At 71.0% G+C, this 57671-nt stretch carries 51 protein-coding genes, 2 tRNA genes and 1 pseudogene (1 of these 54 cut by a window edge); 9 read left to right on the plus strand and 45 right to left on the minus strand.

Features of this window, described 5'->3' with window-relative positions:
• The 12 genes and pseudogenes from AB0K17_RS10065 to AB0K17_RS10120 form a co-directional block, all read right to left on the minus strand.
• A pseudogene (locus AB0K17_RS10065) lies at positions 1-1135 on the minus strand (ribonuclease E/G); the annotation flags it as partial.
• A 245-nt stretch (positions 1136-1380) separates the two neighbouring features.
• Complete coding sequence (locus tag AB0K17_RS10070) at positions 1381-2136, minus strand: TIGR03936 family radical SAM-associated protein (protein ID WP_365969629.1); 756 nt, start codon at positions 2134-2136, stop codon at positions 1381-1383.
• Positions 2137-2275: 139 nt separating this feature from the next.
• Positions 2276-4198 carry a TIGR03960 family B12-binding radical SAM protein gene (locus tag AB0K17_RS10075; RefSeq protein WP_365969630.1) on the minus strand — a complete coding sequence of 641 codons (1923 nt, stop codon included), beginning with the start codon at positions 4196-4198 and terminating at the stop codon, positions 2276-2278.
• A gap of 101 nt (positions 4199-4299) precedes the next feature.
• Entirely contained in the window at positions 4300-5802 is a 1503-nt protein-coding gene (locus AB0K17_RS10080; protein ID WP_365982719.1) for a CYTH and CHAD domain-containing protein, read from the minus strand.
• A 39-nt stretch (positions 5803-5841) separates the two neighbouring features.
• Positions 5842-7041: a rod shape-determining protein RodA gene (gene rodA, locus AB0K17_RS10085; RefSeq protein ID WP_365982720.1), complete on the minus strand. Its 1200-nt coding sequence runs from the start codon at positions 7039-7041 to the stop codon at positions 5842-5844.
• The gene (gene mrdA / locus AB0K17_RS10090) at positions 7038-9248 is read right to left on the minus strand and encodes a penicillin-binding protein 2 (protein WP_365969633.1); all 2211 of its coding nucleotides are present in this window, start codon (positions 9246-9248) and stop codon (positions 7038-7040) included. Before mrdA ends, rodA begins: the two co-directional genes overlap by 4 nt.
• A complete protein-coding gene (mreD, locus tag AB0K17_RS10095) occupies positions 9245-9946 on the minus strand; it encodes a rod shape-determining protein MreD (protein ID WP_365969634.1) in 702 nt (233 codons plus the stop codon). The genes mrdA and mreD overlap by 4 nt, the downstream gene beginning before the upstream one ends.
• Positions 9947-9950: 4 nt before the next feature.
• Positions 9951-10883, minus strand: a complete 933-nt coding sequence (gene mreC / locus AB0K17_RS10100; RefSeq protein ID WP_365982721.1) for a rod shape-determining protein MreC — start codon at positions 10881-10883, stop codon at positions 9951-9953.
• A 129-nt stretch (positions 10884-11012) separates the two neighbouring features.
• A complete protein-coding gene (locus tag AB0K17_RS10105) occupies positions 11013-12032 on the minus strand; it encodes a rod shape-determining protein (protein WP_004950903.1) in 1020 nt (339 codons plus the stop codon).
• 284 nt (positions 12033-12316) lie between these two features.
• Positions 12317-12730: a nucleoside-diphosphate kinase gene (ndk, locus tag AB0K17_RS10110; RefSeq protein ID WP_365982722.1), complete on the minus strand. Its 414-nt coding sequence runs from the start codon at positions 12728-12730 to the stop codon at positions 12317-12319.
• 89 nt (positions 12731-12819) lie between these two features.
• Positions 12820-13164, minus strand: a complete 345-nt coding sequence (locus AB0K17_RS10115) for a DUF4233 domain-containing protein (RefSeq protein ID WP_344434319.1) — start codon at positions 13162-13164, stop codon at positions 12820-12822.
• A 2-nt stretch (positions 13165-13166) separates the two neighbouring features.
• Entirely contained in the window at positions 13167-14711 is a 1545-nt protein-coding gene (locus AB0K17_RS10120) for a folylpolyglutamate synthase/dihydrofolate synthase family protein (protein WP_365969642.1), read from the minus strand.
• Positions 14712-14822: 111 nt separating this feature from the next.
• Here AB0K17_RS10120 and AB0K17_RS10125 point away from each other — a divergent pair, with 111 nt between their 5' ends.
• From AB0K17_RS10125 to AB0K17_RS10145, 5 genes are all read left to right on the plus strand, one after another.
• The gene (locus AB0K17_RS10125; protein WP_365982723.1) at positions 14823-15917 is read left to right on the plus strand and encodes a HAMP domain-containing sensor histidine kinase; all 1095 of its coding nucleotides are present in this window, start codon (positions 14823-14825) and stop codon (positions 15915-15917) included.
• The gene (locus AB0K17_RS10130) at positions 15914-16615 is read left to right on the plus strand and encodes a response regulator transcription factor (protein WP_365969639.1); all 702 of its coding nucleotides are present in this window, start codon (positions 15914-15916) and stop codon (positions 16613-16615) included. Before AB0K17_RS10125 ends, AB0K17_RS10130 begins: the two co-directional genes overlap by 4 nt.
• A 134-nt stretch (positions 16616-16749) precedes the next feature.
• Complete coding sequence (wecB, locus tag AB0K17_RS10135; RefSeq protein ID WP_365982771.1) at positions 16750-17877, plus strand: UDP-N-acetylglucosamine 2-epimerase (non-hydrolyzing); 1128 nt, start codon at positions 16750-16752, stop codon at positions 17875-17877.
• Between the two features lie 77 nt (positions 17878-17954).
• Positions 17955-19322: a glycosyltransferase gene (locus AB0K17_RS10140; protein ID WP_365982724.1), complete on the plus strand. Its 1368-nt coding sequence runs from the start codon at positions 17955-17957 to the stop codon at positions 19320-19322.
• A gap of 108 nt (positions 19323-19430) precedes the next feature.
• A complete protein-coding gene (locus tag AB0K17_RS10145; RefSeq protein WP_365969641.1) occupies positions 19431-20645 on the plus strand; it encodes a hypothetical protein in 1215 nt (404 codons plus the stop codon).
• A 132-nt stretch (positions 20646-20777) separates the two neighbouring features.
• Here AB0K17_RS10145 and AB0K17_RS10150 read toward each other — a convergent pair whose 3' ends face one another.
• The gene (locus AB0K17_RS10150) at positions 20778-23414 is read right to left on the minus strand and encodes a valine--tRNA ligase (protein WP_365982725.1); all 2637 of its coding nucleotides are present in this window, start codon (positions 23412-23414) and stop codon (positions 20778-20780) included.
• Positions 23415-23566: 152 nt separating this feature from the next.
• Here AB0K17_RS10150 and AB0K17_RS10155 point away from each other — a divergent pair, with 152 nt between their 5' ends.
• The 3 genes from AB0K17_RS10155 (at position 23567) to AB0K17_RS10165 (ending at position 26517) form a co-directional block, all read left to right on the plus strand.
• Positions 23567-24574 (plus strand): hypothetical protein, encoded by a 1008-nt coding sequence (locus AB0K17_RS10155; protein ID WP_365982726.1) that lies wholly within the window; start codon positions 23567-23569, stop codon positions 24572-24574.
• 22 nt (positions 24575-24596) lie between these two features.
• Positions 24597-25589 (plus strand): hypothetical protein, encoded by a 993-nt coding sequence (locus tag AB0K17_RS10160; protein WP_365982727.1) that lies wholly within the window; start codon positions 24597-24599, stop codon positions 25587-25589.
• A gap of 103 nt (positions 25590-25692) precedes the next feature.
• On the plus strand, positions 25693-26517 hold the full coding sequence (locus tag AB0K17_RS10165; RefSeq protein ID WP_365968868.1) for a hypothetical protein: 825 nt from the start codon (positions 25693-25695) through the stop codon (positions 26515-26517).
• A 71-nt stretch (positions 26518-26588) separates the two neighbouring features.
• Here AB0K17_RS10165 and clpX read toward each other — a convergent pair whose 3' ends face one another.
• From clpX to AB0K17_RS10190, 5 genes are all read right to left on the minus strand, one after another.
• Entirely contained in the window at positions 26589-27869 is a 1281-nt protein-coding gene (gene clpX, locus AB0K17_RS10170; protein WP_344434329.1) for an ATP-dependent Clp protease ATP-binding subunit ClpX, read from the minus strand.
• A 172-nt stretch (positions 27870-28041) separates the two neighbouring features.
• Positions 28042-28710, minus strand: a complete 669-nt coding sequence (locus tag AB0K17_RS10175; RefSeq protein ID WP_365968869.1) for an ATP-dependent Clp protease proteolytic subunit — start codon at positions 28708-28710, stop codon at positions 28042-28044.
• 52 nt (positions 28711-28762) lie between these two features.
• Positions 28763-29368, minus strand: coding sequence for an ATP-dependent Clp protease proteolytic subunit (locus AB0K17_RS10180; protein WP_365968908.1), 606 nt, complete (start codon positions 29366-29368; stop codon positions 28763-28765).
• A gap of 314 nt (positions 29369-29682) precedes the next feature.
• Positions 29683-31050: a trigger factor gene (gene tig / locus AB0K17_RS10185; protein WP_365982728.1), complete on the minus strand. Its 1368-nt coding sequence runs from the start codon at positions 31048-31050 to the stop codon at positions 29683-29685.
• Between the two features lie 130 nt (positions 31051-31180).
• Positions 31181-31257, minus strand: a tRNA-Pro gene (locus AB0K17_RS10190).
• 153 nt (positions 31258-31410) lie between these two features.
• Between AB0K17_RS10190 and AB0K17_RS10195 the strand changes: the two genes are divergently transcribed.
• Positions 31411-31484, plus strand: a tRNA-Gly gene (locus tag AB0K17_RS10195).
• A gap of 67 nt (positions 31485-31551) precedes the next feature.
• On the opposite strand, the gene AB0K17_RS10200 is transcribed toward AB0K17_RS10195, so the two are convergent.
• The 27 genes from AB0K17_RS10200 to AB0K17_RS10330 all read right to left on the minus strand — a co-directional run.
• On the minus strand, positions 31552-31746 hold the full coding sequence (locus AB0K17_RS10200; protein WP_365968871.1) for a hypothetical protein: 195 nt from the start codon (positions 31744-31746) through the stop codon (positions 31552-31554).
• Between the two features lie 149 nt (positions 31747-31895).
• Positions 31896-33314, minus strand: coding sequence for a DUF6177 family protein (locus AB0K17_RS10205; protein ID WP_365982729.1), 1419 nt, complete (start codon positions 33312-33314; stop codon positions 31896-31898).
• Complete coding sequence (eccCa, locus tag AB0K17_RS10210) at positions 33311-37303, minus strand: type VII secretion protein EccCa (protein WP_365982730.1); 3993 nt, start codon at positions 37301-37303, stop codon at positions 33311-33313. The genes AB0K17_RS10205 and eccCa overlap by 4 nt, the downstream gene beginning before the upstream one ends.
• A 12-nt stretch (positions 37304-37315) precedes the next feature.
• Positions 37316-38446: a MinD/ParA family protein gene (locus AB0K17_RS10215; protein ID WP_365968875.1), complete on the minus strand. Its 1131-nt coding sequence runs from the start codon at positions 38444-38446 to the stop codon at positions 37316-37318.
• Between the two features lie 28 nt (positions 38447-38474).
• Positions 38475-39809 carry a type VII secretion integral membrane protein EccD gene (gene eccD, locus AB0K17_RS10220; RefSeq protein ID WP_365982731.1) on the minus strand — a complete coding sequence of 445 codons (1335 nt, stop codon included), beginning with the start codon at positions 39807-39809 and terminating at the stop codon, positions 38475-38477.
• Between the two features lie 55 nt (positions 39810-39864).
• On the minus strand, positions 39865-40248 hold the full coding sequence (locus AB0K17_RS10225) for a hypothetical protein (RefSeq protein WP_344434597.1): 384 nt from the start codon (positions 40246-40248) through the stop codon (positions 39865-39867).
• 61 nt (positions 40249-40309) lie between these two features.
• The gene (locus AB0K17_RS10230; protein WP_365982732.1) at positions 40310-41461 is read right to left on the minus strand and encodes an ADP-ribosylglycohydrolase family protein; all 1152 of its coding nucleotides are present in this window, start codon (positions 41459-41461) and stop codon (positions 40310-40312) included.
• The gene (locus AB0K17_RS10235; protein ID WP_365968879.1) at positions 41458-41778 is read right to left on the minus strand and encodes a hypothetical protein; all 321 of its coding nucleotides are present in this window, start codon (positions 41776-41778) and stop codon (positions 41458-41460) included. The genes AB0K17_RS10230 and AB0K17_RS10235 overlap by 4 nt, the downstream gene beginning before the upstream one ends.
• 22 nt (positions 41779-41800) lie before the next feature.
• On the minus strand, positions 41801-44827 hold the full coding sequence (locus tag AB0K17_RS10240; RefSeq protein ID WP_365982733.1) for a toxin glutamine deamidase domain-containing protein: 3027 nt from the start codon (positions 44825-44827) through the stop codon (positions 41801-41803).
• Between the two features lie 6 nt (positions 44828-44833).
• Entirely contained in the window at positions 44834-45256 is a 423-nt protein-coding gene (locus AB0K17_RS10245) for a DUF6507 family protein (protein ID WP_365968881.1), read from the minus strand.
• 21 nt (positions 45257-45277) lie between these two features.
• Complete coding sequence (locus AB0K17_RS10250) at positions 45278-45592, minus strand: pore-forming ESAT-6 family protein (protein ID WP_365968882.1); 315 nt, start codon at positions 45590-45592, stop codon at positions 45278-45280.
• Between the two features lie 20 nt (positions 45593-45612).
• Entirely contained in the window at positions 45613-45945 is a 333-nt protein-coding gene (locus AB0K17_RS10255; RefSeq protein WP_344434345.1) for a hypothetical protein, read from the minus strand.
• A gap of 136 nt (positions 45946-46081) precedes the next feature.
• Positions 46082-46600 (minus strand): hypothetical protein, encoded by a 519-nt coding sequence (locus AB0K17_RS10260; protein ID WP_365968883.1) that lies wholly within the window; start codon positions 46598-46600, stop codon positions 46082-46084.
• Positions 46601-46820: 220 nt separating this feature from the next.
• Entirely contained in the window at positions 46821-47174 is a 354-nt protein-coding gene (locus tag AB0K17_RS10265; protein ID WP_365982734.1) for a hypothetical protein, read from the minus strand.
• On the minus strand, positions 47171-47710 hold the full coding sequence (locus AB0K17_RS10270; protein ID WP_365982735.1) for a hypothetical protein: 540 nt from the start codon (positions 47708-47710) through the stop codon (positions 47171-47173). Before AB0K17_RS10270 ends, AB0K17_RS10265 begins: the two co-directional genes overlap by 4 nt.
• A gap of 60 nt (positions 47711-47770) precedes the next feature.
• Positions 47771-48208 (minus strand): hypothetical protein, encoded by a 438-nt coding sequence (locus tag AB0K17_RS10275; RefSeq protein WP_365982736.1) that lies wholly within the window; start codon positions 48206-48208, stop codon positions 47771-47773.
• Between the two features lie 84 nt (positions 48209-48292).
• The gene (locus AB0K17_RS10280) at positions 48293-49327 is read right to left on the minus strand and encodes a hypothetical protein (RefSeq protein WP_365982737.1); all 1035 of its coding nucleotides are present in this window, start codon (positions 49325-49327) and stop codon (positions 48293-48295) included.
• Complete coding sequence (locus AB0K17_RS10285) at positions 49324-52104, minus strand: hypothetical protein (RefSeq protein ID WP_365982738.1); 2781 nt, start codon at positions 52102-52104, stop codon at positions 49324-49326. The genes AB0K17_RS10280 and AB0K17_RS10285 overlap by 4 nt, the downstream gene beginning before the upstream one ends.
• Positions 52105-52235: 131 nt before the next feature.
• The gene (locus AB0K17_RS10290; RefSeq protein WP_365968889.1) at positions 52236-53666 is read right to left on the minus strand and encodes a DUF6177 family protein; all 1431 of its coding nucleotides are present in this window, start codon (positions 53664-53666) and stop codon (positions 52236-52238) included.
• The gene (locus AB0K17_RS10295) at positions 53663-54472 is read right to left on the minus strand and encodes a hypothetical protein (protein ID WP_365982739.1); all 810 of its coding nucleotides are present in this window, start codon (positions 54470-54472) and stop codon (positions 53663-53665) included. Before AB0K17_RS10295 ends, AB0K17_RS10290 begins: the two co-directional genes overlap by 4 nt.
• 16 nt (positions 54473-54488) lie before the next feature.
• Positions 54489-55136 (minus strand): pentapeptide repeat-containing protein, encoded by a 648-nt coding sequence (locus AB0K17_RS10300; protein WP_365982740.1) that lies wholly within the window; start codon positions 55134-55136, stop codon positions 54489-54491.
• Positions 55117-55650, minus strand: coding sequence for a hypothetical protein (locus AB0K17_RS10305; RefSeq protein ID WP_365982741.1), 534 nt, complete (start codon positions 55648-55650; stop codon positions 55117-55119). Before AB0K17_RS10305 ends, AB0K17_RS10300 begins: the two co-directional genes overlap by 20 nt.
• Positions 55647-56006 carry a hypothetical protein gene (locus AB0K17_RS10310; RefSeq protein WP_365982742.1) on the minus strand — a complete coding sequence of 120 codons (360 nt, stop codon included), beginning with the start codon at positions 56004-56006 and terminating at the stop codon, positions 55647-55649. Before AB0K17_RS10310 ends, AB0K17_RS10305 begins: the two co-directional genes overlap by 4 nt.
• A 117-nt stretch (positions 56007-56123) precedes the next feature.
• Positions 56124-56354, minus strand: a complete 231-nt coding sequence (locus tag AB0K17_RS10315) for a hypothetical protein (protein ID WP_365982743.1) — start codon at positions 56352-56354, stop codon at positions 56124-56126.
• 79 nt (positions 56355-56433) lie between these two features.
• Positions 56434-56823 carry a YwqJ-related putative deaminase gene (locus tag AB0K17_RS10320; protein WP_365982744.1) on the minus strand — a complete coding sequence of 130 codons (390 nt, stop codon included), beginning with the start codon at positions 56821-56823 and terminating at the stop codon, positions 56434-56436.
• Entirely contained in the window at positions 56816-57286 is a 471-nt protein-coding gene (locus AB0K17_RS10325; RefSeq protein WP_365982745.1) for an SUKH-3 domain-containing protein, read from the minus strand. The genes AB0K17_RS10320 and AB0K17_RS10325 overlap by 8 nt, the downstream gene beginning before the upstream one ends.
• Before the next feature lie 4 nt (positions 57287-57290).
• Positions 57291-57671, minus strand: the 3' portion of a protein-coding gene (locus tag AB0K17_RS10330) for a hypothetical protein (protein ID WP_365982746.1). The gene runs 264 nt beyond the window's last position; the window shows 381 of its 645 coding nt (coding positions 265-645); its start codon lies off the right edge, out of view; it ends in the stop codon at positions 57291-57293.

The following is a 57671-nucleotide window of genomic DNA, read 5'->3' on the forward strand; positions in this document are numbered from 1 at the left end:
ACTCCGGAGCCGCAACCTCACGCGTCGCACGACGGCGGCGACGCGCGGGAGCAGCGGCAGGGGCCTCGACGACGGTCTCCTCCGCCGGCGCGGCGGCGGGCTCGGCCGCAGCCACGACGGTCCCGGTCTCCTCGACGGCACCCACCGGCGCGGACACCTCCCGCGTCGCACGGCGACGACGACGGGCAGGAGCAGCAGCAGCCGGGGCCTCGACGACAGCCTCCTCCGCCGGCGCGGGGGCGGCCTCGGCCGCAGCCACGACGGTCCCGGTCTCCTCGACGGCACCCACCGGCGCGGACACCTCCCGCGTCGCACGGCGACGACGACGGGCAGGAGCAGCAGCAGCCGGGGCCTCGACGGCCTCGACAACCGCTTCCTCAGCGGCCTCCTCGGCCTCTTCGGTCTCCTCCGGCTCCTCGGTGACGGCGGCCTCGGCGGTCACGGTCTCCTCGGGGGTGACCGGGGCGGTCACCTCGCGGGTGGCCCGGCGACGACGGCGCGCCGGAGCGGCGGCCTCCGCGGCCTCCTCGGGGGCGCCCTCCAGGGCGGCCTCGGCGAGCTGCGGGGTGGTCTCGGGGGCCTCGGCGGCGCGCGTGGCGCGGCGGCGCGTCCGGGCGGCGGGCTGCTCGGGGGCGGCCTCGGCGGTCACGGCCGGCTCGGCGGCCTTGCGGGTGGCCCGGCGGCGCGGCGTACGGGCGGCGGGCGCCTCCTCGGCGACGGCCTCGGGGGCCTCGGCGGCGGCGGCCTCGGCGGCCTGCGGCTCGGCGGCGGGTGCGGCCGTCTTGCGGGTGGCGCGGCGGCGCGGCGTACGGGCGGCAGGCGCCGCCTCCTCGGCCGCGGCCTCGGCCGGCTCGGCCTGTACCGGCGCCTCGGCGGCGGCGGTGGTCTTGCGGGTCGCGCGGCGGCGGGGCCGTGCGGGGGTCTCCGCGGCGGCGGCCGGCTCGGCGGCGGCCTCTGCGGTCTCGGGGGCCGAACCGGTGACCGGCTCGGCGGCGGCCCCGGCGGGCGGGCCGGCCGGGCGGGACGCCGCACGGCGGCGGCGCCTCGGCGGCAGCGTGTCGCTGGGGCTGTTGTCGTTGTTGCCGGCGACGCTGTGTGCGCCCTCCGGCCCCATGGGCTCAGTGGAATCGAGCATGCGGGCGGTTCTCCCGTCACGCTCCCGGGCGCCGCGCCGTTCTCCGGCCGCCGCGCCGCGTGATGAGCGCGGTACCGCAGTCCGGGGCGCGGTCGCCGCACGGGAGCTGTCGTCTCACTCGCCGGGTCCGTATCTCGACGGCACCGGCGAAAGTCTCCTGGTCAGTGCGCCTGCCGGACCGGGTGGCTCCCTGGTGGCGCGGCGGCGCGTCGGCGGCCGTCCCAAAGGGAACCTTCCGGCACCTGCTACGCGGCTCCCGGCCCGGCGGCCGTGGGTGCAGCGGCCGGGGCGGCGTCGCGGTCGGGCGCGAGCGGATCGGTCACCGTGCCGGACTCCTCATCGAGCAGCCCCTGCGCCAGCCTGGTCACCGCAGCGGGGACCGGCGGCGCCAGGTCGGCCACAGCGCGGAGACCGGACAGGACGTCGTCGGGTCGTACGGCAGGTGTCGCATGCCGAACTACCAGCCGCAGTATCGCACAGGCACCGTTGCCCGGCCTATCGGCCGGAGCGTCGAGCGCCTCGAGTCGGCACACGGCGCCCCGTGCGTCGAAGGTGCGCATGCCGTTCTTGGTGCGGCGCTGCACCTCCACCGCGTCCGCGGCGAGGAACGCGGCCACGGCGCGCTCGGCGTCCGCGACGGCCACGCCGTCGAGCCGCATCTCCCACACGGAGGCCTGCAGCCGGTCGGCGAAGGAGGAGGTGTGCGCCTCCACGGCGTCGATCACGTCGAGCCCGTCGGGCAGCGAGTCGTCGAGCAGCGTGCGCAGCAGCGCCGGGTCGCGGGTCGCGGCGAGCTGGATCTCCAGGTACTCGGCCTCGCTGGCCGTACCGGTCGGCGCGGCGTTCGCGTACGACACCTTGGGGTGCGGGGTGAAGCCGGCCGAGTAGGCCATGGGCACCTCGGCACGGCGCAACGCCCGCTCGAAGGCGCGCTGGAAATCGCGGTGGCTGGTGAACCTCAGGCGGCCGCGCTTGGTGTAGCGCAGGCGGATGCGCTGCACCACAGGTGCCGGCGGCGGGCCTTCGGGCTGTCGCTTGCCCAGTGTTCTTCGTCCTTCGTGAGTGCGGTCGTACTGCTACCTAGAGTACGTGCAGCGAGGGCCCCGCCAACCGGGCAGGACCCTCGCTCCCCCGTGTTCGCTACTTGACCGAGAGCGGCAGCAGCTTCTTGCCGGTCGGGCCGATCTGGATCTCGGTCTGCATCGCCGGGCACACGCCGCAGTCGAAGCAGGGCGTCCAGCGGCAGTCCTCGACCTCGGTCTCGTCGAGGGCGTCCTGCCAGTCCTCCCAGAGCCAGTCCTTGTCCAGGCCGGAGTCCAGGTGGTCCCAGGGCAGGACCTCCTCGTAGGTGCGCTCGCGCGTGGTGTACCAGTCGACGTCGACGCCCATGGTGGGCAGCGTCGCCTCGGCGCACTTCATCCAGCGGTCGTAGCTGAAGTGCTCGCGCCAGCCGTCGAAGCGGCCGCCGTCCTCGTAGACGGCGCGGATCACGGCGCCCACGCGGCGGTCGCCGCGCGAGAGCAGGCCCTCGATGATGCCGGGCTTGCCGTCGTGGTAGCGGAAGCCGATCGAGCGGCCGTACTTCTTGTCGCCGCGGATCTTGTCGCGCAGCTTCTCCAGGCGCGCGTCGGTCTCCTCGGCGGACAGCTGCGGGGCCCACTGGAACGGCGTGTGCGGCTTGGGCACGAAGCCGCCGATGGAGACGGTGCAGCGGATGTCGTTGGACTTCGACACCTCGCGGCCCTTGGCGATCACGTTCATCGCCATGTCCGCGATCTGCAGCACGTCCTCGTCGGTCTCGGTGGGCAGGCCGCACATGAAGTACAGCTTCACCTGACGCCAGCCGTTGCCGTACGCGGTGGCGACGGTGCGGATCAGGTCCTCCTCCGAGACCATCTTGTTGATGACCTTGCGCATGCGCTCGGAGCCGCCCTCGGGGGCGAAGGTCAGGCCGGAACGGCGGCCGTTGCGCGTCAGCTCGTTGGCGAGGTCGACGTTGAAGGCGTCCACGCGGGTCGACGGCAGGGAGAGACCGATCTTGTCCTCCTCGTACCGGTCGGCCAGGCCCTTGGCGACCTCACCGATCTCGGTGTGGTCGGCCGAGGACAGCGACAGCAGGCCGACCTCCTCGAAGCCGGTCGCCTTCAGGCCCTTCTCCACCATCTCGCCGATGCCGGTGATGCTGCGCTCGCGCACCGGGCGGGTGATCATGCCGGCCTGGCAGAAGCGGCAGCCGCGGGTGCAGCCGCGGAAGATCTCCACGGACATCCGCTCGTGCACGGTCTCGGCCAGCGGCACCAGCGGCTGCTTCGGGTACGGCCACTCGTCGAGGTCCATCACGGTGTGCTTGGACACGCGCCACGGCACGCCGGAGCGGTTGGGCACGACGCGCGCGATACGGCCGTCGGCCAGGTACTCCACGTCGTAGAAGCGCGGCACGTACACGCCGCCGGTCTTCGCCAGGCGCAGCAGCAGCTCGTCGCGGCCGCCGGGACGGCCCTCGGCCTTCCACTCCCGGATGATCTTCGTGATCTCCAGGACGGCCTGCTCGCCGTCACCGATGACGGCGCAGTCGATGAAGTCCGCGATGGGCTCGGGGTTGAACGCGGCGTGCCCGCCCGCCACGACGACCGGGTGGTCGATCGTGCGGTCCTTGGCCTCCAGCGGAATGCCGCCGAGCTCCAGCGCGGTGAGCATGTTCGTGTAGCCCAGCTCGGTGGAGAAGCTCAGGCCGAACACGTCGAACGCGCCGACGGGACGGTGCGAGTCCACCGTGAACTGCGGCACGTCGTGCTCGCGCATCAGCGCTTCCAGGTCCGGCCACACGCTGTAGGTGCGCTCGGCGAGCACGCCCTCCTGCTCGTTGAGGACCTCGTAGAGGATCATGACGCCCTGGTTGGGCAGACCGACCTCGTACGCGTCCGGGTACATCAGGGCCCAGCGGACGTCGCACTCGTGCCACGGCTTGACGGTGGAGTTGAGCTCGCCGCCTACGTACTGGATCGGCTTCTGCACATGCGGGAGCAGGGCTTCGAGCTGCGGGAAAACCGACTCGACAGACATCGCTGGACCTTCGTGAGCTGACAGGGGTGACCCTCAAGAGTAACGTGCCGTGCCGCGGTGCCTGTCCGGTGATCTTTCCCGGGGCTCCGCCCCGGCCCCCCTCACGCCGGGGGCCGTACCTGGGTCCACGTCCCCGCCAGCTGCCGTTCGTCGTCCGCCGCCCGGCGTTCCTCCCTGCCGTACAGCAGGCCGTACGTGAACGTCGTCTCTCCCGCCACCGCCGCCTGGGAGGCGATCGTCTGCAGCGCCGTGCGGGTCAGGACGCTGTCCTGGTGGTCGCCCAGCACCGTCTGCACCGCCTTCACCTCCCGCGCGAAGCGCTTCGCCCGCTTGCCCAGGGCCGGTGTTGCCGCCTCCGCCGCGTAGCGGGCACGTTTGGCGGCCTTGCGGGCCTCGTGCAGGGCGAGGTCCCGGGCCCGGCCCGGTTCCGTGGCCAGGGCGTGCTCGACGCGTGCCGCGAGGCGCGCGTGGTCGCGCTGGAGGGCCTTGGTGAGCACCGGTTCGGCGGGCCGCGCCGCGGCGGGCCGCAGGGGTGGGTCGGTAAGGAGGGCGTCGAGCGCCTCCAACAGCGCGAGGTAGCGCTTGCCGTCGAGTACGGCGGTCACCTGCCGCCGCGTCTCGGCCCGGTTGCGGGTGGCCCAGATGCGCAGCCGGGCCCGCACGGGCCCGCGGACCAACGGCCGCGGTACTTCTTCCAGCGCATCGCGCAGGCGTTCCACGAGGACCTCGCGGTCGCGGTCGACGCCGAGCCCGGCGGCGAGCCACCGGAGTTCCTCGCCGAGCGGGTCGGTCGCGCGCCGGTCGAGGATCCTGCCGTAGGTGCGGAAGGCGCTGCGCAGCCGCCGGGTGGCCACGCGCATCTGGTGAACGGCGTCCTTGGTGCCCAGGCGCGCGCCCGGGTCGAGGGCGAGGAGGGTTTCGGCGTGTTCGCGCAGGTAGGCGAGGAGGTGGTCGCCGGCCGTGGCCGGCTTGGCGACGGGTTGCGGGGCGGGGTGGGCGAGGCCGAGTTCGTCCAGGGCTCGGGCGAGTTTGCTGGGGGCCGGGGAGGGGCGCAGTCCGGCTGTGCGCAGGTGGGGTTCGAGGGTGTCGAGGAGGGCGGGGTCGCCGCCGGGGGCGACTTCCACCTCGGCCTCGATCCACCGGACAGTGTGCCCGCCGTCGGCCCGTTCCGCGGTCACCGCGTCCGTACTGGCCTCGGCCAGCAGCGTGCCGTCGGCGGCGAGGAGGTGCTGGACCGCGCGGCGCGTGACGAGGCGGACGAGGGGCAGCAGGGGTTCCTCGCGCGTACGGCAGCGGACGAGCCCGGCGAGCCGGGGCGGGACCCGCTCGCCGAGCGGGGCGCGAACCTCGTCCCGCACGCCGGGGGCGACCGGCAGCTTCAGGTGCCAGCCCGCGTCGGTGCCGCCGGTGCGGCGGCGCAGGGTGATGCCGGCTGCGGCCAGGCGCAGGTCGGCGGTGTCGTAGTAGACGGCGTCGAGCTCGACCGCGTCCTGCCGGGCCACCGAGGCGACCGGCCCGGCACCGCTCAGGTCGGGCAACCGGACCTCGCCGGCGCCGTCCTCGGCTTCGTACTTCCGCTCGATCTCTCGCACGGTGTCCGCCATGACGCCGAATCTAGTGCGCGAACGCCGCCATGGGCAGACTCAGGCGGACACCGGTCGTTGCGCCTTGATGGACTGCAGGAGGCCGACAGCTATCCACGCGGCGAACATGGAGGAGCCGCCGTAGGAGACGAAGGGCAGGGGCAGGCCGGTGACGGGCATGATGCCGAGGGTCATGCCGATGTTCTCGAAGCTCTGGAAGGCGAACCAGGCGATGATTCCGGCGGCCACGATGGTGCCGTAGAGCTCGGTGGTCTCGCGGGCGATCCGGCAGGCGCGCCACAGGACGACGCCGAGCAGGAAGATGATGGTGCCGGCGCCGAGGAAGCCGAGCTCCTCGCCGGCGACGGTGAAGATGAAGTCGGTCTGCTGTTCGGGGACGAACTGGCCGGTGGTCTGGGAGCCGTGGAAGAGGCCGGAGCCCATGAGGCCGCCGGAGCCGATGGCGATGCGGGCCTGGTTGGTGTTGTAGCCGACGCCGGAGGGGTCGAGGGCGGGGTTGGCGAAGGCGGCGAAGCGGTTGATCTGGTACTCGTCGAGGACGCCGAGCTGCCAGACGAGGACGCAGCCGATGACGCCGGCGCCGAGCAGGCCGGCGATCCATCGGTTGGAGGCGCCGGAGGCGAGCAGCACGGCCAGGACGATGACCACGAGCACCATGACGGAGCCGAGGTCGGGCATGAGCAGGATGACGGCGATGGGCAGGCCGGCGAGGCCCAGGGCCTGGACGACGGTGCGGTGGTCGGGGTGGCGGCGTTCGCCGCCGTCGACCTTGCCGGCGAGCAGCATGGCCATGCCCAGGGTGATGGTGATCTTGGTGAACTCGGAGGGCTGGATGGAGAAGCCGCCGCCGAGCTGGATCCAGGAGCGGGCGCCGTTGATGGTGGCGCCGAGTGGGGTCAGGACGGCCAGGGTGAACAGCACGGAGACGCCGTACAGGATCGGCACGGCGCCGCGCAGCGAACGGTGGCCGAGCCAGACCGCACCGACGGCGAGGGCGAGCCCTATGCCGGTGTTGAGGACGTTGCGCAACAGGAAGTAGTACGGGTCGCCCTGGTTGAGCTCGGTGCGGTTGCGGGTGGCGGAGTACACGAGCAGGGTGCCGATACCGGACAGCGCCAGGGCGGCGAGCAGCATCACCCAGTCCAGGCGGCGTACGACGGAGTCGCGCGCGGTCAGCCGGGACCAGGTGCCGCGCTCGGGGCTGAAGCGGCGGACGCGGTAGCCCTCGGTGGTGCTCATCGGAGGGTGTCCTCCCTGCGGCCGGGGGCCTCGGGCGAGGGCTCCGCCGGATCGGACGGCGCGCCGCCGGCAGGGGAGGCGGAGGGCGAGGCGGAGTCGGAGGCGGAGGCGGACGGGCTGGGCGAGGGCATGGGCTGGGCCTCGATGGTGCCGTCCTTGTCGATCTTCGGCAGCTTGGTCTCCGGGTGCGGCAGCAGGGCCTTCTTCTCGTCGATCTTCCCCTGCTCGTCGACCCCGTACAGCGCGTTGTAGATCTTGCGCACGGCCGGGCCGGAGGCGCCGGAGCCGGTGCCGCCCTGGGAGATCGTCATCACGACCGTGTAGTCGTCGGTGTAGGTGGCGAACCACGAGGTGGTCTGCTTGCCGTAGACCTCGGCGGTGCCGGTCTTGGCGTGCATGGCGATCTGCTTCTGCGGCCAGCCCTCGAACCGCCAGGCCGCGGTGCCTCGGGTGGCGACGCCCGCGAGCGCGGCGTCGAGCTGGTCGCGCAGCCTGCCGTCGAAGGGCAGCTTCCCGTGGGCGGTGGGCGGGATCTGCTTCACGCTCCTGCCGTCGGGGCTGATGACGGCCTTGCCGATGGTGGGGTTGTACAGGGTGCCGCCGTTGGCGATGGCCGCGTAGATGGTGGCCATCTGGATGGGGGTGACGAGGGTGTCGCCCTGGCCGATGGAGTAGTTGACGGAGTCGCCGGCGCGCATGCGCATGCCGGAGACGCAGTTCTCCTGGGCGATCTTCCCGGCGTAGCTCTCGTCGTTGCCCTGCTTGCACCAGGCGTCCTTGTTGGCCTCCCAGTAGCGCTTCTTCCACTCCCGGTCGGGGACGCGGCCGCGCACCTCGTTGGGCAGGTCGACGCCGGTCTCCTTGCCGAGGCCGAACTGGTGGGCGGTCTTGTAGAACCAGTCGGCGGGGTGCTTGGGGTTGTTGCCGCCGTCCTTCTGCCACTGGCGGTAGGCCAGGTCGTAGAAGACGGTGTCGCAGGAGACCTCCAGCGCCTGGCCGAGGTCGATGGGGCCGTAGCCCTTGGACTCGAAGTTCTTGAAGACCTGGCTGCCGATGCTGTACGCGCTGGAGCAGTTGTAGTGGTCGGTGAAGGAGTAACCGGCGTTGACGGCGGCCGTGGTGCTGATGACCTTGAAGATGGAGCCGGGGGCGGCCTGGCCCTGGATGGCGCGGTTGAGCAGCGGAAAGCCGGAGTCCTCGCCGGTGAGGGCCTTGTAGTCCTTGGCGGAGATGCCGCCGACCCAGGCGTTGGGGTCGTAGGTGGGGTTGGAGGCCATGGCGACGACGCGCCCGGTCTTCGACTCCATCACCACCACGGCTCCCGCGTCGGCCTTGTAGGTGGTGCCGGTGTTGCGGTCGACCTCCTTGCGGGCGTCCTTCATCGCCTGGTCGAGCTCGCGTTCCGCTATGGCCTGCACCCGGGCGTCGATGCTGGTGACGATGTTGGAGCCGGGCTGGGCCTTGTCGCTTTTGGCCTTGCCGATGACGCGGCCGAGGTTGTCGACCTCGTAGCGGGTCACGCCGGCCTTGCCGCGCAGCGCCGTGTCGTACTGCCGCTCCAGGCCGCTGCGGCCGACCTGGTCGGAGCGCAGGAGCGGGGAGCGGCTCTTCTTGGCCTTGGTGATCTCCTCGTCCGTGACGGGCGAGAGATAGCCGAGGACCTGCGCGGTGTTGGAGCCGCCGGGCCCGGGGTAGCGGCGTACGGCGGTGGGCTCGGCGGTGATGCCGGGGAAGTCCTCCTGGCGCTCGCGGATCTGCAGCGCCTGCTGGGTGGTGGCCTCGTCGGTGATGGGGATGGGCTGGTAGGGCGAGCCGGCCCAGCAGGGCTTGGGGGTCTTCGCGTCGCACAGCCGCACCTTGGCGGCGACGTCCTCGGGCTTCAGGCCGAGGACGCCGGCGAGGCGGGTGAGCACGCCCTTGCCCTTGTCCTTCATCCGCATCAGGTCGGTGCGGTTGGCGGAGACCACCAGGCGGGTCTCGTTGTCGGCGAGCGGCACGCCGCGGGCGTCGAGGATCGAGCCGCGGGTGGCGGGGGCGACGACCTGCTGGATGTGGTTGCTGGCCGCCTCGGCGGTGTACTGGTCGCCGTTGCGGATCTGCAGGTACCACAGCCGGCCGGCGAGGGTGAGCAGCAGCGAGAAGACCAGGACCTGGATGACGACCAGCCGGATCGTCACCCTCCGGCCCGCTTCGCGAAGGTTCCTCAAAGCCGCCGCACCCCCTTGATCTTCTGCTTCCGCCCCTGTCCCGCGAGCAGGCTGCTGCGCTGCGTGCCCATCAGGCCGCGACGGCCGCCGAGCCGGGAGCGGCGGGTGCGGCCGATGCGGAAGGCGCCGGCGGAGCGGCGCCGGTAGGTGTTCTCGCTCGCGGCCGCCACGGGCGTGCCGTCGCCGGTGAGCGGGTCGCCGGCGGTCTGCCGGGCCAGCGCCATGACCAGCGGGACGGTGAACGGCGCCAGCAGCAGGTCGTACGCGGCGGCGGTGAGCACCAGCCCGCTCAGCCCCACGTGCCGGGCCGCGGTGTCGCCGACGAGCGAGCCCACGCCCGCGTACAGCAGCGTGGAGAGCACGGCCGCGCCCACCACGGCGACCATGGGCACGGTGGCCGAGCGCACCCGGCCGGTCTCGGGCTTCGCGAGGCCCACGAGGTAGCCGATGACGCACAGGACGAGCGCGTAGCGGCCGGTGGCGTGGTCGGCGGGCGGGGCGAGGTCGGCGAGCAGGCCGGCGCCGAAGCCGATGAGGCAGCCGGCGGTGTGGCCGTAGACCAGGCCGAGGCCGACGACCACCAGGAGCATCAGGTCCGGGACGGCACCGGGCAGGTGGAGCCGGGCGAAGACGCTCACCTGGAGGACCAGGGCCACCACGACGAGCACGGTCGAGAGCAGGATCCGGTTCAGGCGCATGTCGTCAGTCCTGGGGCTTGGCGCTCGGGCTGGGGGTGACGGTGACGGTCACGGTGGGGGCCGGCTTGGGCGCCTCGGGCTTGGGCGGCAGGACGGTGTCGCGCGGGTCGTCGCGGGGGGCCTCGACGACGACGCCGACGATGTCGAGCTTGCTGAAGCCGACGAAGGGACGCACCTGCAGGGTGCGGGTCAGGCCACCGACGGAGGGCTCGACGCGCACGACCTCGCCGACGGGGACGCCGGGCACGAAGGGCTTGTCCTTGCTGGAGCCGAAGGTGACCAGGCGGTCGCCCTTGTGGACGGCGGCCTTGCCGTTGAGCAGTTCCACGCGCAGGGCGCTGTCGCCCTGGCCGCCGGCGAAGCCGAGTTCGCCGGTCTTCTCCATGCGGGTGCCGACGGTGAACTTGGGGTCGCTGGCCAGCAGGACGGTGGAGGTGCCCGGGGCGACGGTGGTGACGCGGCCGACGAGGCCGTCGCCGTTGATGACGGTCATGTCGCGCCGGACGCCGTCGTCGCTGCCGATGTCGATGGTGACGGTCCAGGAGAAGCCCTGCGCGGCTCCTATGGCGATGACCTGGGCGCCCTTGATCCCGTACTGGCCGCGGCCGGCGGTCTTGAGCAGGGCGTCGAGCTCGCGCGTCCGGCCGCGGTTGCGGTCGTCGCTGCCGAGGCGCTGCTTGAGGGCGGTGTTCTCGCGTTCGAGTTCGGCGATGCGGCTGCTGCGGTCGCCGGAGTCGCGGACGGCGGCGATGGCGTTGCCGACCGGGTCCACCGCCGCCGCCACGCCCTTTTCCACGGGGCCGAAGGCGGAGGCGGCGGCATGGCGGACACCGTCGAGCGGGGACTGTTCACCACCGCGGATGTCGACCGTGATCAGCGCGAACGCGATCGCGATCAGCAACACCAGCAGCAGCCGGCTCTCTCGTGTGTCCCTCACGTGCGGCGGCGTGCCCTTCTCGTCGGACCGCCCGGCTGCGGGTCCGGACGGTCATTAGGGAGCGTTCTGCCTGTATATCAGTTTGTTTCGGCGGCAAGGGGATTGCCGCCGTCGGTGGCCGCCCGACCGCTAGCGGCGCGGCTGGGCGTCGAGCACCTGCTGCAGGGCCTCGAACTCCTCCACGCACTTGCCCGAGCCGAGGGCGACGGAGTCCAGCGGGTCCTCGGCGATGTGGATGGGCATGCCGGTCTCCCGGCGCAGTCGCTCGTCCAGGCCGCGCAGCAGGGCGCCGCCTCCGGTGAGAACGATGCCGCGGTCCATCACGTCACCCGACAGCTCGGGCGGGCACTTGTCGAGGGTGGTCTTGACGGCGTCGACGATGGAGTTGACCGGCTCCTCGATGGCCTTGCGGACCTCCGCGGCGGAGATGACCACGGTCTTGGGCAGCCCGCTGACGAGGTCGCGACCGCGGATCTCGGTGTGCTCGTCCTGCTCCAGGTCGTAGGCGGAACCGATGGTGATCTTGATCTGTTCGGCGGTGCGCTCGCCCAGCAGGAGGCTGTACTCCTTCTTGATGTGCTGGATGATCGCGTTGTCCAGCTCGTCGCCGGCGACCCGGATGGACTGCGCGGTGACGATGCCGCCCAGGGAGATCACGGCCACCTCGGTGGTGCCGCCGCCGATGTCGACGACCATGTTGCCGGTCGCCTCGTGGACGGGCAGCCCGGAGCCGATGGCCGCCGCCATGGGCTCCTCGATGATGTGCACCTGACGCGCACCGGCCTGGGTGGAGGCCTCGATCACGGCGCGGCGCTCGACGCCGGTGATGCCGGAGGGCACGCACACCACGACACGCGGACGGGCCATCCATCGGCGCTTGTGGATTTTCAGGATGAAGTAGCGCAGCATGCGCTCGGTGATCTCGAAGTCGGCGATCACCCCGTCCTTGAGCGGGCGCACGGCGACGATGTTGCCCGGGGTCCGGCCGATCATCTTCTTGGCCTCGGCACCGACCGCCAGGATGCCACCGGTGTTGGTATTGATCGCGACGACTGACGGTTCGTTGAGGACGATCCCCCGGCCTCTGACGTACACCAGCGTGTTGGCGGTCCCGAGGTCGACAGCCATGTCACGGCCGATGAACGACATGTTGTTCCCCATGAGGATGCGTCTGGCCTTCCCAGTTTGAGCGATCGCTTACTCGAGGTCGGCAGGTGTGGTGCGCTGCGGGCGCGGAGGCTTCATCGTAGTCTCGACCGGTCGGACGCGGCGCGAGGGTTCCTCCGCCATTGTCGGCGGAACACGAGCCGGCCCCAGTAATGGTGACGTCGTGTCGGAGTGAGAGGTTCCCTCGTTCGGCGCGCATATGCCGGGGGGCGACCGAAAGGAAATCGGTCGCCCCTGATCAGAATGGGCGTTCGTATCCGGCGGATTCAGGAGAGACCGGGAAAGAAAATCTTGATTTCCCGCTCCGCGGAGCTCTCGGAGTCCGAGGCATGGATGAGGTTCTCGCGCGTGATGGTGCCGAAGTCACCCCTGATGGAGCCGGGAGCGGCCGAGATCGGGTCGGTCGGGCCGGCCAGCGCCCGCACGCCCTCGATGACGCGCTCGCCCTCGACGACCAGGGCGACGACGGGGCCGGAGGACATGAAGCCCATCAGCGGCTCGTAGAAGTCGCGGCCCACGTGCTCGGCGTAGTGCTGCTCCAGGGTGCCGCGGTCCAGCGTGCGCAGCTCCAGCGCGGAGATCGTCCAGCCGGCCTTGCGCTCGATACGGCTGATGATCTCGCCGACGAGCCCGCGGCGGACCGCGTCAGGCTTCAGGAGGACGAGGGTGCGCTGGCTCATGCTGCGGCTCCTTGGAGGGGACTCGTAAAGGTGATCGTGTCCGGTTGGGCGGAAGGGTACAGGCAGGGTGCGACCCATCGACAATCCGGCTACTGCGCCTCCGCCTGGGCGGCCGCGAAGCGGGCCTTGGCCTCGTCGACCTTGCGGCCGAAGTGGACCGAGGTCCACCACAGGCCGGCGAAGACCGCGCCGAGGATGAACATCATCGGCACGACGAGACCGCTCGCGATCAGTCCCAGCTGCAGCGCCCAGCCCAGGGCCACGCCACCGGGCCGGGTGAGCATGCCGCACAGCAGCACGCTCAGCACCATGGCCGTGCCGCTGACGGCCCAGACCGTGCCCGTGGACAGGTCGGAGGTCTGCATGGCCACCAGGCCCGCGAAGCCGATGACGAAGAATTCACCGATCAGGGTGCTCGCGCACAGCGTCCGCATCGTCAGCCCCTGCCCTTCAGCAGCAGCCGGGCCTCGCCGACCGTGACGACCGAGCCGGTGACCAGGACGCCGGCGCCGGCGTACTCGTCCTCCTCCTCGGCCAGGGTGATCGCCGCCTCCAGCGCGTCGTCCAGGCGGGGCTCGACCTGCACGCGCTCGGCGCCGAAGACCTCGACCGCCAGGGCGGCCAGCTCGTCGACGTCCATGGCGCGCGGGGTGGAGTTGCGGGTGACGACGACCTCGGCGAAGACCGGCTCGAAGGCCTCCAGCAGGCCCTTGACGTCCTTGTCGCCGCTGGCGGCGACGACGCCGATCAGGCGGCTGAAGCCGAACGCCTCGGTGATGCCCTCGGCCGTGGCCTGCGCCCCGGCCGGGTTGTGCGCGGCGTCCAGGACGACGGTGGGGCTGCGGCGCACGACCTCCAGGCGGCCCGGGGAGGTGACGGAGGCGAAGGCGCGGCGCACGGTGTCGATGTCCAGCGGCCGGGCGTGCTGCGAGCCGATGCCGAAGAAGGCCTCGACGGCGGCCAGCGCGACGGCGGCGTTGTGCGCCTGGTGCGCGCCGTACAGCGGCAGGAAGACGTCCTCGTACTCGCCGCCCAGGCCGCGCAGGGTCAGCAGCTGGCCGCCGACGGCGACCTCGCGGGAGACGACGCCGAACTCCATGCCCTCGCGGGCGACCGTGGCGTCCACCTCGACGGCGTGCTTGAGCAGCACCTGGGCGGCGTCCACGGGCTGCTGGGCGAGCACCGCGGTGGCGCCGGTCTTGATGATGCCGGCCTTCTCGGTGGCGATCTCGGCGGGCGTGGTGCCCAGCCGGTCGGTGTGGTCGAGCGCTATGGGCGTGACCACGGCCACGGTGCCGTCGACGACGTTGGTGGCGTCCCAGGTGCCGCCCATGCCCACCTCGACGACGGCCACGTCGACCGGGGCATCGGCGAAGGCGGCGTACGCCATGCCCGTGAGGACCTCGAAGAAGGAGAGCCGGAACTCCTCCCGCTCGTCGACCATGCGCACGTACGGCTCGATGTCGCGGTAGGTCTCGATGAAGCGCTCGGCGGCGATCGGCGCGCCGTCCAGGCTGATGCGCTCGGTGACCGACTGCACGTGCGGGCTGGTGTAGCGGCCGGTACGGAGCTCGAAGGCGCCCAGCAGCGCCTCGATCATGCGGGCGGTGCTGGTCTTGCCGTTGGTGCCGGTGATGTGGATGGCGGGGTAGGCGCGCTGCGGCTGGCCCAGGATGTCCATGAGGGCCTCCATGCGGCCCAGCGAGGGGTCGAGCTTGGTCTCGCCCCAGCGCCCGGCGAGCTCGGCCTCCACCTCGCGCAGCGCCCGGTCGACCTCGGGGTCCTCCGGACGGGCGGGCACGCCGTCGCCCTGCGGCGGCCCGGCCTGGGTGCGCAGGGTGCGGCTGCCGGCCTCGATCACGGCCAGGTCCGGGTCACGGCCGGTCTCGTTCTCGACGATCTCCTCGAACGTCTCGTTCGCGTCGTTACCGCCGGTTTCACCGGCCTCGTCACGTCCGGTATCGCCGTTGTCGTCGTTCATGGGGCGCTCGCTCACGGCGACCAGTCTACGGACCCCGGGCGGCCGCGGGGCCCGGGCGCCCCCGGCACGAAGGAGAGCGGATCGATCCGCTTTGCCCTACGTTGGGAGACGATGGCATCGGCGTCCGGGGGCCCGAAGGACCCGGACCGGCTGCAGGCCGTCCTGCAGGCGGTCCTGGAGGCGCTGCCCGGCGGCGCCCTCCTGCAGGGCCCCACCGACGAGGTCCTGGCCGTCAACCGCCGCTTCACCGAGCTGTTCGGCGTGCCGGGCCCCGGCAGCGGCGCGGCCCCGACCCCCGGCGTCCACGTCCACCGGGTCGCCGAGCTGCCGCTCGCCGACGGCCGCGTCATCCGCCGCGAGGTCGAGCCGCTGCGCGCGGGGGACGCCTACTTGGGCGCCCTGTGGGTCTTCACCGACATCACCGCCGCCAAACGCCGCGAGCGCGACCTGGAGCGCGACAACCGGGCCCTGACCGAGCTGGCCCGGCAGCGCAACACCTTCACCGCCGCCGCCTCCCACGAGCTGCGCACCCCGCTGTCGTCCATCAGCAGCTTCGGCGAGCTGCTCGCCGACCCGTCCTTCGGCGCCCTCACCGACGAGCAGCAGTCCCTCCTGCAGGCCATCCGGCGCAACGCCGAACGCATGCAGCGGGTGATCTCCGACCTGCTGCTGACCACCCGGATGCGGGCCCCGGGAGGCGAACCCGGACTGGAGCTCGGCGACGTCGACGTACCGCAGCTGCTCCTGGACGCCCTCCTCGAACACATGCCCGCCATCGAGCGCGCCGGCCTCTTCGCCGCCCTGGACTGCGAGCCCGGACCCCCACTGCGCGGCGACGCGCACCGGCTGCGGCACGTCCTGGGGAACCTGCTGGAGAACGCCGCCAAGTTCACCCCGCCCGGCGGCCGCATCGGCATCACCGCCGCCCTGCGCGGCGTGCACTGGGACATCGAGGTCACCGACACCGGCATCGGCATCCCCGAGGAGTCCCGCCACGAGATCTTCACCGGCTTCGTCCGCGCCCCCAACGCCCGCTCCGGCGGCTACCCCGGCACCGGCCTGGGCCTGGCCATCGCCCGCACCGTCGTCGAGCTCCACGCCGGCACCATCACCGCCGGCGGCCGGGCCGGCGAGGGCGCGACCTTCCGCATCCGGCTGCCGGTCGCCGGACCCGGCACCGCCGACACGGCCCAAGGAGCGCCATGACCCGCGTCCTGGTCGTCGAGGACGACCCCGACCTGGCCCTCGCCGTGCGCGTCCTGCTCGCCCGCAACGGCTACGAGGCCGTGCACGCCGAGGACGGCCGCGAGGCCCTGCGGCTGCTGTTCGCCGAACGCCCCGCCCTGATGATCCTCGACATCGGCCTGCCCGGCCTCGACGGCTGGGACGTGCTCGAACGCACCCGCGACATGTCCGACCTGCCCGTCCTGCTGCTGACCGCGCGCGGCGCCGAGAGCGACCGCGTACGCGGCCTGCGCGCCGGCGCCGACGACTACCTGCCCAAGCCCTTCGGCAACGACGAGCTCCTCGCCCGCGTCGAGGCGCTGCTGCGCCGCAGCGCCCCCGCCCGCTGGGCGGGCGAGAACCACGGCGAGGACGGGCTGCGCCTGGTGCCCGAACGCCGCTCGGCGATCTGGCACGGGCACGAGACCCGGCTCAGCGACATCGAGTACCGGCTGCTGCAGCTCCTCGTCCGCAACCGCGGCCGGGTGATCACCACCGAGCAGCTGCTGGACCGGGTCTGGGACGACCCCGAGGGCACCGGCCGGGAACGGGTGAAGTTCGCGGTGCTGCGGCTGCGCCGCAAACTGCGCCAGGCCGCGGGCGACGAGGCCGCCGACCCGCTGGAGGCCGTGCGCGGCCTCGGCTACCGCTACCGGCCACCGGGGGACGAAGGTCCCTGACCGCACCGGGACCAAGGTCCCCGATCATCCGTTCGCAACCGTCCGGCAACCGAGGACCTGCCCGACCCGCAACCGACGCACCACAGGCTCGTGAGCGTTCGCCGTCGTCGTCCGCTCCAGGAGTCCCCCTCGTGCTGTCCCTGCCCCCGCGTAGCGTCGCGATCGTCCTCGGCACCCGCCCCGAGCTCGTCAAGCTCACCGACCTCGTGCGCCTCCTCGGCCCCGCCGCGCACCTCGTGCACACCGGGCAGCACTACGACGAGAACCTCTCCGGACGCTTCCTGACCGAGCTGGGCCTGCCCGAGCCGACCTTCCTCACCGGGGTGGGCGGACAGCCCCGCGCCGTCCAGATCTCCGCCGCCCTCGCCCAGCTCGACGACCTGTTCACCACCGAGCCGCCGCTGGCCGTCGTCGTCCAGGGCGACACCAACGCCGCCCTCGCCGGCGCACTCGCCGCCAACGCCCGCGGCATCCCGCTGCTGCACGTCGAGGCCGGCCTGCGCAGCCACGACCGCAACATGCCCGAGGAGCACAACCGCGTCCTGATCGACCGCATCGCCGACGTGCTGTGCGCCGCCACCGAGGACAACCGGGCCAACCTGCTCGCCGAGGGCATCGACGACGCGCGCATCGCCGTCACCGGCAACACGGTCGTCGAGGCCGTCCACGGGCAGCTGCCCGGCGCCGCCGAGCGCACCGCGCTCCTGCAGCGGTACGGGCTCGTGGCCGACGGCTACGTCCTGGCCACCGTGCACCGGCCCGAGAACACCGACTCCACGGCCGCCCTGCGGGCCGTCCTCACCGAGCTCGGCGCCCTGGCCTCGGCCGACCGGCCCGTCCTGCTGCCGCTGCACCCGCGCACCCGCGGCCGCATCGAGGCCGCCGGCCTCGGCGGCCTCCTCGCCCCGCTGACCGTCACCGCGCCGCTCGGCTACGCCGAGTTCCTCGGCCTCGCCCGGCACGCGGCCCTCCTCGTCTCCGACTCCGGCGGCATCCAGGAGGAGTGCACGGTCCTCGGCCGGCCGCTGGTCGTGGTGCGGCGCTCCACGGAGCGGCCGGAGGCCATGGCGGACTTCGCGGAGCTGGTGGCGCCCGGGCCCGCCATCGGGGCCGCGGCGTGCCGGCGCCTCGCCGAAGGCCCGGCGGGCCTTGCGCGCCTCGCGGCGCTGCCGAGCCCCTTCGGCGACGGCCGCGCGTCGGAGCGCATCGTCACCCTCCTGACGGCGATCGCGGCACCGGCCGAACTGGCCACGGCGGCGTAGGGCCCTTCCCCCCGCCCCGCCGCAGGCGCCCCCACAGCAACCCGAACCGCACCCGCACCGGAGCACACCGCAGCCGCATGTTCTCGAACCCCTTCCTCCTCGCCTTCCCCTTCTTCCTCCTCCTCTGCTTCCTCCTGTACTGGGCCGGCGCCCGCCACGCCTACCTGCGCCGCCCCGCCGTGGAGAACGGCAACCCGGACGCCTTCGGCTGGCATTTCTTCGTTCCGTGCCGGGACGAGGAGGCCGTCGTCGGCACGACCGTCGCGCGGCTGCGCGCCGATCATCCGGCCGCCCACGTGTGGGTCATCGACGACGACAGCGACGACCGCACGGGCGCCATCGTCGCCGGGCTCTCGGAGGAGGACCGCCGGGTGCACCTCGTGCGCCGGCACCGCCCGCACGCCCGCCAGGGCAAGGGCGCGGCGCTCAACGCCGCGTACGACGAGCTGAACGAGTTCCTGTCGAAGGACACCAACCGCGAGCGCGTCGTGGTGTGCGTCGTCGACGCCGACGGCCAGCTCGCCCCGGACGCCCTGGCCCGGGTCAGCGGCCCGCAGGGCTTCGGCGACCCCGAGGTCGGCGGCGTCCAGGTCAGCGTCCGGATGCGCAACGCCGGCGAGAAGCACCCGCTCGGTGAGGACCGCGGACGGGTCGCGAACGCCTTCGCCCGCCTGCTGGTGCGCATGCAGGACATGGAGTTCTCCGTCTCCAACGCCGGCATGCAGCTGCTGCGCGGCCGTACCGGTTCCGTCGGTCTCGGCGGCAACGGCCAGTTCACCCGGCTCGCCTCGCTGGACCGGATAGCCGCCGCCGAGCGCCGTCCGTGGCAGCGCGGTGCGCTGCTGGAGGACTACGAGCTGGGCCTGCACATGATCCTCAACGGTGACCGCATAGCGCACATAGCCGACACCTGGGTCTCCCAGGAGGGCCTGCCGCACGGCCGCCGCTTCCTGACCCAGCGCACCCGCTGGGCGCAGGGCAACCTGCAGTGCGTGCGCTACGCGCCGCGCATCGTCTCCTCCCGCCACTACGGCGGCCGGGGCGTGCTGGAGACGCTGTACACGTTCCTGCAGCCGGTCGCGCACCTGGTGACGCTGGCGCTGTGCGCAGTGATGTTCGTCCTGCTGGGCCTCGCGGCCGCCGCGGACGGCGTGGGTGCGGCCTTCGGCGGCATGCTGGCACTGTGGCCGCTGGTCCTGGGGCTGGCCGTACTCTCGATCGGGCCGTTCGTGCTGTGGGGCCCGGTCTACCGCCGGGACTTCGCCTCCGACCGCTCGCTGCTGACGGCGGTGCTGTGGGGGCTGGCACTGTGGCTGTACGCCTACCATCTCTTCCCGGCGTCGGCGCGCGGTTTCGTGCGGATGCTGCGCGGCCGCAACGGCTGGGCGAAGACCCGCCGCAACGCCGAGAGCACGACGTCGGGCCCGGTGGCCATCGAGGCGTGAGCCCCGCCACAACCGGCGACAGTCGAGCAACCTCCCCTCCCTTTCCGCCATCTGACCGACGGTGACATTCATGCCCGGAGCGGTTCCGGGTGGCGGAACGGGAGCGTCGTGCGCACACCCCACATCGGCAACCGGACGCACTTGGTCCTGCTCACCGCGTGGGCCGTGCTCTGGTTCGCCATCGTCGAGCCCAGCGGGGGCTTCTCCTGGCACTACCTCCGCACCGGCGGCGAGCTGATCTACGGGTCGTCCGGGGACGGCGGGCTGAACCTCTACGCCCGCCACCCCGAACTGCAGATGGGTCCGGTCAGCTTCCTCGTGGCCGGCCTGTTCAACCCCTTCCCGGCCGAGGTCGGGCAGGTCCTCGCCGAGGCACTGATGTCGACGCTGGGCCTGGTGATCCTGGTACTCGCCGGCCGCAGCGCGGCCCGGCACTTCCTGGGCACCGGCACCAACCACCAGCGGCTGCGGCGGCGCGTGCTGATCGCCGGGCTGGCGTTCACTCCCATGTGGATCGAGGTCTCGGTCCGCTTCGCCCATCTCGACGACGTGCTCGCGCTGTTCTTCACCGCGCTGGCGGTGTACTACCTGACGCGCTGCAACGCCGCCGCGACCGGCATCTGCATGGCGCTGGCCCTGGACTCCAAGCCCACGGCCCTGGCATTCGTCCCGCTGCTGCTGGCGCTGCCGAAGGAGCGCTGGCTGCGGGCGGGGCTGTGGTGCGCGGCGCTGGTGGCGGTGGCGTGGCTGCCGTTCTTCGTGGTCGCCCCGGACTCCTTCGCCGCGGCGAAGTTCACCATTCCCAACAACCCGGCCTCGGCGCTGCGCTGGCTGGGTGCCAACGACCCGCAGACGCCGAGCTGGGCGCGGCCCGCGCAGGCGGCGCTGGGCCTGGCGCTGGGCACGATCGCCGTGTGGCGGGGCCGGTGGGCGGCGGTGGTGCTGCTGGGCGCCAACGCGCGCATCATGCTGGACCCGAGCGTCTACACCTATTACACGGCCTCGGTGCTGCTGGGCACGCTGCTGTGGGACGTGTGCGGGCAGCGGCGCCTGGTGCCGTGGTGGAGCTGGATCGCGCTGCTGGTGCTGTACGGCAGCGTCTTCCTCGTCCCGGACGAGTCGGCGCGCGGCCTGATCAGGCTGGGCTTCGTGGTGGTCTCCACGGCGTACGTGCTCTTCGCCCCGATCCGCGACCGGCGCGAGCGCAATCAGCACCGGCCCCGGGGCCGGGTGGAGGAGGAACCGGTGGAGGGCCCGTGGGGCCCGATGTGGGACCCGGGCCGCACCAGGCCCTGGGAGGCCCGCCACCACGGCGCCCCATAGGGGCGCGGGGAACTGCGCGATCAGCCACGACGCGCCGGCAGTCGAACGCTGCCCCGCGCCCCTCACGGGGCACAGCACAGGGAAGGGCCCCCGTCGCTCGCGCGACGGGGGCCCTTCCCTGTTGGTGTGCGCTCAGGCGCCCGGCAGGGCCCGGAGCTGGCCGGTGATGCGCTCGATGTCGGCCTCGGCCGCGGCGAGCCGCGTGCGGATCTTCTCCACCACGTTGTCGGGCGCCTTGGCCAGGAACGCCTCGTTGCCGAGCTTGGCGTTCGCCTGGGCCTTCTCCTTCTCCGCCGCGGCAAGGTCCTTCGTCAGACGCTTGCGCTCGGCCTCGAAGTCGATCGCGCCCGACAGGTCGAGCTCGACGGTGGCACCGGCCACCGGCAGGCTGGCGGTGGCCTGGAAGCCGTCCTCGGCCGGCTGCAGGCGCAGCAGCTGGCGGATGGCGGCCTCGTGGGCGGCCAGCGCGGTGCCCGACAGGTCCAGGCGGGCCGGGACCTTCTGGCCGGGCTGCAGGCCCTGGTCGGAGCGGAAGCGGCGGACCTCGGTGATGACCTGCTGGAGGTTCTCGATCTCCCGCTCGGCGTCGGCGTCGCGGAAGCCGCTGTCGGTCGGCCAGTCGGCGACGACGACGGACTCCTTGCCCGTCAGCGCGGTCCACAGGGCCTCGGTGACGAAGGGCACGACGGGGTGCAGCAGCTTGAGGGTGACGTCGAGGACCTCGCCCAGGACGCGGGCGGAGACCTCGGCCTGCTCGCCGCCGCCCATGAACGTGGTCTTGGACAGCTCGACGTACCAGTCGAAGACCTCGTCCCACGCGAAGTGGAAGAGGGTGTCGGTGAGCTTGGCGAACTGGTAGTCGTCGTAGTACGCGTCGACCTCGGCGACCACCGTGTTCAGGCGGGAGAGGATCCAGCGGTCCGTCGCCGACATCTTCTCGGCGGGCGGCAGCTCGCCCTCGACCGTCGCGCCGTTCATCAGGGCGAAGCGGGTCGCGTTCCACACCTTGTTGGCGAAGTTGCGCGAGCCCTGGACCCAGTCCTCGCCGATGGGCACGTCCACGCCGGGGTTGGCGCCGCGGGCGAGGGTGAAGCGGACGGCGTCGGAGCCGTAGGTGTCCATCCAGTCCAGCGGGTTGACCGCGTTGCCGAAGGACTTCGACATCTTCTTGCCGAACTGGTCGCGGACCATGCCGTGCAGGGCGATGGTGTGGAACGGCGGGGTGCCGTCCATCGCGTACAGGCCGAACATCATCATCCGGACGACCCAGAAGAAGAGGATGTCGTAGCCGGTGACCAGGACGGAGTTCGGGTAGAACTTCTCCAGGCTCTCGGTCCGCTCGGGCCAGCCGAGGGTGGAGAAGGGCCACAGGCCCGAGGAGAACCAGGTGTCCAGGACGTCGGTCTCCTGGTGCCAGCCCTCGCCGGTGGGCGGCTGCTCGTCGGGGCCGACGCAGACGGTCTCGCCGTTCGGGCCGTACCAGACGGGGATGCGGTGGCCCCACCACAGCTGGCGCGAGATGCACCAGTCGTGGAGGTTGTCGACCCAGTCGAAGTACCGCTTCTCCATCTCCTGCGGGTGGATCTTGACCTTGCCGTCGCGGACGGCGCCGCTGGCGGCCTCGGCCAGCGGGCCCACCTTGACCCACCACTGCATGGACTGGCGCGGCTCCAGCGTCGTCTTGCAGCGCGAGCAGTGGCCGACGGAGTGCACGTAGGGGCGCTTCTCGGCGACGATGCGGCCCTCGGCGCGCAGGGCGCCGACGATGGCGGAGCGGGCCTCGAAGCGGTCCAGGCCCTGGAAGGGGCCGTGGACGGTGATGATGCCGTGCTCGTCGAGGACGGTCAGCGACGGCAGGCCGTGGCGGCGGCCGATCTCGAAGTCGTTCGGGTCGTGGGCCGGGGTGACCTTGACGGCGCCGGTGCCGAAGCCGGGGTCGACGTGCGCGTCGGCGACGACGGGGATGCGGCGGCCGGTCAGCGGCAGCTCGATCTCGGTGCCGATGAGGTGCTTGTAGCGCTCGTCCTCGGGGTGGACGGCCACGGCGGTGTCGCCGAGCATCGTCTCGGCGCGGGTGGTGGCCACCACGATGGAGGCGTCGCCCTCGCCGTACTTGATGGAGACGAGCTCGCCGTCGTCGTCCTGGTACTCCACCTCGATGTCGGAGATGGCGGTCAGGCAGCGCGGGCACCAGTTGATGATGCGCTCGGCGCGGTAGATCAGCTCGTCGTCGTAGAGCTTCTTGAAGATCGTCTGGACGGCCTTGGAGAGGCCCTCGTCCATGGTGAAGCGCTCGCGCGACCAGGCGACGCCGTCGCCGAGGCGCTTCATCTGGCCCGAGATCTGGCCGCCGGACTCGGCCTTCCACTTCCACACGCGCTCGACGAAGGCCTCGCGGCCGAGGTCGTGCCGGGACTTGCCCTCCTTGGCCAGCTCCCGCTCGACGACGTTCTGCGTGGCGATGCCGGCGTGGTCCATGCCGGGCTGCCACAGCGTCTCGAAGCCCTGCATCCGCTTGCGGCGGGTGAGCGCGTCGATCAGAGTGTGCTCGAACGCGTGTCCGAGGTGGAGCGAACCGGTGACGTTCGGCGGGGGGATGACGATGGTGTACGGAGGCTTCTCGCTCTTCTCGTCCGCCTCGAAGTAACCCCGCTCTACCCAGCGCTCGTACAGCGGCCCCTCTACCTCGGCCGGCGCGTACTGGGTCGGCAGTTCGGGGGTGCTGTCCTTGGGCCCTCGTCCGGGGCTCTGCTGAGTGTTATCGGTCACGGACGGAATTCTACGGGTCACCGGTGACAGGTCACGAACTGCTTTCCACCCCGTCTCCGCCCCGCCGTTCGCCATGGACAGGCCATCCGGAAGGATGACGCGCACACGTTCGGCCACCCCCTGCCCCACCTCACGGCGACAAGAGAGAGACGATGAGCCAGCACCAGCCCGGCCCGTACGGCGCGCCGCAGCAGCCACCCCAGCAGCCGGGCCCCTACGGCCAGGGCGGAGCCCAGCCGGGCTACGGCTACCCGCAGCAGCCCCCGTCGCCCTACGGCGCGCCCCCGCAGCCCGGCCCGTACGGTGCGCCCGCGCCGGGGCCGTACGGCGCGCCCCAGCCGGGGTCGTACGGTGCGCAGGGGCAGCCGGGGCCGTACGGGGTGCCGCAGCAGCCCGGGCCGTACGGTGCCGCGTACGGGCAGCCGGGGATGCCGGGGCCCTACCCGCCGCCGGTGCCGCCGAAGCAGAGCAACACCGGCAAGGCCATCGGCATCGCGCTCGGCGCGGTCATCCTGGTCGGCGCGATCGTCGCGGGCGGCTTCGTGCTCCTGGCCGGCGGCAAGGACGGCGGCGGCACCACGGCGGCCGACGGCAAGCGCTACAAGCTCACCGCGCCGGATGCGATCCTCGCCGGCGAGTACAAGAAGGACCCGGACGCGCACGTGCCCGCGTTCGGCGCGGCGGAGAAGACGGAGCTGCGGCAGATCGGCGTCGCCGACCCCGAGTCGATCTCGGGCGCCTACCAGACCGACGCCCCCGTCATGACGCAGAAGCGCATCCGCTTCATGGGCGCGTGGGGAACCATCAAGCGCCCCGAGGGCGTGGTGGACGGCATGTTCCTGTCCCTGCGGACGGCGATCAAAAAGGGCACCAACGACAACATGGAGCTCATCGGCTCGGCCGAGAGGGTCTCCCCCGCCGGGCTCGACGACGGCGCCGTCATGAAGTGCCAGCAGACCCGCCTGGTGGGCACGACCGCGCCGGGCGGCAAGCCGATCACGATGCAGATGTGCGTGTGGGCCGACCACAGCACCACGGCGATGGTCCTCTCCCTCGACCAGGCCGCGGTGCTCGCCGGCCGGCAGGTCCCGCTGGAGCAGGCCGCCGAACTGACCGCGAAGGCCCGCCGCGACGTGCGGGTCGAGATACCGAAGCAGTAGCCGGAGAGGACACCGCACCGCCATGAGCCAGCCCCCGCAGCCGGGCCCCTACGGCGTACCGCCGCAGCAGCCGCCCCAGCAGCCTCCGCAGCCCAACCCCTACGCCCAGCAGCCGCCGATACCCCAGCAGCCGCCGCAGGCCCCGCAGGCGCCGTACGCCCAGCAGCCCAACCCGTACGAGAACGCCGGCGGCTACCCGCCGGCGTACCCGTCGCCCTACCCGCCGCCGGTGCCCGAGCAGCGCTCCGGCAAGGGCAGGACCATCGGCATCGCCATCGGCGCGGTGATCCTCGTCGGCGCGATCGTCGGCGGGGCGTACGCCCTGATGGGCGGCAGGAACGACGGCGGCGAGGAGGACGCCAAGGCCGCCGCGCGCTCCAGCGCATCGGCCTCCCCCTCCCCTTCCGCCTCCGCCTCCTCGCTCGCCCCGGGCGACGACGGCAAGCGCTACAAGCTCGTGACTCCGGACACCGTGCTCGGCGGCGCGTACAAGAAGGACCCCAGCGGCAGCGGCGGCGGCTTCGCCTCCGTCGACCAGAAGAGCCTTCTGCTGCTGGGCGTCAAGGACGCGCAGAACGTCACCGCCGGCTACGTGACCGAGGGCACGGCGGCCGAGCGCAAGGGGATGAAGTTCACCGGCCTGTACGGGCAGGTCAAGGACCCCGAGGCCACCGTGGACAGCATGTTCCTGAGCGTGTCGATGGCGTCGTCGAAGGAGAAGTCCGACGGCACGAAGACCACGCTCGACGGCGACCCGCAGAAGATGACGCCGGCCGGCCTCGAGGCGGGCGCGGTGATGAAGTGCCAGAAGACCGTCTACTCCGGTGGGGAGCTGGGCTCGCGGACGTTCAAGATGCCGCTGTGCATCTGGGCCGACCACAGCACCGTCGGCACCGTCTTCGTCGCCGACGCCTCGTCGCTGGTGCCCGGTGGGGCGGAGGTGACCCTCCAGGACGCCTCCGAGCGCACCGCGAAACTGCGCAAGGAGACGCGCGTCGAAGTTACGAAGCAGTAGCCGTCGTTCCGAAACCGTTGCGGGCTCGACCTCAAGCCGGTACCAGCCGTCGCAAGGATGACGCAGACCCCCCACGGAATGATCCTGCGTCGAAAAGGACACGATGAGCTACAACCAGCCGGGCCCGTACGGTGCTCCCCCACCGCCGTACGCCCAGCAGTACTCCCCCACGCCGTACGGGGAGCCCGCCCCGCCCTACCAGCAGGAGCCGCCGCGGCGCGGCAAGGGCAAGGCGATCGGTATCACCGTCGGCGCCCTCGTGCTGGTGGGCGCCGCCGTGGGCGGGTACCTGTACTCCACCGGCGCCCTCGGCGGCAGCGGCGGTGAGAAGAAGACGTACATGCTGGTGATGCCCGACGCGCTCCTGAGCGGCAAGTACACCAAGGCGACGACCTCGGCCCCGGACAAGCACCCGGAGTCCATTGCCGACAACGAGGACGCCAAGGCGCTCGGCATCGAGAACGGCACCGCCGTCTCCCAGTCGTACACCAACCTCGACAAGCAGCGGCTGTCGGTCAGCGGCGCCTACGGGAAGATTGCAAATCCCCGCAAGACGGTGGAGATGCTCATCGCCCGGATGGAGGAGTCCCAGAAGAAGCTGCTGGGCGCCGCCAAGACCAACGTGCAGAACGTCACGCCGTGGACGGACATCGCGCCCGGCGGCTTCAACGGGGCGGTGATGAAGTGCAAGGCGGACAAGAGCAGTTACGCGTACGGCACGATCTCGTCCTCGACCGAGAGCTCGGTGTGCGTCTGGGGCGACTCCGACACGATCGGTGTCGTGCAGCACACGGTCTCGCGGACCACGGGCGGGCTGGCGGCCGGCGCGGAGGTCTCCGCGACCGGCAATGCCATGAGCGCGCAGGAACTGGCGGCGGCCACCGCCACCGTGCGCACGGAGACGCGCAAGGAGCAGGAGGACCAGTAGGGACTCCTCCTGCAGGAAAACGGGGGCTCCCGCCATGCGGCGGGAGCCCCCGTTTCGTGCTCGGGTCGTCGTCAGGCGCTCTTCTCGTGGCGCTCGCCCTGCTCGGCGCGGGTGCGCGGCACGAGGGTCGGGTTGACGTTGGACTGCACGACGTCGGCGGTGATGACGACGCGGGCGACGTCCTTACGGGAGGGCACCTCGTACATCACCGACATCAGGACCTCTTCCATGATGGCGCGCAGGCCACGGGCGCCGGTGCCGCGCAGGATGGCCTGGTCGGCGATGGCTTCGAGGGCCGGGCGGTCGAAGTCCAGCTCCACGCCGTCGAGTTCGAACAGCCGCTGGTACTGCTTGACCAGGGCGTTGCGCGGCTCGACGAGGATCTGCAGCAGGGCCTCGCGGTCGAGGTTGTGCACGGAGGTGATGACGGGCAGCCGGCCGATGAACTCGGGGATCATGCCGAACTTCACCAGGTCCTCCGGCATGACCTCCTGGAACTGGTCGCTGGCCTCGATCTCGCGCTTGGAGCGGATCGTGGCGCCGAAGCCGATGCCCTTGGCCCCGGCCCGGGACTCGATGATCTTCTCCAGGCCGGAGAAGGCGCCGCCCACGATGAACAGGACGTTCGTCGTGTCGATCTGGATGAACTCCTGGTGCGGGTGCTTGCGGCCGCCCTGCGGGGGCACCGAGGCGGTGGTGCCCTCCAGGATCTTCAGCAGCGCCTGCTGGACGCCCTCGCCGGAGACGTCCCGGGTGATCGACGGATTTTCGCTCTTACGGGCGACCTTGTCGATCTCGTCGATGTAGATGATGCCGGTCTCGGCCTTCTTGACGTCGTAGTCGGCGGCCTGGATCAGCTTCAGCAGGATGTTCTCGACGTCCTCGCCGACGTAGCCGGCCTCCGTCAGGGCCGTGGCGTCGGCGATGGCGAAGGGGACGTTGAGCATACGGGCGAGGGTCTGGGCGAGCAGCGTCTTGCCCGAGCCGGTGGGGCCCAGCAGCAGGATGTTGGACTTCGCCAGCTCGATGCCGTCGTCGCGGTGGCTGCCGTTCTCCCCGGCCTGCACCCGCTTGTAGTGGTTGTAGACCGCGACCGACAGCGCCTTCTTGGCGGCCTCCTGGCCGACGACGTAGCCCTCGAGGAACTCGTAGATCTCGCGGGGCTTGGGCAGCTCCTCCCAGCGGACCTCGGAGGTCTCCGCGAGCTCCTCCTCGATGATCTCGTTGCAGAGGTCGATGCACTCGTCGCAGATGTACACACCCGGACCCGCGATGAGCTTCTTCACCTGCTTCTGGCTCTTGCCGCAGAACGAGCACTTGAGCAGATCGCCGCCGTCACCGATGCGTGCCACGAGGTGCTTCCCCTTCGCCTGGGATCCGCCTTGTTCTGCGAACCCGAGTGCTTGCCTATCGACGGTACCTTGCCGGGCCCCCCGTGCGGGCCCCCCTTGGCCCTGTTCGGCCAAGGGAGGTCCGTCGTGAAGAGCGCGGAGGCAACCGGGACGGCTGACCGACGGAAGACGGTCAGACGGCCACGGACGACTTGCGCGTCGAGACGATCTGGTCGACCAGACCGTAAGCGAGCGCGTCCTCAGCGGTGAGGATCTTGTCCCGCTCGATGTCGTCGCGGATCCGCTCGATCGGCTGGGTGGAGTGCTTGGCCAGCATCTCCTCCAGCTGCGTGCGCATCCGCAGGATCTCCTGCGCGGCGATCTCCAGGTCCGACAGCTGCTCGCGGCCCGTCTGGGTGGAGGGCTGGTGGATCAGCACCCGGGCGTTCGGCAGCGCCATGCGCTTGCCCGGGGTGCCCGCGGCCAGCAGGACCGCGGCGGCGGAGGCGGCCTGGCCCATGCAGACCGTCTGGATGTCCGGCTTCACGAACTGCATCGTGTCGTAGATCGCGGTCAGCGCGGTGAACGAGCCGCCCGGCGAGTTGATGTAGATCGAGATGTCACGGTCGGGGTCCATCGACTCCAGGCACAGCAGCTGCGCCATGACGTCGTTGGCCGAGGCGTCGTCGATCTGGACGCCCAGGAAGATCACGCGCTCCTCGAAGAGCTTCGCGTACGGGTCGTACTCGCGCACGCCCTGCGAGGTGCGCTCGACGAAGCGCGGAACCACGTAGCGGGATTCGACCTGCGGGCCCGTGTAGAGGCCGCTGGGGGACGAGATGTTCATGCGGGTGTTCACCATCCTGATGGCGGTCGGTGGGCTGGATTGCGGCTTACTGGCGTACGGCCGGGGATCAGGCCCCGGTGCCGCCGCCGCCCGGAACGCCGGAGGCGTGGGTGATGATCTCGTCGATGATCCCGTACTCCTTGGCCTCCTCGGCCGTGAACCAGCGGTCGCGGTCACCGTCGCGGATGATCGTCTCGACGCTCTGGCCGGTGTGCTCGGCCGTGATCTCGGCCATGCGCTTCTTGGTGCGCAGCAGCTGCTCGGCCTGGATCTTGATGTCGGAGGCGGTGCCGCCCAGGCCCGCGGAGCCCTGGTGCATGAGGATGTCGGTGTTCGGCAGCGCGAAGCGCTTGCCGGGGGTGCCACCGGTGAGCAGGAACTGGCCCATGGAGGCGGCCAGGCCCATGCCGATGGTGACGACGTCGTTCGGGATGTACTGCATGGTGTCGTAGACCGCCATGCCGGCCGTCACCGAACCACCGGGGCTGTTGATGTAGAGGTAGATGTCCTTGGTCGGGTCGGCGGCCAGGAGGAGCATCTGCGCGGTGATCTTGTTGGCGATGTCGTCGTCGACCTGCTGGCCGAGGAAGATGATCCGCTCCCCGAGCAGCCGGTTGTAGACCTGGTCGCCGAGGCCACCACCGATGGCGATGTCACCGGCGGCAGAAGGCATCAGATTCGTCACGTGTCCACCTGCTCGTCTCTGACGGCAACGGGCCGTCTCCGCGTCTTCTCTCGGGAACCGGGGGGCTGCGGTGCCGGTGGGCGCCGGCGCGCTGCCTTTTCTCCCCTGCCCTCGTATCTACGGACCCTAACGCGCTGGTCGGCGGGCGCCATCCCGCATCAGGAACTGTTCGCTCTGAGCGCATGAGCCACGGCCGCGGGAACCTGCGGCAGGCCCCGGGCGAACACGACGGGCCCGGACGCGCAACGCGTCCGGGCCCGTGCGCTCACTCACCGGAGCGGCTGAGGGGCGACCTCGGGGGCTCAGGCCTCCGTGGTCTCCGCGGCGGCCTCGGCAGCCTCGGCGGCCTCGTCGTCGTCTCCCTCGTCGAGGTCGACGACCTCGCCGTTGGTGTCCTTGACCGTGGCGGCCTCGACGACGGTCGCGAGGGCCTTGCCGCGGGCGACCTCACCGACGAGCATCGGGACCTGGCCCTGCTCGACGACGGCCTGCGCGAACTGGTCGGGGGCCATGCCGGAGGACTGCGCGCGGCGCATCAGGTGCTCGGTCAGCTCGTCCTGGCCGACGGAGACCTTCTCCTTGTTGACGATCTCGTCGAGGACGAACTGGGTCTTGATGCCCTTCTCGGCCTGCTCCTTGAGCTCGGCGTCGAACTCCTCGGCCGTCTTGCCCTGCATCTCGAGGTACTTCTCGAGGGTCATGCCGATCTGGCCGAGCTGGTGGTGCTCGAGGTTGTGCTTGCGGGTGCGGATCTCGTCCTCGAGCAGCTTCTCGGGCATCGGGACCTCGACCAGCTTCAGGAGCTCCTCGAGCACCTTCTCCTGGGCCTGGGTGGCCTGGTCGAACTTCTTCATGCGCTCAAGGCGCTTGCGGCTGTCGGCCTTGAGCTCCTCCAGCGTGTCGAACTCGCTCGCCATCTGGGCGAACTCGTCGTCCAGCTCGGGCAGTTCGCGGGCCTTGACGGCCTTGACGTCGACCTTGATCTCGGCGTCCTTGCCCTCGGCGCTGCCACCCTTGAGCTGCGAGGTGAAGGTGGCGGAGCCGCCGGCCTCCAGGCCCTTGACGGCGTCGTCGATGCCGTCGAGGAGCTGGCCGGAGCCGATGGTGTAGTCGACGTCCTGGGCGACGCCGTCCTCGAGGACCTCGCCGTCGACCTTGGCCTCCAGGTCGACGGTGACGATGTCGCCCTCGGCGGCGGCGCGCTCGACCGGCGAGGTGGTGGCGAAGCGCTCACGCAGCTGCTCGACGGACTTCTCGACGTCCTCGTCGGTGACCTCGGTCGCGTCGACGGTGACCTCGATGCCGGAGTAGTCCGGGATCTCCAGGGCGGGACGGATGTCGACCTCGGCGGTGAAGGTCAGCAGCTCGCCGTCCTTCAGCTCCGTGATGTCGACGTCGGGCTGACCCAGCGGGTTCAGCTCGCCCTTGTTGACGGCCTCGGTGTAGAACTTCGGGAGGGCGTCGTTGACGGCCTCCTCCAGCACCGCACCGCGCCCGAAGCGCTGGTCGATCACGCGGGCCGGGATCTTGCCCTTGCGGAAGCCCGCCACCGTGACCTGCTGGTTGATCTTCTTGTACGCCGCGTCGAGGCTGGGCTTGAGCTCCTCGAAGGGCACCTCGACAGTGAGCCGAACCCGAGTCGGGTTCAGGGTCTCCACGGCGCTCTTCACGGTTCGGTCTCCTTGGGGCTGACTTCTGGGATTCTGCTGATGTCCAGCGGATCGCGCCCGGTCGACAGACACACGGACACGTAGCTTGCATAGTAACCGCAAGCCCCAGGGGGCCCCAATGTGATCTTGCTGGTCGGGGTGGCCGGATTCGAACCGACGACCTTCCGCTCCCAAAGCGGACGCGCTACCAAGCTGCGCCACACCCCGTAAGTGCGAGACGTAGGGTACATGCCCAGGGGGCGTCCGGACGCCGCTTTTTTGCAGGGCAACCGGTGCACGGGGGCGGCGTGCGAGGCACTGCCTCGACCCGCTACGATGCACACCGTGCCGCGTGCCCCTTGTGGCGCACGCGCAGCGCACGCGGGCGTAGCTCAATGGTAGAGCCCCAGTCTTCCAAACTGGCTACGCGGGTTCGATTCCCGTCGCCCGCTCCACGGAACGCCTCCGACCCCCGGTCGGAGGCGTTCGTGCGTCCGGCACACACCTTCCGAGGACGCGCCTTCAGAACTTGATGCCGTTGATCGTCTGGGCGAGCGAGCTGAGGAAACGGTTGATCGAAGGCGCCATGCCGGTCGACGCGAGGAAGAAGCCGAAGAGGATCGCGACGATCGCGGGCCCCGCCTTGATGTTGTTGCTTCGGATCATCACCACCAGGATGATCGCCAGGAGCAGCACCACGGACAGTGAGATGGCCACAACTGATCACACCTTCGATAGGGAACACCCGGCCCGGACCACGACCATCGTGCCACCAACTCGCCCCGTATTGGGATGCCGTGACGATTCATCGGGGTACGAGTAAGGGTTCGTCCCCGCAGCCCGGCGCCACTTGCGTCCCAGCAGCCTCAGGACTGCGGCTCGGACGAGCGCAGGTGTCGCATCAGCATCTCCAGTGCCTCCCACCCCTCGGCCGTCTCTCCGTCACCCAGGACGTAGTAGTAGCCGGGCCGCCCGGCGGGCCCCAGCCGGACGGGCGCGGTGGGCAGCGGCGTACGGGCGGCGTGGGCGCGGCCGACGCCGTGCACCTCCTCGGCCCCGAGGACGAAGGCGTACGGCATCGGCGGCCGCTCCAGGCGCGGCGGCGCGGTGAGGTCGGCCCGGCCGTGGCGCACCTGGCAGAGCATCGTGCGCAGCCCGTGCCGGGCGGTCAGCTCCTGCGCCAGCTCCTGCAGGGCCGCGAGCGGGAGCTCCTCGCCGGCGGCGAAGCCGACGGCCACGGTGAGGTCCTCCTCGACCCCGTCGGCCGTGCGCACGACGCGCAGGGTGCCCTGGGCCCGGCCGCCGACGAGGACGGTCCAGGTGGGCCTGGGAGCGCGTTCGTGGGCCAGGTCGGTGAGCTGCCGGCGTGACCAGGGCAGGTTGGCGGGCTCGGCGGTGCCCCAGCCGGCCGGCAGGCAGCCGGCGAGGTGCTGCCAGACGGCCTCCACGGCGCCGCCGAGGACGAGGTGGGCGTCCGGCTGGTGGTGGGTGCGCAGTGTGATCAACAGCTGGCGTTCGCCGGTGGGCGCGGTCTCGCCGAAGGCGGCCGCCATCGGCGTGTCGCCGGCGGCGTCGCGCGCTGGGGCGAAGGCCCCGTCCTGCCAGCGCAGCACGGCGCCGGAGAGCCCGTCGTAGTAGCCGTCGCGCTCGTCCTGCACGACCCAGCGCGACGGCTGGGCGGTGAGCAGGGTGCGGGTGGCCAGGGACAGGCGGCTGTGGCCGGGGGTGACGATCTGCAGGCCGCGGTCGCTCTCCAGGGCGGCGCGCCAGGCCTCGGACAGCCAGCTGGTGGTGGCGATCACGGGGCGGTCCTGCAGCACGACGGCGACCTGCTCCGTGAGCACGTCCACGGCGGGCTGCGCGGCGGCCGGCGCGGGCACGGCGGTGACGCCGGAGACGTCGACCGGGGTGCCCGGGTCGTCGGTGCCCGGGGCGCCGGGCGGCCAGACGCGGCCGCCGAGCAGCTTGGCCAGGCGGGCGGCGAAGACGCCGGCGAGCCGCTCGGCGTCCGGCACGGCCGTGGAGGCGCGGGCCTCGACCCACCACAGCGGCCCGTCGCCGGCGGGTGCCGGCTCGCCGAGCAGCCGGGTGGCCTCCCCGGGCACCTGCAGCAGCAGCGGTGCCTCGATGGAGACCAGCGGTCGTCCCTGCTCGTCGCACAGCTGCACCACGGCGCCGTCGGCGGTGGTCTGCACGTGCAGGTCGGGGCCGCCCGAGAGCAGGCCGGCCAGGACGCTCCAGGCGTCCGGCATGCGCTCGGTCAGCGCGATGACGTCCTTGGTCATGCCCGCTCCGCTTCGTCGGTCTGCTCGGCCAGGGCCGTCTGGATCAGCCGGGTCGGCTCGCCGCGGCGCACCAGTGTGCCGCGGCCCGGCGGCTGGGTGCCGGCGTAGACGCCGGGGAAGAGCTGGCCCTCCTGCCGGTCGCCGGTCATGACGACGGCGGTGGTGCCGGATTCGCGCAGCGTCATCAGGAACGGCTCGTACAGCGCGCGCGAGGCGCCCGCCACGCGGCGGGTGACGACGAAGTGCAGGCCGATGTCCTGGGCGGAGGGGATGAACGGCAGGAACGGCGCCAGCGGCTGCTGGCCGGCGGTGGTGAGGATGTCGTAGTCGTCGATGAGGATGACGATGCGCGGCCCGGAGTACCAGGTGCCGGACGCCATGGCGTCCTGGGCGGCGAGGTCGTCCGGCATGCGCTTCTCGAGCTCGGTGGCGATGCCGGTGGCCAGCGCGCCGCACAGCCGGGAGTTGTGCGCGTAGCCGCCGCGGTACTCCTCGGGCACGAGCTTGCGCAGACCGCGCCGGGGGTCCATGACGGCGAAGACGAGCTCGTCGTCGCCGTAGCGCTCCATCAGGCCCTCGGCGACGAGCCGCAGCAGGTTGGTCTTGCCGCACTCGCTGTCGCCGAGGATCAGCAGGTGCTGGTCGCGCCGGAAGAGGTCCAGCAGGACGGGCGCGAGCGCACTCTGGTCCAGGCCGAGCGGCACCCGGTTGGGTTCGGCGGTCGGCGAGGGCAGCGAGGCCGCGGGGATGCGGGCGGGCAGGACGCGTACGCGCTGGGCGCCGTCGCCGGACCAGGCGGCCCGGATGACCATGGCCGCCTGCTCGACGGCCGGGCCGAGCTCGGAGGTCGAGGCGAGGGAGTCGATGCGCGGCAGCGCCGTCTGGGCGAAGAGCTTGCCGTCGGTGAGCACCCGGCCGGGCTCGTCGGGGGCGAGGGTCTCGGCGAGCTTGCGGTCGATGCTGGAGTCGCCGGGGTCGTTCAGGCGCAGCTCGACGCGGGTGCCGAAGGTGGCCTGGGTGGCGATGCGCACGTCGTTCCAGCGCAGCATGGAGGCCACGACGTGGATGCCGTAGCCGCCGCCGCGCTTGAGCAGGTCGGTGACGGCGTCCTCGATCTCGGCGAAGTCGTCGCGCAGGGCGCCGAAGCCGTCGATGACCAGGACGATCTCGGTGGAGGCGAGCTCGGTCACCTTGCCCTCGGCGCGCAGCTCGCGCAGCCGCTCGACGGAGTCGATGCCGTGCTCGCGGAAGAGCTCCTCGCGCGCGGCGAGCATGCCGCGCACCTCCTCGACCGTACGGGCGGCGCGCTCGCGGTCGGCGCGGCCGGCGATGCCGCCGACGTGGGGCAGGCCGGAGAGCGCGGCCAGGCCGCCGCCGACGAGGTCCAGGCCGTAGATGCCGACCTCGCGCGGGGTGTGCGTCATGGCCAGCGACAGTGCGAGGGTGCGCAGCAGCGTGGTCTTGCCGGCCTGGGGGCCGCCGATGACGGCGGCGTGGCCGCCGGCGAGGGAGAGGTCGAGGACCCACTGGCCCTGCCACTGGCGGGCGGGGTCGTCGAGGATGCCGAGCGGCACCTTCATGAAGCCGGGGCGTACGGCCAGTTGCATGCCGCGGGCGCCGGAGTGCACGGGTCCGGCCGAGACGTCGAGGGAGACGGCCCGGGGCAGCGGGGGCAGCCAGATGGCCCGGGTGGGGCTGGCGGCGGCCCGCAGCTGGTCGACGATGACGGACATCGTGGTGGGGCCGGGGTTGCGGTGGCGCATGGCCGGCTCGCCCTCGCCGGGGCCGGCCTCGGGCTCGGCGAGGTCGTTGTAGTCGGGGTAGGGCAGGACGGTCGGGCCGGTGTCGTCGCTCTCGCGCAGGGCGGGGCCGCGGTAGGGGCCGGAGACGAAGCTGGCCTTGAACCGCTCGTAGGCGCTGACGTCGACCTTGAGGTAGCCGAAGCCGGGGATGGGCGGCAGGTTGAAGGCGTCGGTGGTGTCGAGGACGGTGCGGGACTCGTCGGCGGAGAAGGTGCGCAGGCCGAGCCGGTAGGACAGGTAGGTGTCCAGGCCCTTGAGCTTGCCGCCCTCGATGCGCTGGCTGGAGAGCAGCAGGTGCACGCCGATGGAGCGGCCGATGCGGCCGATGGACAGGAACAGGTCGATGAAGTCGGGCTTGGCGGTGAGCAGTTCGCCGAACTCGTCGATGACGACGAACAGGTGCGGCAGCGGGTCGAGGTCGGGACGGGTTGCGCGCAGGGCGGCGTAGTGGCCGATGTCGGCGACGTTGCCGGCGTCCTTGAGGACCTGCTGGCGGCGCTGGACCTCGCCGGCGAGGGAGGAGTGGACGCGCTCGACGAGGCCGGCCTGGTTCTCCAGGTTGGTGATGACGCCGGCGACGTGCGGCAGGTCGGCGAAGGGCGCGAAGGTGGCGCCGCCCTTGTAGTCGACGAGGACCATGGCCAGGTCCTCCGGCGGGTGGGTGGCGACCAGGGCGAGGACGAGGGTGCGCAGCAGCTCGCTCTTGCCGGAGCCGGTGGCGCCGACGCACAGGCCGTGCGGGCCCATGCCGAGTTCGGAGGACTCCTTGAGGTCGAGCAGGACGGGCTCGCGGCTGTCGCTGACGCCGATCGGTACGCGCAGGAAGGCGCGCTCGCCGCGCGGCTGCCACAGGGCGCCGACGTCGAGGGCGGCGGGGTCGTCGATGCCGAGGAGTTCGGCGAAGTCGACGGGGCCGGACAGCGGCGCGTCGACGAGGGATTCGGCGGACAGGCGCAGCGGGGAGAGCTGGCGGGCCAGGCCCTCGGCGCCGGCGGCGGTGGCCGCGTCGACGGTGCCGCCGGAGGTGAGCGGTTCGGGGTGGCGCAGGTCCTCGATGCGCACCTCGTCGCCGTCGACGGTCAGGCGCAGCGAGACGTGGCCGGGTTCCTGGATGCGCTCGGCGACCAGGTGCAGGACGGTCACGCCCATGTCGGGCAGGGGCACGGCCTCGTCGGGGCGGGGCAGTTCGGTGGCGTCCTCGCCGTAGCCGTCGCTGACGACCAGCAGGCGGCCGGCCATCTCCAGGGCGTCCTTGCCGGACAGGCCGCGGCGCACCTCGGCGGCGTAGGAGGCGCGCTGGCGCAGGTCGCGGCCCATGAGGCGGCCGAGGGCGGCCAGGGAGGGGGCGATGCGGCGGGCGGCGACGGGGCCGTCGTGCTCCTCGGGGTCGAGGGTGTGGGGCAGCCACTTCAGCCAGTTCCAGTCGGCCATGCGGTCGCCGGGGCAGGCGAGGGCGAGGGCGACGTCGTCGGGGGCGTGGGTGACGGCGGTCTGGGCGAGCAGGGCGCGGGCGACGCGCAGGACGCCCTCGCGGTCGCCGACGACGCTGACGTTGCCGGCGCGGTCGAGGGGGACGGTCAGGGGCAGGTCGGCCGCGGTGGTGAAGCGGTTCTTCAGGGCCCCGGCCTCGTTGAGCATGAAGCGGTCGGGCGGGGTGAGCACGCTGCCGCCGGGGCGGCCGACCGTGATCTCGCGCACGGGCATGCGGCCGGTGCCCACGCGCACGCGCAGGAAGTCGCCGTCCAGGCGGCGGCGCTCCCACAGCCGGGCGGGGTCGCGCACGATGTCGTACAGCGCCTCCGGCGGCGGGTCGAGGACGCGGGCGACCTCGCGGCGCTCGCGCTCCTCGGCACCGAGCTCCTCGCGCAGCTCCTCCAGGTACTCCAGGTAGCGCTCGCGCTGCTGGCGCCGGGTGCGCTGGGCCTTGCCGCGCTGGGAGAGCAGCATGCCCACCGAGCCGATGACGGTGACGACGAGCACGATCGCGCCGAGCGAGGCGAACTGGCTGTTGCGCACGACCGTCATCATGATCACGGAGCTCATGACGCCGGCGATGGGCATGAGGGAGTGCAGGGCGCCGCCGGTCTTGCCCTCGGGCAGGTTGGGCGGCGGCTCGATGGTGCGCGCCTCCGGCGCCGGCAGTGGGCGCGTGGTGCGGGCGGGGCGGTGGACTATTCGGGTGGTCATCGAAACGCCTGCTTATCGGTCGCTGCTCGACGGGCGCCGGTTCATGGCGCGGGTGAGGACTTCGGCCGCGAGCTCGGTGACGGCCTCGCGGGTGCCCTGGCCGAGGAGATCGGTGCGGATGGGCCCGCCGCCGGCCAGGTGCCGGTCGTACGGCAGGGTGACGACCTTGACCCCCTCCAGCTGCAGGTGCTCGCTCGCCGCGGCCACGTCGAGCGTCATGTGGGGGGACGTCGCGGTGAGGACGACCACGGTGCCCGGCAGCATGCGCGGCCGCGGCACGGAGGCCATCCACTCCAGGACGGCGCGGGTGCTGGTGATGCCCTCGGCGGTGGCCGGGGTGACCAGGACACGGGCCTGGGCGGCCGACAGGGCGGTGCGCGAGAGCTCGCTGGGCAGGCTGTCGCAGTCGACGACGGTGATGCCGAAGTAGCGCCGCAGCGCCACCATCGCCGAGCGGTACTCCGCCAGTTCCAGCCGGTTGCCGACGCGGCCCTGGCTGCCGGGCAGCAGCCAGCCGCGCTCGGGCAGCTGGACGAGGTAGCCGACGACGTCGGTCAGCTGCATCGAGGGGTCCAGGATCCGGGCCAGGTCGCTGGTGGTCCAGCGCACCTTGGTCACGCCCAGCCGGGAGGCCAGGGTGCCGAGGTTGGCGTCCGCCTCCAGCATCAGCACCGGGTCCTGGCGGTAGTGCGCGTACGTGCGTCCCAGCAGGGCGGTGACGGTGGTCTTGCCCGCGCCGCCGCGGATGCTGGTGACCACGATCTGCCGGCCGGTGGTCAGCGGCTGCTGCAGCGCCTGGGCGGTGCGGGTGGCCTCCTCCACCTCGCGGGTGGCGGAGGAGCCGACGAGCCGGCGCAGCGAGCGGGAGGTGCGGCGGGCCGCCGAGTCGCCGGCCAGCTGCTTGCCCTTGACCAGCTCGGGCGGCAGGGGCAGTTCCATGGTGACCGGCGTGGGCAGCGGCCTGGGCGCGGGCGCCGGGGCCGGCGCGGGGGCCGGCTCCGGCGCGGCGGCCGGCGGCGCCGGCTCCTGTGCGTCCTTCCCCGGGGCGTCCGCGGGGATCGGGTTCTCCTTGAGCTTGCCGAGGTCGTTGGTCAGGTCGCGCAGGTTGCGCAGGACGTCGCCCTGCCAATCGTCCTGGGACATGGGGTTTCTCCTGGGTCTGCCGTACGCACTAGAACTGGTGGAGCAGGCGCACGTACACGCCGAACACGCCGACCGCCAGCGGGAACAGGGCGATCACGCCGATGGTCTCGACGAGGTCCACCGCGCGGCGCAGCCGCACGCCGACGTGTTCCGGCAGCCGCACAGCCAGGACGGCCAGCGGTGCGACGGCCACCGCGCACAGCGCGGCCAGCGGCCCGTACGGGGTGCCGTGCACGTGGTCGGTCCACAGCACCGCCAGGCGCACCAGCAGCACCAGCGACGCGGCCAGCAGCGCCACGACCTCGGCGACCAGCGGGAAGGCGCGCGAGCGGGAGAGCAGGACGACGGCGAGGACGGCACCGACGCCGACCGTCCAGCCCGTGGGCGCGGTGACGGCGAGCAGTCCGCCGGCGGTGGCGGAGGCGGCGACGACGACCGTGGCCAGAGCCAGGCCCCGGTGGGTGGCGGCGAGCGCGGTCTCCACCTCGTGGCGGCTGACGGAGGCGCCGCCGGAGCGGCGGTCGTCCAGGCCGGTCAGGCCGGCCGCCATCAGCGCGAGGCGGGGCAGCAGGCCGAGGACCACCACGGAGACGACGGCCATGACGGAGCCCAGGCGGGCCGCGTCGTCCTGCACGAGGGCCACGGCCTCCCACACGCCGCCGGTGGCCACGACCGCACCGGCGCCGATCAGCCCGCCCTTGCCCAGGGGCGAGAACAGGCCGAGCAGGGCCAGGGTGACGGCGAGCGCGGCGGCCGTGCCGGCGAGCCGGGCCGGGCCGCTCCAGGCGTGCGCGTCGGCGCCGGTCCACGCGGCGAGGACGCCGAGGGCCCCGCCGGTCAGCACCAAGGTGGTGCCCAGGTCGCGGGCGGCCTGCCCGCCGCGGTGGCCCAGGCGGGCGGCGACGGCGCCGACGACGGCGAGGAGCACGGCCACGACGGTCAGCGGGCCCGCCACGGCGGCGGTTCCCAGGCTGCTGCGGGCGAGCACGCCGGCGGCCACCGCGAGGGCGATCGTGGCCAGGCTCGCGGTCCACCGCCGCGCCTCGGGTCGCCAGCGCCAGGACCGTACGTCCAGGTCCTCGGCGACCTCGTCGGTGACGTCGTGCACGACGGGCGCGGACGGCGCGTCCTCGACGCGCACGAGCCGCAGCAGCGCGCCGTCGGGCACCTGCGCCTCGGCGAGGGTGCCGTCCTGCGGCAGAACCGTTCCGTCAGCGGTGATCAGATGCCGGGCGGCCGGGCGCCTGCCGACCCTGTCGTCCAACAGCCGCAGGACGTCGGGCAGCAGTCGCCCGATCGGTTCGTCCGCGGGCAGCACGAGATCCACCCGGCGGCGGTCGCCGACGAGGGTCACCCTGCTCAATTCCGTACGCTGTTTGGCCCCCACGTTCACCACGCGGCAGAACCTATCACTGGGCTCATGACGAGGGCTCCGTCACTTTCTGCGTTCCTTTCGGCTTCTTCGCCGCTTTCGTGTGCGAGGCGGCCGGCTCGGGTACGGCCGACGGCGAAACGGACGGGGTCGCATCGGCACTCGCCGACGGCCCCGGCGTCGCCGGCGCGTACCGCTGTTGCTGCTGCTTTTGCTGTTCCTTCTGCTTGGCCAGGGTGACCTTGATGAAGGACCAGCCCACACAACCGGCGCACAGCACCGCGGCAATGGCTATTCCGGCGAACACCTTGCCGAGCTTCTCGTCCGCCGTGCGCCGCGCCCGCTGGGCCCCGAAGAGCAGGGCGTCGCGCATCCGCCGGCGCCGTACCGAGACGGACTCCAGCAGTTGACTGTCGTAATCCTTCGCCATCATTCCCCGCTAGTTCCGCGTACTGCTCATTGAAGCCCACCGATGATTGACGATGTGCGCATCAGTAATGCGGATAACGCTCGTACGGAAAGACCGGTTCGCCGTCCGCGACCGGCCCCGCGCCGTGGAACGCGTACGCCAGGTCGTCGGCGACCTCGGCGATGACGGCACGCCCCTCCGTGACGGACAACCACGCCGCCGGCAGCGCGGCGTCACCGTACAGGGCGCCGATCAGATTGCCGCACACGGCCCCCGTCGAATCGCTGTCACCGGAGTGGTTGACCGACAACAGCAGCGCCTGCGTCACCGAGTCGGGACGGGCCAGGGCCGCGTACACGGCGATGGCCAGGGCCTCCTCGGCGACCCAGCCGCCCCCGAGGCGCTCGGCCTGCTCCGGCGCCGGCTCCCCCTCGGCGGCCAGGTCCAGGGCCCGGCGCAGCGCCGCGCTCGTCTCCTCGTGCCCCCGGTGCCGGGCGAGCAGTTCGAGGGCGCGCAGCACCGCGCCCTCCAGCGACTCCCCGTCCAGCAGGTGCCGGACGATCGCGGCGAACGCACCCGCGGCGTACGCACCCGTCGGGTGGCCGTGGGTGATGTGCGCACAGTGCGCGGCCAACCGGAAGGCATCGGGGGCGGGCAGGCCGATCAGCCCGAACGGTGCCGAGCGCATGACCGTCCCGCAGCCCTTGGAGTCGGGGTTGACCGGCCCGTGCGAGCCGTCGAGCGGACCGTACGGGTCGGGCACGTACTCCTGCCGCAGCCCCGACAGACAGGCGTTGCCGGGCGCCCGCCGCGCGTACAGCCACGGCTGCAGCCGCAGCCACCCCGAGCGCACCAGGTCGTCGCCACCCTTCGGCCGGGGCGGGGCCGGGTGGGTCTGCGTCTCCAACCAGCGCAGGTAGGCGTTGCGCACGAGCGCGGTCTCCGCGCCGCCGATGCCGCTGATGCCCTTCGACTGCGCCTGCGCGCGGGCTCGGATGAGGCCCTCGGCCGTGAACAGCGTCATCTGCGTGTCGTCGGTGACATACGCGACGACGCCGTTGCCCGCCGGCACGGGGCCGGTGATGCCCCGAGGGCCGAAGGAGGAGCGGATGCGGTCGAGGGAGAGGAACTCCACCGGGTTCCCCAGGGCGTCACCGACCGCACCGCCCAGCAGACAGCCGCGGATGCGGGCGCGGAGGGTGTGGACGTCGGCTTGCAGCGCGGGGTGCGTCACCGGCCCTCGCGGGGGCGGTAGTGCGTCCGGTAGAGCTCGATCGCCTGCTCGAACGGGAAGCTCGGCACAAAGCTGACCTGGCCGTCGTCCTTCGCGATGACCACGTGCGAGCCGCCGAGGTTCTCCGGCGGGCGGGTGGGATCCGGCTCCGGCGCGCCCGTCGCGTAGACGAGGTACCCCTCGTCGAACTCATGGACCGCCAGCCCCATGGGGCTGCCGTCCGGCCACGTCGCGGGGCAGTACCCGCGCGCGACGGCCACGGCCTCCTCGGGGGTCGACGGCACGCGGGGCGCGTATTCGGGGGTGTGGGAGGACATCGTCGTTGTCGTTCCTACGTTCCTACTGGGCGGCGGTCGGGTTGTGGGGGTGGGGCTGGGGGTGGGGGTGAGGTTGGGGTTGGGGCTGGGGAGTGGCGTACGGGTTGTGCTGCGGGTGGACGGGCTGGGTGTACGGGTTCACCTGCGGCGTGGCGTACGGGTTGGGGTAGGGGTTGTACTGCGGGTGCACCGGCTGCTGGACCGGCTGGTTGTTGTACGGGTTCACCATCGGCTGGTGCGGCGTCTGCGGGTGGACGGGCTGCTGGTGAACGGGCTGCTGGTGCGGCGTCTGCGGGTGCACCGGCTGCTGGTGAACCGGCTGCTGGTGAACCGGCTGCTGGACCGGCTGGTGAACCGGTTGCTGGTGCGGGGTGACCGTCGGCACCGCTGGGGCATGCTGCGGCAGCGGCGGCACCGGCTTGCGGTTGGCGTCCATGACGATCGACCAGACCCCGGCCGCGTTCGTGTGGATGGGAACGTCGCTGACGAGCTTCGCCTGGGTGTCCACCCACAGGATCCTGCCGTGGTGGTTCACCGCGGTGAAGGCGTGGCCCGTGGCCGCGACGCCGTCCGGCGTCGGCCAGGACACGGCGATGGCGGCCGCCGACCCGTGCCCGGACGCACGCAGCCGCTGGGCCAGCTGGTCGTAGGCCGGCCCCTTGCCCTCGTAGTGGTACGAGGAACCGGCCCAGCGCTCGATGTTCGCGGTGGAGTTCCGCTCGGCCGACATGCGGTCCAGTGTGCCGTCCGGCAGCATGTCCCACGTACGCGGCGCGGAAACCTGAGGATTGCCGTACCAGGTCTCCAGGAACGAGCGGAGACAGTCCGCACAGTTGTTGCTCCGGCCGGGCACGGACAGGCCGCCGTCGTTCTGAAGCTGCGCCCAGTGCTCGGTCGGGTCCGGGAAGCGCTGGAAGTTGCCGGCGGCGTCGCGCGGGACGGCGTTCTCCAGCAGCACCTGGTCGATCGCGTGCGGCTCCCGCAGTCCGGCGGGTCCGCCCTTGAGCTCGTTGCGGATGTCGAGGTGGCTCGCGGACGCGGTGGAGGGCTGGGGGACGGGGTCGCGCGGGGTGTAGAGGGGGTCGTGCTTCCCACTGAGCTCACTGGGCCGCTCGGGGGCGGAGGAGTCGTGGTGGGGGTTGCCGTCCTGGTGCCCATGGTCACCGGCGGGGTGGTCACTGTCGTGCCCGGAGGGCGCGTCGTGGCCGGAAGGGGCGTCGTGACCGGAGGGCGCGTCGTGACCGTGCGCGGCGTCGTGACCCGAAGGCACGTCGTGAGCGGGCTCGTGACCGGGCTCGTGCCCGGAGGGCGCGTCGTGGTGCGCGGGCGCGTCGTGACCGTGGGGCGCCGCGGCGGGCGCATCGTGCCCGTGAGGGGTGGCCGCGGGCGCATCGTGCCCGTGCGGGGCCGTCGCCGGCGCATCGTGGTGGCCGGGCCCGGCCTCCGGGGTGCCGTGGCCGGGGCCGTGCCCCGGTACCTCGCGCGGACCGCCGTCCACGCCCGGAGCGTGCGCACCGGGCGCATGCGCCGCGTTCTCCACACCATCCGCACCGTGCGCGCCGGAGGCGTGCGCCCCCGACGCACCATCCGCACCGTGCGCGCCCCCGGCACCGCCGCCGTCCCCGCCACCCGCATGCACACCCACCGGCTGCTCCGCGTGAACCGACGGCGCATGGACCGACGGCGCGTGGACCGGCGTGGCCGTGGACGAGGGGATCTGCTGGTGCGCGGCACGGTCGGCAGCGGAAGCCTCGACCGGGATGGGCTCCGTGTGGGGCGCGCCCGTCGGGGAGACCATCGTGCCGTTGTCGTGCAGGATCGTTCCGTCAGGCAGCTTCACCGAGTGGTCGGCCACCGACACCGGTACGGAGAGGTCGTGCGGTACGGCGATGCCGCCCTCCGGCACGGAGAAGCTGGCCGGCGTGATCTTCGCGCCGTTGCCCAGGTTCGCCTTGAGGCCGGACATCATGTCGCCGACCTTCGGGATCGAGATCTTGAGGCCCTCGATGCCCTTGCCGAGGCCCTTGGCGACGTACGTCATCGGGTCGATGACCTTGCCGATCTTGCCCGCGACGCTCGCGACCTTTGCGACCGTTCCGGCCTTGGCGACGTTGCCGGCGCCGGTGAGGGTGGTCAGGATGTTGAAGGTGACGGCGCCGGCCGCGCGGGCCGGGTTCTTGCTCCATTCGTCCCACGCCAGCATGGCCTTGCCGGCCTCGCGGGCGACCTTCTTCGAGTCCTGCACGAACTTCGGCAGCATGGAATCGGGAATGGCGCGGCCGATGGGGCTGGAATAGACGGCCACGCCCACGGCGAGCATGCCCAGTCCCTTCCAGGCGTTCTTCATGTTGTCCCAGCCGTCGAAGCCGACGAGCGTGCCGAGGCCCTTGACCGTGCCCCAGATGCCGTCGACGATCAGGCCGTCCCACACGAACGACTTGATCCAGTGCCCGACTTCGTACCAGTGGTGGCGCTCGTCCTCCGGCTGGCCCCAGGGGGCCTTGGCGTGCTTGAGGTCCTCGGCCTTGAAGCCGTACATGTTCTTCTTGTGCGAACCGTCGTCCGCGATGAAGTGCGTGCCGCCGACAAGGTCGGTGATCTTGTTGGCGGCACGCCGCTCGGCCTCGTAGAAGGCGGCGACCGTGGTGTCGATGTCACCGCGGATGCGCTTTTGGTGGTTGACCTTGTCCTCGTCGTAGGCCCAGTCGTCGTCGCCCTTCACCGAGGCGACGAACTTCTCGGCCTCCGACTTCAGGGACTTGAGCTTCTCGGCCAGCGGCCGCACTTCACTCGCGTACTCGGTCAGCGCGGAGGAGACCTTCTCCAGCTTGCCGCCGAAATCCTTTGCGCGCTCCCGCACCGGAAGCGTCGTCGCGAAGAGCTTCTCCGCCTCCGGTGCGTGATAGAACGCCGACAGTCCGTGGAACTTGGTGTGGACGTCACCGCCCGTGTCCCGGATGTCGCCGGCATTCTTCGTCAGAGCGGACGCATCCTTCTCCAACTCGGCGAGGTTTCCGGTGAACTGCGGTATCTCCCCCGGTACGAGCACGACCCGCTACGCCTTTCCTGTGCCCTTGCCCTGCTGACCCTTGTCGTCCTGCTGGCCCTGCTTGCCCTTGAGTTCTTCGGGCGTGGGCGCCTTGATGGCGTTGTTCTGGGCGTCCTGTGCCATCTGCTCGTCGCCGTGGACGTACGCCTTGGTCGCCTCGACGGCGCCCTTCATGGACTTGCCGGTCCGCGCGGCGATGAACTGCAGGTCGCCCTTCGTCTTCTGCGCGAACTCGGCGAGCGCGACGGCCACCAGGCCGCCCCCGCCCTCGGGCGCCTTGCCGCCGGCGGCGATGGTGCCCGCGTGCGTGCCGGCGTGCTCCATGTTGGTGGAGTACGAGGTGAACTGCCCTTCCAGCTTCCCGGCCACCTCACCGGTAGCGGAGAGGACGGAGTTCACACCGCCCACGTCGATGTCCCACTTGCCCATGCCGGACCCTCCCCACTCGTGCTAGCCGATGGCGTCGACGGCGGCCTTCGCCTTGGCCAGCGTCGACTGCGCCGTACCGTCGTTCTTCTCCATCGTCGACCGCAGCAGGTGAATGATCTGCCGCACCTCGGTCGCCGCCTTGTTCCAGCGCACTTCCTTGTCGTGATACGCGTCCGAGACGCCATCCGCCTGGAAGTCCGCCATCGCCGCCTTCACCGCGCCATCACGCTCGGTCAGCACCGTCTCCAGACGCGAGATGATGCCCTGCAACGACCCCTGCACCTCAGTGGACGCGCCCACGTCGTAACTACGACGGTCCGCACCTGCACCAGCCATGTCAGTGATCCCCCGTTCCCTTAACGACCCGAGAAGCGGGCCGCATCGAAGTTCGCCGCCGCCATCTGCTGACGCGCGTTGTCCGCCGACTCCTGGTCACCCTGACCGAACGACGAATCCATCCCCGACTGACCACCCAGAATCGCGCTCAGCGAACTGTTCAGAGCCGCCGTCACCTCATCCGAATGCGCCTTGAACTGATCGAACGCCGCCTTGCCCGAACCGTTGAACTTCCCCTCCAACGGCTGCGCGGCGACAATCAGCTGACGGATCAAACCGCCCAGATCGTCACTCGAACCCCGCGTCTTCGAAACCAGGCCGGACAGCGTCGTACTGCCCATATCGAACTTCATGAGCACAGACCCCCGAGTTCTCTCTCACGCCACTCGATGACTCGAACATGTCTACCAACATCACCAAGGTGATCACAAAGCCCTGACTGCGCTGACGGGCGCTCTGTTACGAGACCGTGGCGTGTGGTTGGTGTTGCTATGACCCGCGAACGGCCTGGAAGACGATGAACGCCACCCAGGCGACCGGCAGCAGCAGACCGAGCATGTACGGCCGCTGGCGCAGCGGCACACCCGGGTCGAGCTGCTGCCCGGGCTGCCCCGGCACGGGCGGCGGCAGCTTGGCGATCCGGGCCCGCACGACGAGGTTCCACAGCAGCGTGAACGGCGTGAAGAGCACGAGGGAAACCGGGCTCCACCAGCCCTGCACCATCGTCTTGCCGGTCATGTCGCGCCATACGGACATTCCGCAGTTGCGGCAGAACGGGCCCTCCAGGCGCAGGAACCGCATCATGACCAGAATGCCCTGATGCCCGCGCACGGTCGCATCGACGGCGGGGAAGCCACCGCAAATACGGCAGTAGGTGTGAGAAGCATGCGCAGCCGGCGCGAATCCCGGCTGAGGGTGACCCTGCTGCGGCGGCGCGTAACCGACCGGCTGCTGCGGGTGCTGGTACTGATGCTGCGGAAAAGGCTGCGATTGCGGCGGAGTCGCCACGAATGTCCCCCGTACGTATCAATCAAAGAATCCCGGACCGCGCACGACTCGCGGCGGGCACAGGCGTTCATGTCTATCAACGTTGCAATACACATGCAAAGCGCCCGGACAATCCGGACGGGCTGATGGAATCCCCGGAACCGAGCGCGGCAGTGCTCGAGGTGGGCAGACACCCCGAACCGCGCGGGGTCCGCTCGCGAACACCCCGATTCACCGCACCTCACCCCGAAGGCCCGGACCGAACCCCCTCCGTCAGCTCCGCGAGCCGCTCCCCCGCCACGACCGGCACCCGATAGCCGGCTGCTCGGACGTGCACCACGAACGCCTCAGGGAGCGGAAAGCGATACCGGTCCACGTAGAACGCCAGCACCCCGGGCCACACCCACTCCCCGTCGGTAAGAAGGGAGCCACCCCCAAGGACGGACTCCCCGGAACCGAGCACGTCCTCGACGCAGCCCATAGAGGCGAAGAGCACGTGCCCGGCCCGCAGGTAGCCGGCCAACTCGGCCGAGTCGGGTTGACTTTCCCCCACCCCCGGCCAGAATTCAGGCCCGGGCGCGTCAAGGAACTTCACGCCTCCCGCCCCTCGGAAGCCACCCCAAGATCGCGTCGCATCGCACTCCGCATGGCCCGGATCAGCTCCCATATCCCATGCTGCGCCTGCGCCGCGCCTTCCATCGTCTCGCCCGCCGCCGGCTCGCCCCGCTCAAGACGCTTGACCTGGCCGTAGGTGTCGGTCAGGGCGCGATTGACAGCGTGCGCACAGGCGAGCACCTCGTCGGGGGCGATCATCTGCGCCTCCGAATACCGGTCGCGGTGGGCGTCCTTCGCCTCCTCCAGTGCTTCCTTGTCGGCGTCTTGAACACCGCGTTCCCGCATGACATGCAGGTGCCGATTGAGCGCGGTCGTGAACTGGCGGGCATCCCTGTTGAGCTCGACGTAGCACGTACGACGCAGCGCGAGCTCCTCCCGGGACTCCTGATGCGCCCGCACCAACTCCAACTCGCGCCGCTTGACCCGCTCCGCCCCACGCTGACTGAGCAGGGCACCCGTCACGGTCCCGGCCACACCGGCAACGGCGATGATCACCGCCCCGACATCCACAGCCACCCGCCCCTCACTATCCCGTAGCGGGCCCGATCGCCGAAGGAACGGCCCATCACCGCAGTCTCAGTTGTCCGTCACAAGGCGCGTCACGCCCAGCGTCACCTCGGCGTTGGCGATCATCCGGGTGATTTCAATGGGCAGGTGCCTGAATTCCTCCATCACCACGGCATAGGGCTCCACCTGATGCCGCTGTCCGTCGAGCCCGACGGCCTCGACCACATAGCGAAACCCTCGGGGGGCCGACGGATCGGCGACGGCCTCCCACCAAGCCTCCCGGCACCGGATGAGCACGTCGGCAAGGTAGGAGGTGAGATCCGAGTGCAGAGTGACCCAGTCCGACTGCTCGAACTCCTGCAGTGGCAGGCGGGACACGTAATGCTGCAAGGCGGGCAGCAGGTTCAACGGATCAGCCGCGTACGCGTCGTCCGGCACCCCCAGCATCCGAGCAAGCTCCACCGCGTTGCGGTGCGCCCCCTCGGCCCACCCGGCAAGGTCTGTCACCAAGGCCACCTCACGTGTCGAACTCACCCGGCCAGCCCCGGTCCAGCAGCCCTTCCGACGAACGAGTGCTCATGACCGGGGGCATCAGGACCGTCCCGCCAGGTCTCGCAATGCGCTCAGGTTCGCCGCATCGGCGTCCGACCCGGGAAGCACTCTTCCTGCGTCGGCCCCGTCGACGGCCGCGAGCTCCCGGACGGCTTCGGTCGGCGAGAGCCCGCGGTTCTTCGCGGATGCGAGCCGTGCGAGCCAGAACGCCCCCGCTTCGAAGGCCGCTTCGCCGGCTGCACTCCGAGGTTCGTAACCCGCGGCTGCATCGCCGTCGGCGTCCCACAGGTATCCGAGGATCCGGCCGCCATGAGCAACCGCCACGTAGTGGACAACACCCTCGGCCTCGTCGACGTAGCCTTCCGCTTCCGAAGACGAAAACGAAGGCGCAGCCTCGGCCAGCTTCTTGAGCCTGTAGGGGACTTCAAACATGTCCCACGAGTCGAGGAGTTCGGGGTCCTCGTCCGGAAGTTCCTCGAAGCCATCGACGGTGGGCGTGGCGTACCACGTAGGGTCTCCAGGATCCGGTTCGTCACCAGTGAGTTCCGAAATTCCCTGCAGGACCGCACTCAAACGCGGGGCATTCGACGCGTGAACCTCGGCCTGCCTGTAACCCCGCAAATTGTGGGTGAGCCAGGCATCGGAATAGGTGTGCAGTGTCAGCGTTTCCGTCGACTCCGGCCATGCCGACACGTCGACTTCGAAGAGCCTGGCGGCAGCAATTTCGTTTCCTGCGTCCGTCCATTCTCCGGGGCACGTCAGCCAAAAGCTGACGAGTCCTTCGGAATCGCCTGCCGCTTCCGCGGCTTCCCGGAGCAGTCGGACGAGGTCGGCTCCGCCGTCCGGCGTCCCAGGGGTGACTGCTACACGGCGACGCGAGAAGAGGACTTCCTTCTTCGGACCCGCGCTCCGGACCTCGACGGCTCCCTCCGGTGCCCCGGCAGCACAGTCAAGGCTTGCCAACAGGTCGTAGACAGCAAGGGCTGTCCGGACACACCTCTGCAGCGCGCCACTGCCTGCAGGTCCGGACTTGACCTGCCAGGTCCAGCTGCCGACTGGAATCGATGTGATCACTGGACACCCTTCGGGTAAAGACTGCCGTCCGGAGGAATGATGAGGTTTCCGTCATCGAGACGTATGACGAACGAGATGCCCTCGCCCTTCTTCAAGGTCTCGGGGTGAATTCCGTCGTGCACTTGCTGAAGGATTTCCGCGTATCCCTTGCTCCGCCAGTCGGCCAGGGTACCCCGACTGTCGACGAGAAGCACCCTGTGGTCCACATCGGCCCGCTGCAGTTGGAGCAGGTACTTGTCGCGTGTTACTTCGTCGATCGGATTCAGCGGATCATTGAGCCGCTTCATCTGGTAGCCCACCGCGTAGCCCGTCCTGTCGCGCACCAGAACATCGATGTCGGCCTTGTTTGCCTTGTGCTCGAATTCTATGTCCCGGAAGCCTCGTTCATACAGATCATTGGCAAAGCGGATCTGGTCCACCGCGGGCTGCATGAGCTGCTCACGCGCCGCACCCATGCTGGAGACGACCTGGGCGAAGTTCTCGCTCTTGGCGAAGTGTCCGGAGGCGACGACTTCGGCGATCTCCTGGCCGTTCGGGTGTGCGGACAATCGGTCGAGAATGTTCTCCAGAACCTTCGGCTTGGGCCGCTTGGCGCCCGGCAGCTGGCGAATGCCGTCGTGGAACCTCTGCTCAAGCTCACTTCCGCGCACCAGAGGGGCATGCTGGGACTGAGGGGCATCAGGAGCAGCAGCGTGATCGGTCGGACCGGACTCCGGGGCGTGTGCGGCATCACCTTCATGCGTGTTGGGTGCAGGAGCGTCGTGCTCACCGCCGTGGCCTTCGCCGTCGTGAGGCGGGCCCCCGTCGCTCTCGTGACGAGGCGCATCCTCGTGCCCGTGCGGCGTCGGCTCGGAGGAGCCGTGCTCACCGTGGGCCGGGGTCGGGGTGTCGTGGGGCGTGTGAGCCGCCGTGTTCGGGCCACCGTGCTCCGAGGGGACGTGCGGAGGGCCGCCGCCGGTGTGTGGTGGCCTGGGGCCTCCGGGGCCGGCGTGGCCGGTCTCGTGTCCGGCCACGTGACCGCCACCGGAAGGCAGTGACGTTTCTGCCGCGTGGCCCCCGGTATGAGCCGCCGCATTCTCGGCACCGGCACCGTGGCCGCCCGTACGCGAGGCGGCACCTTCGCCGGCCGGCGCATGCGCCGACACGTGCTCGCCGCCCCGTCCCGTCGACGAGAGAGACGTTTCCGCACCGTGGCCGCCCACGTGAGCCGCCTGCTCCGCGCTGCCGCCGCTCGCGTGGACGAGCACCGGCTTCTCGGCATCGGCCGCCACGTGCGTGGCCGCGGCGATCTCGTTGTGGGCGGCGCGGTCGGCGGCGGAGAGCTCGACCGGGATGGGGTTCTGGTGGGGGCCCGTGACCGGGTCCACCATGCGGCCGTCCTCGTGGACGATCGTTCCGTCGGGGAATTTGACGGACTTGTCCGGGAGGACGGTCGGGGCCGCATGCACCGGAGCCGGCGCGGTCGTGCTCGGCGCCGCGTGTGTCGGCGCCGGCGCCGCGTGCGTCGTCGCCGGGACCGTCGCGCCCGGCGCCGCATGCGCCGCCGCGCCCGCATCCCCCACCGCCACCGCGTGCGTCGTCGCCGGCACGGCGCCGTGCGTCGCCTCCTGTACCTTCACCGCCAGGTCGTGCGGCAGCGGCAACGCCCCCGGGGTCACCTTGCCGCCGCCGATCGTGTTGCGCAGGCCCGCCATCAGGTCGCCGACCTTGGGGACGGACACGTTGAGGGCTCCGAGCCCCTTGCCGACACCCTTTCCGATGTACGTCATCGGGTCGATGATCTTGCCGGCCTTGCCGGCGATGTTCACGACCTTGCCGGCCACGCCCGCCTTGGCGACGTTGCCCGCGCCCGTGATGGACGTCAGGACGTTGAAGGTGACGGCGCCCGCCGCCCGCGCCGGGTTCTTGCCCCATTCGTCCCAGGCCACCATCGCCTTGCCGGCCTCGCGGGCGACCTTCTTCGAGTCCTGGACGAATTTCGGCAGCATCGAGTCGGGGATCGCCCGGCCGATCGGGCTCGCGTAGACGGCGACGCCCACGGCCAGCATGCCCAGGCCCTTCCAGGCGTTCTTCATGTTGTCCCAGCCGTCGAAGCCGACCAGGGTGCCCAGGCCCTTGACCGTGCCCCAGACGCCGTCGACGATCAGGCCGTCCCACACGAACGACTTCACCCAGTGACCGATTTCGTACCAGTGGTGCCGCTGGTCCTCCGGCTCGCCCCACGGGACTTTTGCGTGCTTCAGATCGTCGGCCTTGAAGCCGTACATGTTGCTCTTGTGGGAACCGTCATCGGCAATGAACTGCGTGCCGCCCACCAGTGACGTGATCTTGTTGGCCGCGCGGCGCTCGGCCTCATAGAAGGCCGCCACCGTCTCGTCCACATCGCTGCGGATGCGCTTCTGGTGGTCGGTCTTCTTCTTGTCGTAGGCCCAGTCCTTGTCGCCCTTGACCAAGGCGACGAACGATTCCGCCTCCGCCTTCAGCGACTTCAGCTTCTCCGCCAGCGGGCGCACCTCGGCCGCGTATTCCGTCAGCGCGGACGAGACCTTCTCCAGCTTGTCGCCGAAGCCCTTCGCCTTTTCGCGCACCGGCAGTGTCGTAGCGAAGAGCTGGTCCGCCTCGGGAGCGTGGTAAAAGGCCGACAGGCCTTGGAACTTGGCGTGGATGTCCCCGCCCGTGTCCCGAATGTCGCCACCGGTCTTCGTCAGGCCGGAAGCATCCTTCTCCAACTCGGCTAAATTACCCGTGAACTGAGGTATCTCACCCGGCTCCAGCATGACCCACGCCCCCCTGCGTCACACGGCTGCTCGAACATGTCTACCAACCCCACCAGGTGCTTACAAAGCCCCCAGTGGGGTCAACCGATCGTCTGTTACAAGACCGTTGAGGCCGCGACGTACGTGACGCCTCAGCCCACTTCGGCGCCGCGCAGGTGCCGAACGAGCCGTCCGAACGTCTCCCAGCTCTCCTGCGACTCCCCGTCGCCGAGGGCGTAGTAGAAGCCGGGGGCGGCGTCGGGCCCGAGCTGCACGGGGGCCTGCGGCAGCGGCGTGTGGGCGGCCAGTTCGCGGCCGGCCTCGCGGACCTCGGCGGGGCCCAGGACGAAGGCGTACGGCATCGGGGGCCGTTCGAAGCGGGCCGGGGCGGTCAGGTCACGGCGGGCTGCGCGCAGCTGGCACACCATCGTCTTCAGTCCGTGCCGGCTCACCAGCTCCTCAGCCAGCTCCGGCAGCACCTCCATCGGCGGCTTCTCCCCCGCGCCGTAGCCAATGGTGAGGGTGATGTCCTCCTCGACTCCCTCCGGGGTGCGGATCACCCGCAGGGTGGCGACGGCCGGCCGGTCCTGGGTGCCGACGACGACCGTCCAGGTGGGTTCGGGGGCCCGGCGGTACGCCAGGTCGGTCAGCTGTCGCCGGGACCACGTCAGGCCCGCCGGTTCCGCCGTACCCCAGCCGGCCGGCGGACCGCCGGTCAGCGCCCGCCAGGCGGCTTCGAGGGCGCCGCCGAGCACCAGGTCCGCTTCGGCGGGGTGCAGGGTGCGGAAGGACAGGACGAGCTGCCGTTCCTCGGTGGGTTCGAAGGCGGCGAAGGTCTCCGCCACGGGAGTCTCACCCGTCTCGGCGGACCGGTCGGGTACGAACGCCTCGTCCTGCCACCGCAGCACCGCGCCCGTCAGCCCGTCGTAGTAGCCGCACCGCTCGTCCTGGACGACCCAGCGCGCGGGGACCGACTGCAGCAGCAAACGGGTGGGGAGGGAGAGGCGGCAGTGCGAGGGGGTGATGATCTGCAGCGACCGGTCGCTCTCCACCGTGGCGCGCAGCGCATCGGACAGCCAGCTCGTCATGGGCACGACGGGACGGTCCTGCAGGACGACGGCCGCCTGCTCGGTCAGCATGTCGACGGCGGGCTGCGCCGCGGCCGGTACGGGGACGGCGGTCACGCCCGACATGTCGACCGGCTGGGCCGCACCCTTGGTACCGGGAGCATCCGGCGGCCACACGCGCCCGCCCAGCAACATGGTCAGACGGGCGGCGAACGCGCCCGCCAGCTGCTCGGCCTCCGGTACGCCCGTCGTCGCCCGCGCCTCCATCCACCACTGCGGCTCCTCGCCGGGCGGCTCCGTACCCGGGCCCAGCAGCCGGTCCGCCTCGTCGGGCACCTGGATCATCACCGGCGCCTCGATCGACACCAGCGGCCGCCCCTCGGCGTCGCACAGCTGAATGACGGCGCCGTCGCCGGCGGTCTCCACGTGCACGTCCGGACCGCCGGCGAGGAGGCCGGCTATGACGCTCATGGCGTCCGGCATGCGCCTGGTGAGCGCGATCACGTCCTTGGTCATGCGGTGGTCGTCCTGTCTGTGTTCTGCTCTGTGTTCTGCCGGATCGTGAGGAAGGAGTGCAGGGCGTTGCGCGCGTTCTGCAAGTGAGTGGCGAAGAGCTCCCGGTCCGGGCCGTCCGCGCGGGCCGCAATGGCCTCCGCGTGCTTCAGCGCCCGGTCGCTCGGGGCCACGAAGAGCACCTCGGCGGCGAGCCGCATGGCCCGCCGCGGGTCGGCGACCGCAACGGCGCAGGCGAGGTCGACGAGCTGGGTGGCGAGGTCGAAGCCGATGACGCGCGTATCGCCGGAGAGCCGGAGGACGCCACGTCGAACGACCTCCTCGACGTCGCCGAGGACGCCGGGTTCTTCGACGCAGCTCTCGACAGCCCACTCCAACTGCTCATCGAAGTACTCGCTGTCGGCCAGCCGAATGAGGGAGCGGATGGCTGCGACGCGGCCGGCTTGCGTGCCCTTCTCCTGCGACATGCTGCTGCCGCCGTAAGACGCCATGGCGCGGGCGATGTGTCCGAAGGTGTTGTCGACGGAGAACTTCCGGTCGATGGAGCAGTCGTACCATGCCGTCTTCTTCGGCTCCGCGGCCGCCGCCACGACCGCCTCGTACCCGGCCGCCTCGCCCCACGTCAGCAGCGCGATGCAGGCGGTGAACCGGTCGAGGTCCAGCGCAGCAGCATCGTGCACGAGGGCGACGAGCCCGGGCACGCGGTCGCGGTGCCGGGGGTCGTCGAGACCCTCGTCGATGACGTCGTACGGATCGTCGACGGGCCGGCCGTCGAAGTCGATGCCGAGCAGGGTGTCTATTGGGGCCACGAGGGCCGGTCCTTTCCTAGCCTGGTTGTCGGCCCGGAGGGACCACTCGTACGTTCCCGCCGCGCTCACTGATCCACGTCTCCAGCTCGCAGCCGACCAATTCGCTGGAGGAGTCCCCGCTGACGACGGTGATCGGCCCGCGGACGGTTCCGGTCAGTCCGCGTACGAGGGTGGTGTCGTCCACCCGCACCTTGAACGAATTCTCGCTCACGACGGCGCCGCTGAGATCAGCACCCCGCAGGTCGGCGCCGTGGAGCCACGCACCGCCGATCCGCGTCTCGCGGAATCCGGCGCCTGCCGCGTCGACTTCGTAGAGATCGGCACGGACCATGTCCGCACCGTCGAGCCGCGCGGACCGGAGTACGGCCTCGTCGAGGTTCGCTTTGACGAGGCAGGCACCGGTCAGATCGGCCCCCGTGAGGTCGGCCGACTGCAGGTCGGCGCGATAGAAGCAGGCACCGGCCAGCCGTACGCCCGCGAGCCGGGCCCCGATGAACCACCCACCGGCGAAGTTCCCACCGGAGAGGTCGGCGCCGCGGAAGTCCTGCTCGATGCCGTAAAGGCTGTAGCTCGGGTCGTCGAGCCACTCCTGAAGGTGCCGAACGGCCTCCGGGTCAGAGGGAAGAGCGGCCGGCTGCCAGTCCTCACTGGTGTCGCATGGCATGTTCTTCTCCGCCTCGGGGGCCGGCTTCGGCCAGCGCTTTGGCACGAACAAGGATGTCGTCGTCTTCCAGTTCCATAGACGCCGCTTCGATGTCAGCCACGATCCTTCGCAGGATCTTGCACCACTCGTCGATGAACACCGTGGCCCCCACGACCACGTCACCCCGCTCGCTCAGCAACGACTCGTAGCCACCGAGCACGCTGCACCAGCGGGACCGAATGCGCAGAGAATCGCCCTCCCGAATCAGCTTCCATTCGGCCGTGAACGTGTCCGGCCCCCAGAAGACGTCGGTAGCGGAAAACCCGGGGTCCTGCACCTCCTCCAGGAGCGGCACCAGGTCATCGACCATCACCGCCACGTCGTAGCCGTACGACAGCCGGATGGGCACAAGGTTCCAGACGAGGACGGCAGCTTCGACCTCGGGAGCGTACAACTCACCGATGACGTCGGCCATGTCGGAGGCGGAAGCGCACGCCTGTGTGGCCGGACACCCGGCCTGGATCGAGAACGTCATCCCTTGTCACACCAAGCTCGGGTCGGCTTGCCCTCTTCGTCCCACTTATAGTCCCCCAGAAGCCGCTTCCCGTCCTCGCTGAAAACCCGCTTCGAGGCCAGCTGTCCGTTCCGATGCCATTCCAGGCATTCACCGATGACGAAGCCCATCCGCACACGGGCCCAACTGCGCCGGGCCCCATCCCGATACCACTCCTGCGTCAAACCATCCGGAACACCCTCGGTGTATCCGTCGAGGCTTACCAGGGAACCTCCGTGATACTCGGCGACTTCGCCCGAGAACAGCTCCCCCTGGTAGAGCAGACGCTTCGCTCCGTCCATGTCCACGGCTGGGTCATCGATGTCAATGCGCTGCACGGTCGGCCTCAGTCCTCGAGTATCCGGACGCCGAGCGCCTGCAGCAGGGCGGTGCACGACCGGCTGGACAGGGTCAAGGTCAACCCAAGCCTTCGTCGCTTGCCCAGGATCTCGGGTTTACGACTGAACGAGCAGTTCATCCGGAGCAATCCCGTTCCGGACCCACGCAACGGCCACCTTGGACGCCACTGCGCGGTAGAGCATGTCCTCTTCCCCGGCCTCGAGCGACACTTGCTCACTGACCTTGTTCAGCACCAAGACGCGCCCCACGCCTTCAATGTCGGTGAACTTGTAGCGAATTAGCTCTTCGCTCTCGTCAATCTTTTCAATGTTGGCATAGAGGGCCATGCCTGCTCCCGGGTTTCTTGGCTTCAGGGTCAGGGCAGGGTTACTGGCACCCGCGCCTTGTCGTTTCGGAACCTCTGCCTCAGTCCTCGAGGATCCGAACGCCGAGTGCCTGCAACAGGGCGGTGCACGACCGGCAGGGCAGGGTCGGCTGACCGTGCTCCGGGTCACCCTCGGGGCGGATCTTCTTCGAAAGGATCACCGCACCCTCGAAGTGGGGAAGCGCCTCGCCGAACGCGGTGACCGCTCCGTCCGCCCGCTGGGCGTCCAGGCCCCAGAACTGGTCGGAGACCAGAGCCGATTCGGCGCACATGCCGATGAAGCGTTCCCGCTGTTCGGCCGGCAGGGCGTCGAAGAACGCCTGGACGGCCAGGTGAAGGTGCGGCGTTCCCTCGCCGTACAGGCTGGTGTGGCTGAAGATCTTTCCCTGAATGAGCAGGGAAGCGGCCACGGCCGGATAGATCTCAGACAAAGTAATCCTCCGCGTCGGGAAGAAGCCGACCACTCATCGCCGCGGCGAAGGCTTCGTACTCGTTCTCACCGAGAAAATACCCCCCGGTGTGATGCCAATAGAAGAACCGGCCGGTCTCGTCCACGAGCCAGATCCCGCGCTCGTACGTCTCGTACGCGACGGGAAAAAGGCGGACACCGAGGCCCTCGGCGAGCTCGGCGAAATCCTCTACGTCGCCGTCGTACCCGCCCGTCGGCTTGACGGTCAGGACGACATCCGGAGACTTTCGCGGCGACCGGAGTTCGAGCTCGCCGTACTCATGGACGAAACGAACGGCCGTTTCGAGTACGGCGAGCTGCCAGCCCTGCCGGGTGGCGTCGTCGACCCTCACCTGAATGAGCTCGTCGGCGCGAAGCCCGATGTCCCGGCCGGGGAACCAGCCGTGCTCCGTGAGCCACCGCTCAACTTCTTGCAGCGGTTGCATCAAGTCACAGTTTGTCGGTGAGGTCCGGACCCAGTCCGTCGGACGACAGGTCGGGCGTCGCGATCCCGTAGCCCTCCGCAACACCGAAGTAGGTAGCCTCACCGGGAGTGGCAGCCTCACCCAGGACTGCGTCGAGCTCTTGAAGGGCTGCCGCGAGTCGAGGGGCGTTCCGCTGCTGCAGCTCAGGATGCGGACGTCCGGAAAAGTCGAACAGCTTCCAGATGTCGTGGTGAACTGTGAGCTCCGCCGCGATGCTGTCCGGGTCGGGGGTCATCTCCAGGTCGACCAAGCCCTGCTCACGGCGTTCCCGGCCCTGCGCGTCGATCCAGGTTCCGACGCCCAGGACGCGAATATCGGCCACTTGCGCTTCGGGGAAACCAACAGG

The sequence above is a fragment of the Streptomyces sp. NPDC049585 genome, from assembly GCF_040675615.1.
Lineage (GTDB): Bacteria > Actinomycetota > Actinomycetes > Streptomycetales > Streptomycetaceae > Streptomyces > Streptomyces luteosporeus.

What these genes read in the sequence shown, in the direction of transcription:
- AB0K17_RS10075 (WP_365969630.1), bottom strand. Translation starts at nt 4,198, where the DNA reads ATGTCTGTCGAGTCGGTTTTCCCGCAGCTCGAAGCCCTGCTCCCGCAT.
- AB0K17_RS10080 (WP_365982719.1), bottom strand. Translation starts at nt 5,802, where the DNA reads ATGGCGGACACCGTGCGAGAGATCGAGCGGAAGTACGAAGCCGAGGAC.
- rodA (WP_365982720.1), bottom strand. Translation starts at nt 7,041, where the DNA reads ATGAGCACCACCGAGGGCTACCGCGTCCGCCGCTTCAGCCCCGAGCGC.
- mreD (WP_365969634.1), bottom strand. Translation starts at nt 9,946, where the DNA reads ATGCGCCTGAACCGGATCCTGCTCTCGACCGTGCTCGTCGTGGTGGCC.
- AB0K17_RS10105 (WP_004950903.1), bottom strand. Translation starts at nt 12,032, where the DNA reads ATGTCGTTCATCGGCCGTGACATGGCTGTCGACCTCGGGACCGCCAAC.
- ndk (WP_365982722.1), bottom strand. Translation starts at nt 12,730, where the DNA reads ATGAGCCAGCGCACCCTCGTCCTCCTGAAGCCTGACGCGGTCCGCCGC.
- AB0K17_RS10115 (WP_344434319.1), bottom strand. Translation starts at nt 13,164, where the DNA reads ATGCGGACGCTGTGCGCGAGCACCCTGATCGGTGAATTCTTCGTCATC.
- AB0K17_RS10120 (WP_365969642.1), bottom strand. Translation starts at nt 14,711, where the DNA reads ATGAACGACGACAACGGCGATACCGGACGTGACGAGGCCGGTGAAACC.
- AB0K17_RS10125 (WP_365982723.1), top strand. Translation starts at nt 14,823, where the DNA reads ATGGCATCGGCGTCCGGGGGCCCGAAGGACCCGGACCGGCTGCAGGCC.
- AB0K17_RS10130 (WP_365969639.1), top strand. Translation starts at nt 15,914, where the DNA reads ATGACCCGCGTCCTGGTCGTCGAGGACGACCCCGACCTGGCCCTCGCC.
- AB0K17_RS10140 (WP_365982724.1), top strand. Translation starts at nt 17,955, where the DNA reads ATGTTCTCGAACCCCTTCCTCCTCGCCTTCCCCTTCTTCCTCCTCCTC.
- AB0K17_RS10155 (WP_365982726.1), top strand. Translation starts at nt 23,567, where the DNA reads ATGAGCCAGCACCAGCCCGGCCCGTACGGCGCGCCGCAGCAGCCACCC.
- AB0K17_RS10160 (WP_365982727.1), top strand. Translation starts at nt 24,597, where the DNA reads ATGAGCCAGCCCCCGCAGCCGGGCCCCTACGGCGTACCGCCGCAGCAG.
- AB0K17_RS10165 (WP_365968868.1), top strand. Translation starts at nt 25,693, where the DNA reads ATGAGCTACAACCAGCCGGGCCCGTACGGTGCTCCCCCACCGCCGTAC.
- AB0K17_RS10175 (WP_365968869.1), bottom strand. Translation starts at nt 28,710, where the DNA reads ATGGTGAACACCCGCATGAACATCTCGTCCCCCAGCGGCCTCTACACG.
- AB0K17_RS10180 (WP_365968908.1), bottom strand. Translation starts at nt 29,368, where the DNA reads ATGCCTTCTGCCGCCGGTGACATCGCCATCGGTGGTGGCCTCGGCGAC.
- AB0K17_RS10205 (WP_365982729.1), bottom strand. Translation starts at nt 33,314, where the DNA reads ATGACCAAGGACGTCATCGCGCTGACCGAGCGCATGCCGGACGCCTGG.
- eccCa (WP_365982730.1), bottom strand. Translation starts at nt 37,303, where the DNA reads ATGACCACCCGAATAGTCCACCGCCCCGCCCGCACCACGCGCCCACTG.
- AB0K17_RS10215 (WP_365968875.1), bottom strand. Translation starts at nt 38,446, where the DNA reads ATGTCCCAGGACGATTGGCAGGGCGACGTCCTGCGCAACCTGCGCGAC.
- AB0K17_RS10225 (WP_344434597.1), bottom strand. Translation starts at nt 40,248, where the DNA reads ATGGCGAAGGATTACGACAGTCAACTGCTGGAGTCCGTCTCGGTACGG.
- AB0K17_RS10235 (WP_365968879.1), bottom strand. Translation starts at nt 41,778, where the DNA reads ATGTCCTCCCACACCCCCGAATACGCGCCCCGCGTGCCGTCGACCCCC.
- AB0K17_RS10245 (WP_365968881.1), bottom strand. Translation starts at nt 45,256, where the DNA reads ATGGGCAAGTGGGACATCGACGTGGGCGGTGTGAACTCCGTCCTCTCC.
- AB0K17_RS10250 (WP_365968882.1), bottom strand. Translation starts at nt 45,592, where the DNA reads ATGGCTGGTGCAGGTGCGGACCGTCGTAGTTACGACGTGGGCGCGTCC.
- AB0K17_RS10255 (WP_344434345.1), bottom strand. Translation starts at nt 45,945, where the DNA reads ATGAAGTTCGATATGGGCAGTACGACGCTGTCCGGCCTGGTTTCGAAG.
- AB0K17_RS10285 (WP_365982738.1), bottom strand. Translation starts at nt 52,104, where the DNA reads ATGCTGGAGCCGGGTGAGATACCTCAGTTCACGGGTAATTTAGCCGAG.
- AB0K17_RS10290 (WP_365968889.1), bottom strand. Translation starts at nt 53,666, where the DNA reads ATGACCAAGGACGTGATCGCGCTCACCAGGCGCATGCCGGACGCCATG.
- AB0K17_RS10300 (WP_365982740.1), bottom strand. Translation starts at nt 55,136, where the DNA reads ATGCCATGCGACACCAGTGAGGACTGGCAGCCGGCCGCTCTTCCCTCT.
- AB0K17_RS10305 (WP_365982741.1), bottom strand. Translation starts at nt 55,650, where the DNA reads ATGACGTTCTCGATCCAGGCCGGGTGTCCGGCCACACAGGCGTGCGCT.
- AB0K17_RS10315 (WP_365982743.1), bottom strand. Translation starts at nt 56,354, where the DNA reads ATGGCCCTCTATGCCAACATTGAAAAGATTGACGAGAGCGAAGAGCTA.
- AB0K17_RS10325 (WP_365982745.1), bottom strand. Translation starts at nt 57,286, where the DNA reads ATGCAACCGCTGCAAGAAGTTGAGCGGTGGCTCACGGAGCACGGCTGG.